The 57,671-nt window shown below is 45.7% G+C and carries 47 protein-coding genes (1 of these 47 only partly in view); 26 read left to right on the forward strand and 21 right to left on the reverse strand.

Annotation, left to right across the window (positions count from 1 at the left end):
* From SGRA_RS00315 to lon, 3 genes are all read left to right on the forward strand, one after another.
* Nucleotides 1-2,269 carry the 3' portion of a DUF5686 and carboxypeptidase regulatory-like domain-containing protein gene (locus SGRA_RS00315; RefSeq protein WP_014373065.1) on the forward strand. Its footprint begins 218 nt before the window's first position, so the window shows 2,269 of its 2,487 coding nt (coding positions 219-2,487); its start codon lies beyond the left edge, outside the window; the stop codon is at nucleotides 2,267-2,269.
* A 269-nt stretch (nucleotides 2,270-2,538) separates the two neighbouring features.
* Nucleotides 2,539-3,132, forward strand: coding sequence for a methyl-accepting chemotaxis protein (locus SGRA_RS23690; protein WP_187288177.1), 594 nt, complete (start codon nucleotides 2,539-2,541; stop codon nucleotides 3,130-3,132).
* 481 nt (nucleotides 3,133-3,613) lie between these two features.
* Nucleotides 3,614-6,028, forward strand: coding sequence for an endopeptidase La (gene lon / locus SGRA_RS00335; protein WP_014373069.1), 2,415 nt, complete (start codon nucleotides 3,614-3,616; stop codon nucleotides 6,026-6,028).
* Between the two features lie 60 nt (nucleotides 6,029-6,088).
* Here lon and SGRA_RS00340 read toward each other — a convergent pair whose 3' ends face one another.
* Entirely contained in the window at nucleotides 6,089-8,395 is a 2,307-nt protein-coding gene (locus tag SGRA_RS00340; protein WP_014373070.1) for a hypothetical protein, read from the reverse strand.
* A gap of 290 nt (nucleotides 8,396-8,685) precedes the next feature.
* The gene (gene dusB, locus SGRA_RS00345) at nucleotides 8,686-9,678 is read right to left on the reverse strand and encodes a tRNA dihydrouridine synthase DusB (protein WP_014373071.1); all 993 of its coding nucleotides are present in this window, start codon (nucleotides 9,676-9,678) and stop codon (nucleotides 8,686-8,688) included.
* Nucleotides 9,679-9,821: 143 nt separating this feature from the next.
* Between dusB and SGRA_RS00350 the strand changes: the two genes are divergently transcribed.
* From SGRA_RS00350 to SGRA_RS00365, 4 genes are all read left to right on the forward strand, one after another.
* Nucleotides 9,822-11,009 (forward strand): lysophospholipid acyltransferase family protein, encoded by a 1,188-nt coding sequence (locus SGRA_RS00350; RefSeq protein WP_014373072.1) that lies wholly within the window; start codon nucleotides 9,822-9,824, stop codon nucleotides 11,007-11,009.
* A 233-nt stretch (nucleotides 11,010-11,242) separates the two neighbouring features.
* Nucleotides 11,243-12,046, forward strand: a complete 804-nt coding sequence (locus tag SGRA_RS00355; RefSeq protein WP_014373073.1) for a 3'-5' exonuclease — start codon at nucleotides 11,243-11,245, stop codon at nucleotides 12,044-12,046.
* Between the two features lie 29 nt (nucleotides 12,047-12,075).
* Nucleotides 12,076-12,771, forward strand: coding sequence for a CoA transferase subunit A (locus tag SGRA_RS00360; protein ID WP_014373074.1), 696 nt, complete (start codon nucleotides 12,076-12,078; stop codon nucleotides 12,769-12,771).
* A gap of 18 nt (nucleotides 12,772-12,789) precedes the next feature.
* On the forward strand, nucleotides 12,790-13,449 hold the full coding sequence (locus SGRA_RS00365) for a CoA transferase subunit B (RefSeq protein WP_014373075.1): 660 nt from the start codon (nucleotides 12,790-12,792) through the stop codon (nucleotides 13,447-13,449).
* A 246-nt stretch (nucleotides 13,450-13,695) separates the two neighbouring features.
* On the opposite strand, the gene rpsU is transcribed toward SGRA_RS00365, so the two are convergent.
* Nucleotides 13,696-13,890 carry a 30S ribosomal protein S21 gene (gene rpsU / locus SGRA_RS00370; RefSeq protein WP_014373077.1) on the reverse strand — a complete coding sequence of 65 codons (195 nt, stop codon included), beginning with the start codon at nucleotides 13,888-13,890 and terminating at the stop codon, nucleotides 13,696-13,698.
* Between the two features lie 447 nt (nucleotides 13,891-14,337).
* Here rpsU and SGRA_RS24350 point away from each other — a divergent pair, with 447 nt between their 5' ends.
* Nucleotides 14,338-14,511 (forward strand): DUF7793 family protein, encoded by a 174-nt coding sequence (locus SGRA_RS24350; RefSeq protein ID WP_014373079.1) that lies wholly within the window; start codon nucleotides 14,338-14,340, stop codon nucleotides 14,509-14,511.
* 28 nt (nucleotides 14,512-14,539) lie between these two features.
* On the forward strand, nucleotides 14,540-14,956 hold the full coding sequence (locus SGRA_RS00380; RefSeq protein ID WP_014373080.1) for a SpoIIAA family protein: 417 nt from the start codon (nucleotides 14,540-14,542) through the stop codon (nucleotides 14,954-14,956).
* Nucleotides 14,957-15,223: 267 nt separating this feature from the next.
* On the opposite strand, the gene SGRA_RS00390 is transcribed toward SGRA_RS00380, so the two are convergent.
* Both SGRA_RS00390 and SGRA_RS00395 read right to left on the reverse strand, forming a co-directional pair.
* Nucleotides 15,224-17,032, reverse strand: coding sequence for a T9SS type A sorting domain-containing protein (locus SGRA_RS00390; RefSeq protein WP_014373082.1), 1,809 nt, complete (start codon nucleotides 17,030-17,032; stop codon nucleotides 15,224-15,226).
* 71 nt (nucleotides 17,033-17,103) lie between these two features.
* A complete protein-coding gene (locus SGRA_RS00395; RefSeq protein ID WP_014373083.1) occupies nucleotides 17,104-19,074 on the reverse strand; it encodes a lamin tail domain-containing protein in 1,971 nt (656 codons plus the stop codon).
* A gap of 476 nt (nucleotides 19,075-19,550) precedes the next feature.
* On the opposite strand from SGRA_RS00395, the gene SGRA_RS00400 reads away from it, so the two are divergent.
* The 13 genes from SGRA_RS00400 to mltG all read left to right on the forward strand — a co-directional run bounded on the left by SGRA_RS00400 (nucleotide 19,551) and on the right by mltG (nucleotide 34,119).
* The gene (locus SGRA_RS00400; protein WP_014373085.1) at nucleotides 19,551-20,192 is read left to right on the forward strand and encodes a hypothetical protein; all 642 of its coding nucleotides are present in this window, start codon (nucleotides 19,551-19,553) and stop codon (nucleotides 20,190-20,192) included.
* Between the two features lie 3 nt (nucleotides 20,193-20,195).
* On the forward strand, nucleotides 20,196-20,927 hold the full coding sequence (gene gldF, locus SGRA_RS00405; protein WP_014373086.1) for a gliding motility-associated ABC transporter permease subunit GldF: 732 nt from the start codon (nucleotides 20,196-20,198) through the stop codon (nucleotides 20,925-20,927).
* A complete protein-coding gene (locus tag SGRA_RS00410) occupies nucleotides 20,927-21,496 on the forward strand; it encodes an acyltransferase (protein WP_014373087.1) in 570 nt (189 codons plus the stop codon). The genes gldF and SGRA_RS00410 overlap by 1 nt, the downstream gene beginning before the upstream one ends.
* Nucleotides 21,497-21,776: 280 nt before the next feature.
* On the forward strand, nucleotides 21,777-23,882 hold the full coding sequence (locus tag SGRA_RS00415; RefSeq protein WP_014373088.1) for a transglycosylase SLT domain-containing protein: 2,106 nt from the start codon (nucleotides 21,777-21,779) through the stop codon (nucleotides 23,880-23,882).
* Between the two features lie 865 nt (nucleotides 23,883-24,747).
* Nucleotides 24,748-25,806, forward strand: a complete 1,059-nt coding sequence (gene queA, locus SGRA_RS00425) for a tRNA preQ1(34) S-adenosylmethionine ribosyltransferase-isomerase QueA (protein WP_014373092.1) — start codon at nucleotides 24,748-24,750, stop codon at nucleotides 25,804-25,806.
* 78 nt (nucleotides 25,807-25,884) lie between these two features.
* Nucleotides 25,885-26,628: a class I SAM-dependent methyltransferase gene (locus SGRA_RS00430; RefSeq protein ID WP_014373093.1), complete on the forward strand. Its 744-nt coding sequence runs from the start codon at nucleotides 25,885-25,887 to the stop codon at nucleotides 26,626-26,628.
* Nucleotides 26,628-27,422: a thymidylate synthase gene (locus SGRA_RS00435; protein WP_014373094.1), complete on the forward strand. Its 795-nt coding sequence runs from the start codon at nucleotides 26,628-26,630 to the stop codon at nucleotides 27,420-27,422. The genes SGRA_RS00430 and SGRA_RS00435 overlap by 1 nt, the downstream gene beginning before the upstream one ends.
* A gap of 174 nt (nucleotides 27,423-27,596) precedes the next feature.
* The gene (locus SGRA_RS00440) at nucleotides 27,597-28,196 is read left to right on the forward strand and encodes a pseudouridine synthase (RefSeq protein WP_014373096.1); all 600 of its coding nucleotides are present in this window, start codon (nucleotides 27,597-27,599) and stop codon (nucleotides 28,194-28,196) included.
* Nucleotides 28,196-29,392 (forward strand): 5-methylcytosine restriction system specificity protein McrC, encoded by a 1,197-nt coding sequence (locus SGRA_RS00445; RefSeq protein ID WP_014373097.1) that lies wholly within the window; start codon nucleotides 28,196-28,198, stop codon nucleotides 29,390-29,392. Before SGRA_RS00440 ends, SGRA_RS00445 begins: the two co-directional genes overlap by 1 nt.
* Before the next feature lie 202 nt (nucleotides 29,393-29,594).
* Nucleotides 29,595-31,175 carry a type 1 periplasmic-binding domain-containing protein gene (locus SGRA_RS00450; protein WP_245538602.1) on the forward strand — a complete coding sequence of 527 codons (1,581 nt, stop codon included), beginning with the start codon at nucleotides 29,595-29,597 and terminating at the stop codon, nucleotides 31,173-31,175.
* 41 nt (nucleotides 31,176-31,216) lie between these two features.
* On the forward strand, nucleotides 31,217-31,813 hold the full coding sequence (locus SGRA_RS00455) for a riboflavin synthase (protein WP_014373099.1): 597 nt from the start codon (nucleotides 31,217-31,219) through the stop codon (nucleotides 31,811-31,813).
* A 155-nt stretch (nucleotides 31,814-31,968) separates the two neighbouring features.
* Nucleotides 31,969-32,784 carry a 3-methyl-2-oxobutanoate hydroxymethyltransferase gene (gene panB, locus SGRA_RS00460; protein ID WP_002660578.1) on the forward strand — a complete coding sequence of 272 codons (816 nt, stop codon included), beginning with the start codon at nucleotides 31,969-31,971 and terminating at the stop codon, nucleotides 32,782-32,784.
* A gap of 273 nt (nucleotides 32,785-33,057) precedes the next feature.
* A complete protein-coding gene (gene mltG / locus SGRA_RS00465) occupies nucleotides 33,058-34,119 on the forward strand; it encodes an endolytic transglycosylase MltG (RefSeq protein ID WP_014373100.1) in 1,062 nt (353 codons plus the stop codon).
* 8 nt (nucleotides 34,120-34,127) lie between these two features.
* On the opposite strand, the gene SGRA_RS23695 is transcribed toward mltG, so the two are convergent.
* On the reverse strand, nucleotides 34,128-34,274 hold the full coding sequence (locus SGRA_RS23695; protein ID WP_014373101.1) for a hypothetical protein: 147 nt from the start codon (nucleotides 34,272-34,274) through the stop codon (nucleotides 34,128-34,130).
* A 175-nt stretch (nucleotides 34,275-34,449) separates the two neighbouring features.
* On the opposite strand from SGRA_RS23695, the gene SGRA_RS00470 reads away from it, so the two are divergent.
* Nucleotides 34,450-35,385, forward strand: coding sequence for a hypothetical protein (locus SGRA_RS00470; RefSeq protein ID WP_014373102.1), 936 nt, complete (start codon nucleotides 34,450-34,452; stop codon nucleotides 35,383-35,385).
* A gap of 671 nt (nucleotides 35,386-36,056) precedes the next feature.
* Here SGRA_RS00470 and SGRA_RS00475 read toward each other — a convergent pair.
* The 3 genes from SGRA_RS00475 to SGRA_RS00485 form a co-directional block, all read right to left on the reverse strand.
* Nucleotides 36,057-36,542, reverse strand: coding sequence for a hypothetical protein (locus tag SGRA_RS00475; protein ID WP_014373104.1), 486 nt, complete (start codon nucleotides 36,540-36,542; stop codon nucleotides 36,057-36,059).
* 40 nt (nucleotides 36,543-36,582) lie between these two features.
* The gene (locus SGRA_RS00480; protein ID WP_041329420.1) at nucleotides 36,583-36,849 is read right to left on the reverse strand and encodes a hypothetical protein; all 267 of its coding nucleotides are present in this window, start codon (nucleotides 36,847-36,849) and stop codon (nucleotides 36,583-36,585) included.
* 382 nt (nucleotides 36,850-37,231) lie between these two features.
* Complete coding sequence (locus SGRA_RS00485; protein ID WP_014373106.1) at nucleotides 37,232-37,747, reverse strand: hypothetical protein; 516 nt, start codon at nucleotides 37,745-37,747, stop codon at nucleotides 37,232-37,234.
* A gap of 277 nt (nucleotides 37,748-38,024) precedes the next feature.
* Here SGRA_RS00485 and SGRA_RS00490 point away from each other — a divergent pair, with 277 nt between their 5' ends.
* Nucleotides 38,025-39,263, forward strand: coding sequence for a GAF domain-containing sensor histidine kinase (locus SGRA_RS00490; RefSeq protein ID WP_014373107.1), 1,239 nt, complete (start codon nucleotides 38,025-38,027; stop codon nucleotides 39,261-39,263).
* 138 nt (nucleotides 39,264-39,401) lie between these two features.
* Here SGRA_RS00490 and SGRA_RS00495 read toward each other — a convergent pair whose 3' ends face one another.
* From SGRA_RS00495 to SGRA_RS00515, 4 genes are all read right to left on the reverse strand, one after another.
* On the reverse strand, nucleotides 39,402-40,265 hold the full coding sequence (locus SGRA_RS00495) for an IS3 family transposase (protein WP_041329421.1): 864 nt from the start codon (nucleotides 40,263-40,265) through the stop codon (nucleotides 39,402-39,404).
* Between the two features lie 20 nt (nucleotides 40,266-40,285).
* Nucleotides 40,286-40,708, reverse strand: a complete 423-nt coding sequence (locus SGRA_RS23895) for a transposase (RefSeq protein ID WP_014373109.1) — start codon at nucleotides 40,706-40,708, stop codon at nucleotides 40,286-40,288.
* A 90-nt stretch (nucleotides 40,709-40,798) separates the two neighbouring features.
* Nucleotides 40,799-41,845, reverse strand: a complete 1,047-nt coding sequence (locus SGRA_RS00505) for an ATP-grasp domain-containing protein (RefSeq protein WP_014373110.1) — start codon at nucleotides 41,843-41,845, stop codon at nucleotides 40,799-40,801.
* A 396-nt stretch (nucleotides 41,846-42,241) separates the two neighbouring features.
* Nucleotides 42,242-43,429 (reverse strand): acetyl-CoA C-acyltransferase, encoded by a 1,188-nt coding sequence (locus SGRA_RS00515; RefSeq protein WP_014373112.1) that lies wholly within the window; start codon nucleotides 43,427-43,429, stop codon nucleotides 42,242-42,244.
* A gap of 92 nt (nucleotides 43,430-43,521) precedes the next feature.
* Between SGRA_RS00515 and SGRA_RS00520 the strand changes: the two genes are divergently transcribed.
* A complete protein-coding gene (locus SGRA_RS00520; RefSeq protein ID WP_014373113.1) occupies nucleotides 43,522-44,250 on the forward strand; it encodes a nucleotidyltransferase family protein in 729 nt (242 codons plus the stop codon).
* A 109-nt stretch (nucleotides 44,251-44,359) separates the two neighbouring features.
* Here SGRA_RS00520 and SGRA_RS00525 read toward each other — a convergent pair whose 3' ends face one another.
* The 8 genes from SGRA_RS00525 to SGRA_RS00570 form a co-directional block, all read right to left on the reverse strand.
* Nucleotides 44,360-46,024 carry an IS1182 family transposase gene (locus tag SGRA_RS00525; protein ID WP_014373114.1) on the reverse strand — a complete coding sequence of 555 codons (1,665 nt, stop codon included), beginning with the start codon at nucleotides 46,022-46,024 and terminating at the stop codon, nucleotides 44,360-44,362.
* Nucleotides 46,025-46,321: 297 nt separating this feature from the next.
* Entirely contained in the window at nucleotides 46,322-49,864 is a 3,543-nt protein-coding gene (locus SGRA_RS00535; RefSeq protein ID WP_014373116.1) for a T9SS-dependent choice-of-anchor J family protein, read from the reverse strand.
* A 442-nt stretch (nucleotides 49,865-50,306) separates the two neighbouring features.
* Nucleotides 50,307-50,759 (reverse strand): carboxypeptidase-like regulatory domain-containing protein, encoded by a 453-nt coding sequence (locus SGRA_RS00540; protein WP_014373117.1) that lies wholly within the window; start codon nucleotides 50,757-50,759, stop codon nucleotides 50,307-50,309.
* 10 nt (nucleotides 50,760-50,769) lie between these two features.
* Complete coding sequence (locus SGRA_RS00545) at nucleotides 50,770-52,077, reverse strand: bifunctional folylpolyglutamate synthase/dihydrofolate synthase (RefSeq protein ID WP_014373118.1); 1,308 nt, start codon at nucleotides 52,075-52,077, stop codon at nucleotides 50,770-50,772.
* Nucleotides 52,064-52,591, reverse strand: a complete 528-nt coding sequence (locus tag SGRA_RS00550) for a hypothetical protein (protein WP_014373119.1) — start codon at nucleotides 52,589-52,591, stop codon at nucleotides 52,064-52,066. The genes SGRA_RS00545 and SGRA_RS00550 overlap by 14 nt, the downstream gene beginning before the upstream one ends.
* Before the next feature lie 419 nt (nucleotides 52,592-53,010).
* Nucleotides 53,011-54,651 carry a chaperonin GroEL gene (gene groL / locus SGRA_RS00560; protein ID WP_014373121.1) on the reverse strand — a complete coding sequence of 547 codons (1,641 nt, stop codon included), beginning with the start codon at nucleotides 54,649-54,651 and terminating at the stop codon, nucleotides 53,011-53,013.
* Nucleotides 54,652-54,695: 44 nt separating this feature from the next.
* A complete protein-coding gene (locus SGRA_RS00565) occupies nucleotides 54,696-54,962 on the reverse strand; it encodes a co-chaperone GroES (RefSeq protein WP_002661144.1) in 267 nt (88 codons plus the stop codon).
* Nucleotides 54,963-55,189: 227 nt separating this feature from the next.
* Complete coding sequence (locus SGRA_RS00570) at nucleotides 55,190-56,065, reverse strand: STAS domain-containing protein (protein ID WP_014373123.1); 876 nt, start codon at nucleotides 56,063-56,065, stop codon at nucleotides 55,190-55,192.
* A gap of 362 nt (nucleotides 56,066-56,427) precedes the next feature.
* Here SGRA_RS00570 and SGRA_RS00575 point away from each other — a divergent pair, with 362 nt between their 5' ends.
* On the forward strand, nucleotides 56,428-57,651 hold the full coding sequence (locus tag SGRA_RS00575) for a leucine-rich repeat domain-containing protein (protein WP_245538604.1): 1,224 nt from the start codon (nucleotides 56,428-56,430) through the stop codon (nucleotides 57,649-57,651).
* Nucleotides 57,652-57,671: the final 20 nt, after the last annotated feature.

The raw sequence follows: 57,671 nt of genomic DNA on the forward strand, positions 1-57,671 counted from the left end.
CTACAAAAAGAAAGTCATCAACTTAAACTGGAGCGAAAACGAGCAACTAGAGCTCAATGTAGAGCTCGCCCCACTAGATCTTCAGGCCCCAGAGGTGGTGGTCGATGGCTCGGAAGATCCAGCCTATGGCATTATTCGGCAGGCCATGAAAAAGCGAAAGTTTTACCTCAATCAGGTCCAAAAATTTAGCTGCGAGGCCTATGTTAAAGGCGCCCAAGAAATTAGTGAATTGCCCGAAAGCATTATGGGCCAATCTACAGCAGAGTTTAGAAAGCAATTGGACTCCTCGGGCAGTGGCATGGTTTATCTTTCCGAATCGGTATCCAAAATTTATGTCCAAGGTAATAAAGTGAAAGAAGAAATGATTTCATCTAAGGTCAGTGGCGATGATAATGGCTTTAGCTTTAATTCTGGGGCCGCCATGATGGATATGAATTTCTACCAGAATTATACAGAGCTGATTGATGCCCGCCTGCTCTCGCCTATTGGCCAAGGCGCCCTTAATGCCTATAAATACAAATTGCTCAATACCTTTTTTGATGAGGGCAAAATGATCTATCAGGTCCAAGTTATTCCCAAAAACCCCTTGGGCCAACTCTTCTTTGGCGACATTTATATTGTAGATGGCGAATGGTGCATCCATAGTACCGACCTCAAAACAACGGGCAAGGCCGCCAATATTTCTATCCTCGATACCGTGGCGTTTAAGCAGCTGCATGTAGAGGTGCAAGATAGCGTTTGGCGACTTTTTTCTCAGGAAATTGAACTGAGCATCAATGTCTTTGGCATCGAGATTTCAGGCGGAATTATTGGCGTTTTTCAGCAGTATGATTTGGCCCCCGAATTTCCCAAAAAACTCTTCAATAACGAAATCTTTTCGGTAGAGGCCGAGGCCAACAAAAAAACGGAGGTCTACTGGGATAGCATTCGCCCCCTTCCGCTTTCCGAAAAAGAGGTCGTCGAGTACCATATTAAAGATAGCCTGCAGGAGGTCCTCAACGACCCCGCCTATATTGATTCTATGGACCGAGTCGCCAACCGCCCAAGCTGGAGCCTGCTGCTATCGGGCTATAGCTACCGCAAACGCAACAAGGGCTATAGTTGGTCAATTTCTTCTCCCCTGTATAGTATCATGTATAATACGTTGCAGGGCTTTTATGGAGATGTTAATCTGGGCTATAACAAACACTTCAATAAGGAAAATACTCGCTACCTCAATGCCAAGATGAAGCTGCAATATGGCCTTGCCGATAAGCGCCTGCGCCCCTCGGGCAGCCTCTTTTTCCGCTTCAATAAAATCAATGATGCCAATCTAACGCTCAGCGGCGGAAATTTGGTCCAGCAGTTTGTCGAAGACCCGCCCATGAGCCCGCTCATCAATAGCTATACTTCTTTGGTCTATCGGCAAAACTATATTAAGGCCTACGATAAAACCTTTGCCCATCTGCGCTATTCTCAACGGCTATTTAATGGGCTGCGCCTGCTCTTTCAGGCCGAATATGCCCAGCGCAAAGCCCTAAGAAATCAGGCCGATTATAGCCTATTGTTTAGGGATAAAAGGGAGTTTTACTCTAACCAGCCCCTCGATTTTAATCAGCCGCCAGCAGAAGATACCCTGGCCTTCCAAGCCAATGATCGCCTGCTGCTCGATCTGCGCTTTCGCCTGCGTTTTGGCCAGAAGTACCTCTCTTACCCCAAAGAACGCATCTATCGCCCCAGTAATATTCCCGAAATTTGGCTGATTTATAAAAAAGCCCTGGCCCTCAACGACCAAATGACGGCCTTTGATTATCTAGGCGCCTATATCCAAAAGTTCGATTTGCCGGTGGCCGGTATCGGAAAGTTTAGTTGGCGCACAGAGGCCGGCCACTTTCTCAATCACAAAAATATGCGCTTTGTCGATTATCAACACTTTCGTGGCAACCAAACTTTTTTTGCCCAAAATGGCAAGCAATGGCGCAGCTTTCAGCTCTTGCCTTATTATGAGCACAGCACGATGGATTATTTTGTACAAACCCATTTTGAGCACCATTTTAATGGCTTTCTCTGGAATAAATTGCCGGGCCTCAAAAAGTTGGGCTTCGAAACTATTCTGGGGGTCCACCACCTCTATACGCCCGAAAAAGGCAACCATCTGGAGTTCAATTTTGGTATCGACCGCATCGGCTGGAAGCTCTTCCGCATTATCCGCATAGATGCCGTGATGGCCATCCGTGAAAATAAAACCCCAGATTGGGGCGGAGTCATTAGCTTTAATTTCTCCCTCTAACTTCCTTTATATTTCTTATGTTTTGGGGCCCGCGGCCAGCTCGGCTTTGCCGAGCTGGCCGCCGCTATGCTGCGGGGCTCGCAGGTCTGCTCGGCCCTGCAGCCGCCTTTGGCGGCTTGGGTCTGGCCTGCGGCCCCCCCTCCGCAGCGCTGGGCCTGCGGCGGCTTCGCCGCCTGCTAGATCTAGCTAGTTTTTGCCCTGGGCCAAAGAAGGAGCTATGCAAACGGCAAAGCTTGCTTTTCTGAATATTTTGTTAAATTCATTTATAAATGAACTTATACAAAAAGCTGGATAATGACCTTTTTAGCATCATTGACCATGCTCCAGATATCATTGACCATGCCCCAGACATCATTGACCATACCCCAGACATCATTGACCATACCCCAGACATCATTGACCATGCCCCAGACATCATTGACCATGCTCCAGACATCATTGACCATACCCCAGACATCATTGACCATACCCCAGACATCATTGACCATACCTCAGACATCATTGACCATACCTCAGACATCATTGACCATACCTCAGACATCATTGACCATACCTCAGACATCATTGACCATACCTCAGACATCATTGACCATACCTCAGACATCATTGACCATACCTCAGACATCATTGACCATACCTCAGACATCATTGACCATACCTCAGACATCATTGACCATACCTCAGACATCATTGACCATACCTCAGACATCATTGACCATACCTCAGACATCATTGACCATACCTCAGACATCATTGACCATGCCTCAGACATCATTGACCATGCTCCAGACATCATTGACCATGCCCAAAGGCCCTCTTTAGAGAGCTGTCTGAAAAAGCTACAGGGCCAGAGCATCCTTTAACAACTAAAAAGAAAACTAAATTTGCGTTTATAAACTAAAGTTACTACTTTTGAATAAATACAAACTAAAAGCGCTAAGGCCAGCCCTTAAATTTGGTCCAATTGGGCGTCCTACAGGCGGCGAAGCCGCCGCAAAGGCGCGCAGCGCCGCGGCTGAGGGATGGACAGCAGTGGCCGAAGGCCAGACCAAGGCGCTGAAAGCGCCGCAGGGCCGAGCGAATAGCGAGCTGCGAAACAGCCCGACCCAGCCGTAGGCTGGGGCAGCCCCAGAAAAAAACAAGTCAAAACGGCAGAATATATAGAAGGGAATAGCTTTTGGCTTATAGCTAGGCGGTTTAAAAAACGGGCCTATTTGCTTAATTTTTTTCCTTATAAAAGGATTAAGCGGTCAAAACTACTTAGTTTAGGCCCAAACCGACTGACAAGCTGTCAGCAACTGGCAGCAGAAGCCGAGAGGCTTGCATTCATTACAAATAATCAGCATGTCAAAAAAAGAAAACGATTTGAGTCCAGAGGAAGAAATGGAAATTTTGCCCTTTTTTAGTGTAGACGAGCAAGAGGAGCGTTTGATGCAAGAAGAGGAATATAGTTATGACCTTCCTGTTTTGGCATTGAAGAACACCGTTTTGTTTCCGGGAGTAGTCATTCCTGTGACGGTGGGCCGCGAGCGGTCTATAGCGGCGGTACAAGATGCCTATGCAGATGGTAAGCATATTTTGGTTTTTGCCCAGAAAGATATGGAGGTCGATGAGCCAAAATTGAAAGATTTGCATACCTTGGGCGTGGTGGCTAAAATTCTTCGTCTCATCAAAATGCCCGATGATAGTTATACGGCTATTTTGCAGGGTCGTCGACGGACGGGCAGAGAGCGCAAAGCGCTGCAGACCCTTCCGTTTTTGCGGGCCGAGCCTATTTTGTTGGTTGATGAGTGGCCTAAGAAGAAAGAGCAAATTGAGTTTGAGGCGACCTTACAATCTATACGAGAGAAAAGTGAGGCCCTAATAGATATTAGTCCGCAAATTCCTTCAGATGCGGTACAGCTGCTGCATAAAATCCAGAATTCTGGTTTTTTGGTCAATTTTGTGGCCACCAATATGCAGGTGAGCGTGAGTGCCAAACAAGAGCTACTCAATGAGAGTAAGCTGCTCAAGCGGGCCAAAATCTTGTTGGATCAATTGAGTATTCAGTTGCACATTACCGAGATTCGGGCCGAATTGGAGGAAAAAGTGCGGGAAGAGATGGAGAAGCAGCAGCGGGATTACATCCTCAACCAGCAGATGAAGTTGATTCAGGATGAGCTGGGCGAAAATCCGCAGAGCCAAGAAGTGGACCGTTTGCGGGCCAAGGCAGCGGATAAAGACTGGTCGGAAGCGGTGCAAGAAAAATTTGATCGGGAACTTCGTCGATTGGAGCGCACCAACCCCATGGCGCCAGACTACTCTTTGACGCTCAACTACTTAGAAACCTTGGTCGATTTACCTTGGAATGAGTTTAGCCAAGATAATTTTGATTTGAACAAGGCCGAAAAGATTTTGGACCAGGACCATTATGGTTTGGACAAGGTCAAGGATCGGATTTTGGAATATTTGGCAGTTTTGGAATTGCGCCAAGACATGAAAGCGCCAATTATTTGCCTCTTGGGCCCTCCCGGTGTGGGAAAAACCTCTTTGGGGCGTTCGGTGGCTTCGGCTCTCAATCGAGAATACATTCGGATGTCGCTAGGTGGCCTACATGATGAGTCCGAATTGCGGGGGCACCGTAAAACCTATATTGGGGCCATGCCGGGTCGCATCATTCAATCTTTGAAAAAAGCGGGGAGCTCTAATCCCGTTTTCATTTTGGATGAGATCGATAAAATGGGCCGTGGACAAAGAGGCGACCCCTCTTCTGCCCTACTAGAAATCCTTGATCCCGAGCAAAATAGCAGCTTTTACGACAACTATTTGGAGTTAGATTATGACCTTTCTAAGGTGCTCTTTATTGCTACCTCCAACTCCTTGAGTTCTATTCAGCCGGCCCTTTTGGACCGTATGGAAATCATTGAGCTATCGGGTTATTCGGTAGAAGAAAAGCTAGAAATTGCCAAGCGCCACTTGATTCCCAAGCAGCGCAAAGAGCATGGGCTTTCGGGCAATCAGTTTAGAATTGGGGCCAAAGCCCTACAAACCTTGGTCTCAGATTATACCCAGGAGTCGGGCGTGCGTAAACTAGAGCGCCAAATTGCTCGTTTGATGCGGATTGCGGCCAAGCAAATTGCTCAGGGCGATAAAAAGCAGGTTCGCTTTAGTACGGCTCAGGATGTGGAAGATGCCTTGGGCATTAAAACCACCGTTAAGGATATTTATGAAGAAAAGTTGCCTGCTGGTGTAGCCGTTGGTTTGGCTTGGACCCAAGTGGGGGGCGAAATTCTCTTTATTGAGGCCAGTTTAAGTCCGGGCAAGGGCAAGCTTCAATTGACGGGGAACTTGGGCGATGTGATGAAAGAATCTGCGGCCTTGGCCCTTTCTTACCTCAAGAGCCATGCAGAAGAGTTTGGCATTGAGGCCAGCCTTTTTGAGCAAAGAGATGTGCATTTGCACGTTCCTGCCGGGGCTGTGCCCAAGGATGGACCTTCTGCGGGAATTACTATGCTTTCGGCCCTAGCCTCTGCCTTTAAGGGTAAAGCCTTGCGCTCTCATTTGGCCATGACCGGAGAAATTTCTTTGAGAGGTCGCGTGCTTCGAGTAGGCGGCATTAAGGAAAAAATCTTGGCGGCCAAACGGGCTGGAGTCAAAGAATTGATTCTTTGCGAGGACAACCGTCCGCATGTTATGGAAGTAAAAGCCGAATATATCAAAGGCCTAGAGTTTCATTATGTCAAGCGCATGGAAGATGTACTCAAAATTGCCTTGCGTTAATTTTCGCGCAGCGCTATACACAAAAAAAGCAGCTCTTAGGAGCTGCTTTTTTTGTGCTTATTAGCCTTTTATCTTCACTATTTTTCGCTCTGATCGCTTGAGGCGGAGCTTAATTTTTGCTTTTTTCACTGGGCTTTGATCAACGGCCTTGCTACTGCCTTTGGCTTGTAGCAGCTGGCCCAAATCTCCGCTCCAGATGGGAATGCGAAGAGGATTTTCGCCTGTTTTTTCTTCCAGATAAATTTGAATTCGGTCCTCTCTATGGGCCCGCAAAGAGCGTTTAAACTGTTCTTTTACGGTTTTCCCTTTAAAGAGAGCGGGTAAGGTTTTGCTCATTTGGACCTCATTGCCCACCATAATTTCATACTTCCAATTGGTTTTTGTTTGGGCAGAATCTAGCTGCAGGCTATCCGTCATCCACTTAAGCGACTGCAGATCAATTTGGAAGCTTACATTATGTAGGGTTTTGGGCAATTTACTTTCGCTTTTTTGTTCGGCCAATAAGACCTCTCCCGTTTTGCGATCGACAAACTGATAGCTAAGGGCTACTTTTTCATTGGCCAAAAGGCGACGATGCGGAAAAAGCACATGAATTTGGCTAGAGTCTAGCGCTAGCGCAAAACTATCTTGTCCTATTTCTACTAGGCCTTCTCCTACCGTATTATAGCCAATAAAATCAACGCCATTTCGCAGTCCATCAAGCAGCAGCATAGCACGGCCCCGATAGAGGCGGGGCAACTTAGCTTTTAGGGTCACCACATAGCCAAAGTCATTATTTTGAACCCGGTCCATAGCCAACTCCTCTTCTAAGAGTAAATCAGTTAGCGTATCGGGGCGCTCAATCAGCGGGCTGCGTTCGTTAATAATGGGAATTTCTAAATCGGGGATCAAGCTCATCTTCAGGCGAACTTGCGGATCATCTAGGTCCAGATAAGGAATAAAAAAGGCCAAGCTATCTTTTGCCTTCATGTTGGGCTGCTCATAGACCCCATGCAAAAGAGATGTAGGCAGGCTATCTTTGGGCAGTTCCTGCATAGGGTAAACGGTTTGGACCAGAGGTTGGCCTTTCAAATTCTCAAAGTTAATGCGCAATTTAGAGTATTGATGCACATCTTTTACTGCATAAGAAAAGCTAATCTTTATTCCTTTTGCCCCTTCATAGTCTACATCTTCTTCTACAAAGGTGCCCGAATAATACATATAGGGCGGAAACTCTAGGGGTTGGAGGAAAATATAGGGTGCTGCTTCCACAATATTTTGTCCACCTCCATCAAAATAAAACTCAATCTTTTTAATGGAAGAGTTCCAGGCATAATGCGGAATAAAATAGCTCAATCGGCCATTTTCGGGCAGCTCCATCAATTCGCCGGGCTGCGCTTGGCCTTCTACCAAAGAATAAAAAAGTGGAATTTTCACTTTTTTGCCTTCTACATCCGAGAAAACAAAATCGGGACGCATTTTTTGGCCCCTTAGGCTTTTGGGCAAAAAGTACTCAAGGACCAACTTCACACCTCGGCGGCCTTCATAAATAAAGTCATCCTGTATATATGTACTAATAGGTTGTCGGCTTCTTTTGCTCAGGCCTATCGTATAATTTAGCCGTTTGATTTGGCCAAACATCTCCCCTTTTTGCGATTTGCGCAAGTCTTTGCTGGCTGCAGCTAGTGGCAGGCGGCCCAAAAAATCATCTTCTAGACCATCTTCATCATAAAAATTGATGTAGAGCTCCTCTCCTTCTAGGGCAAAAAATTGGGCTTCTTCGGCGGGGGCCTCATAGCTATTGGGCTGCAACTTCGAGCTATAGACCGGGTAATCACTCCCATTAGTGCTAATGGTCCAATATACATCGGGCGCCCCTTCTTTGGGCGAGCCCGGATCGAGCAAACGAGCCGTTCTCTTTACTTCCGCCTGCTCCATCTGAAACAAAATGCTATAGGTTTGCGGCTGCGTATATGAAATAGTATTACGGTACTTTAGAAGGCCCGGCACCTCATAAATAAACTCAATTTCCTCCTGTGGACCTGCCGCTACGGCCAAGTCTCTGTAGGCCACAAAACGGCGGCGTTTCTGCCATTCATTGGGTTTTAGGACCAAATAGCTGCTGCTATCGCTAAACACCTCTTGCCCATATTTTCGGGCGCTAAGTTGCTGCTTATAGGTGAGCAAATAACGGCTATTACTAGGATATTTGCACTCAAAACTGAACATAATTCCCTTGGTCCCCTTGTCGGACATCTCGATATTTTGCTCAAATTTAAAGTTGCGTACCTCTAGTTTTTGGTCTAGCAGATCCATTTTTTCTTGCGCCCATAAGCTGCCGTAAAAGCAGCTCGAGACAACAAAAAAGAGAGTAAAAAATACTTTCATATAGTGTGTGTTATTGCTCCAAAGAGCTATGATTAGGCTTGTTCTTCTATGTTTTTTGGGGGCTTGCCATACTTATGATCCCAGCAGGACTTGAATCTCTAAGGGGCTATTCTGTCTGTTTTTTTGGGGCTTGCCGCCTTTGGCGGCCGGGCCATTCCGTGGCTCGCAGGTCTGCTCGGCCCTGCGGGGCTTTCGCTTCGCTTCAGCCCCTGGGTCTGCGGCTGCGCCGCACCACTTCATGTCCCTAAGCCTGCGGCGGCTTCGCCGCCTGTCCACCGCAAAAAGGGCCTTTAGCTAAAGACATAATCGGCGTAGCGGGCCTCAATTTCTTCCAAAACGGCAAGCAGATCGGGCAGCTCCATCAGCGTAACCAGTTTTTTGCGGTATTCTTTCACGCCTGGCATCCCCCGGAAATAGTTGGTATAATGGCGGCGGGTTTCCAAAACGCCCAAAACAGGTCCTTTCCATTCTACGGCCCGAATAAGATGACGGCGAGCAGCATCTACTCGTTCATGAATATTGGGCGGAGCCATTTTTTCTCCTGTTTCAAAGTAGTGCTTAATTTCTCTAAAAATCCAGGGGTAGCCAATAGCCGCTCGGCCGATCATGATACCATCCACCCCATAGCGTTCTTTATACAATTTCGCTTTTTCGGGGCTATCAATATCACCATTACCAAAAATGGGAATATGAATGCGGGGATTTTCTTTCACTTTGGCAATATGCGACCAATCGGCCTCGCCTTTATACATCTGGGCCCGAGTGCGGCCATGAATACTCAGGGCCTTGATGCCTACATCTTGTAGGCGTTCGGCCACTTCTTCAATTTTGATGCTGTTCTGGTCCCAGCCCAAGCGGGTTTTTACCGTCACGGGCAGTTTGGTTGACTTCACCACCGCTTCGGTCAATTCCACCATGCGGTCAATATCTCTCAAAATGCCTGCACCAGCCATTTTGCAGACCACTTTTTTCACAGGGCAACCAAAGTTAATATCTAAAACTTCGGGTTGGGCTTCTTCTACAATTTCGGCGGCCCGCATCATAGAATCTAGCTCGGCTCCAAAAATTTGCACGCCAATAGGGCGCTCTTCAGGGTAAATATCTAATTTGACTACACTTTTCTTTGCGTCTCGGATCAGGCCTTCTACTGAAATAAACTCAGTATACATCATATCGCAGCCCTGTTCTTTACAGAGTGCACGAAAAGGGGGATCGCTAACATCCTCCATCGGGGCTAGCAAAAAGGGGAATTCTCCCAAAGAAAGATCTCCAATTTTAACCATAGTAGTTTTATGTTCTGTTTTGCGCAAAAATACGACGAACAAAGGTAAAAGCCTTTGAATCTATCGCTTTTTTGGACCAAAAAGCCAGAGAATCGAAGAACTCCTCAATTTTTTATAAATTTGGTGATAAATGAACCAACTCCATGAGCGATAAAAAAATCAAAGAAAAGGCCCTCCCCAAACTCAAAAAGCGAAAAGCTTGCACGCCAGAGCAAATTGCAGCCAATAGGCATATCTATGATGATCATTTTCGCATGGGCTTTGTGCGTCAGTTCAATCGAGAGATTTATAGCTTGATGGACCAAAACTATTTTCGGCCCGAATTCATTGGCTTTGAGGAGCTTCCAGAGCGGAACCGTCCTGAACATCCTGTTATTTTTGCCAGCAACCACTCGGGTATGGCTTTTCCTTGGGATGGGATGATTTTTGGCTCTGGTCTTTCTAAAATGCATGAATTTGATCCTAAAAAGCAGCTCAGGGTACTTACGGCCCCTATGCTTTCTCAGACGCCGGCCATGCACCCTTATTTTATGTTGCATGCTTGGAAAATGGCTGGGGGCATAGATGCCAGCTTTCTCAACTTTGAGACCATGATGCATTATCCCGATGGCCAACTATTGATTTATCCTGAGGGGGTTCCTGGTATTGGCAAAGGCTTTAATCGTCGGTATAAATTGCAGCGTTTTTCTAGCTCCTTCATTCGGATGAGCTTAAAATATAAATCGGATATTGTTTGGTACTCCACCATCAATGCCGAGTATGTGGCCCCTTTGATGTACAGCCACAAAGGCGTGAATAAGGCCATCAATAAAATTGGGGTTCCTTTTCTACCCTTGGGTCCTTTGACTCCGCTCTTACTCTTTCCTGCGGCTTTCTTTCTCTCTTTTCCCAGCAAAATGACCTTTGTTCGGGGCTCTCGGATTCGGCCCTATGAATGGACCGACAAGGCCTTTGAGGAATTGACAGAGGCCGAAATTGAGGACATCCGCCAAAGGGTACAAGACAAATGCCAGGAGGAGCTTAATTTGGCCCTAGCCCAATATGGTCGGAAGCCCTACCGCTTGGGCGAGCTGCTCCGAGTCATCTTTAAAGGCTTTCCCTTAAATACGCCTTTGGGTTGGCCCATGCTATTTCATGAATTTGAGAAACAATGGCATCAGAAGGGCAAAAAAGGAGAAGAGGTAAAGGTATACAAAGGCTTTGGCGCCTCTATTTACTTGCTCTTCCGCAACCCGATTTGCTTCCTTTATTTTATTCCCTTTTTTGGTTGGCTGGCCCTAGTGGCTTATGGCCGTTGGCGCTGGAAAAACGGCTTTAAGGATAAGGAATAGGCTTAGCGCTGGCTGGCCTAGCGATGCGGCGGGGTGGCCGAAGGCCAGACCGAGGAGCGAAGCGACGAAGGGCCGAGCAGACCTGCGAGCCCCAAAGCGTAGCGCCGCAAGGCGAAGCCGCAGCGGAGGCCCCAAAAAACGCCTAAATCCTTTAGTTATTCTAAGATTTGATTATCTTGAGTCTGGCCCAATAGCGGCCATTTATTTTCATTACCTTATTAGAAAAAGGGCGAATGCAATTTCAATTGGATAAAGATCTCTGCTTTTTAGATTTAGAGACTACAGGCGGGGATATTATGAAGGACCGCATTGTGCAGATTGCACTAATTAAGTACCCCAAAGATGGCGGAGCGGCTATTGAGCGCTCTTATTTGGTGAATCCGGGGCAGCCGAGTTCGGCAGAGGCCTTGGCCATTCATGGCCTTGGTGAGCAGGAGCTCAAAGATGCGCCTCCCTTTAAGTTATTGGCCATTGAGCTACTTGATTTTATTGGCGATTCCGATTTGGCGGGTTATAATTCTAACCGCTTTGATATTCCCGTTTTGATGGAAGAATTTTCGAGAGCGGGCTTTGAGTTTTCGATTGAGGGCCGCCGCTTGATTGATGCCATGCAAATTTTTTATAAAATGGAGCCTCGAACGCTTAAGGCAGCTTTGCGTTTTTATTGTGGGCAAAATTTGGAAAATGCCCATGATGCGCTGGCGGATACTCGAGCTACGGCGGAGGTCCTCAAGGGGCAAATTGAGCGCTATGCGGAGAGCAATTGGCAGGATCCCAAAACCGAAAAAGTTTATGAACGGCCCGTAAAAAATGATATGCAGGCCCTACATGATTTTATTCAGCAAGCCAACCGAAAAGTAGATTTAGGCGGCCGTTTTGTCCGAAATGCGGAGGGCATTATCCTCTTTAATTTTGGCAACCAGAAAGGGCAGCCCGCCTATAAACACCCCAACACTTTGCGCTGGATTATCGACAAGGAATTTCCGGTGCAAGTAAAAAATATTGCCCGCGCCATTTTAGGGGGCAAGCTCAAGTAATTTACTAACAAACAATCGCATAACCCATTATGAACAAAGTTGTGGCAAATGCCCAGGAAGCCATTCAGGGCATAGAAGATAATATGACGCTGATGCTTGGTGGTTTTGGCCTTTGTGGCATTCCAGAAAATGCTATTTCGGCCTTGGTCCAAGCTGGCATTAAAAACCTTACCTGCATTTCTAATAATGCTGGTGTAGATGATTTTGGCATCGGCCTGATGCTTCAGCAGCGACAGGTCAAGAAGATGATTTCGTCTTATGTTGGCGAAAATGCTGAATTTGAGCGGCAGCTCCTGTCTGGCGAGCTAGAGGTCGATTTGGTTCCTCAGGGCACCTTGGCCGAGCGCATCCGTGCTGGCGGAGCGGGAATTCCCGCCTTTTATACGCCTACGGGCTATGGCACCGAGGTGGCCGAGGGCAAAGAATGCCGAGAATTTGACGGCCGTATGTATATTATGGAAACGGCGCTTACTGCTGATTTTGCTCTGGTAAAAGCTTGGAAAGGCGACAAACACGGTAATTTGGTCTTTAAGGGAACCGCTCGAAACTTTAACCCCATGATGGCCAAAGCGGGTAAAATCACGGTGGTCGAGGTGGAAGAACTGCTTGAGCCCGGCGAACTTCATCCCAATGAAATTCATATTCCTGGCGTTTATGTGCAGCGCATCTTCCAAGGTGTAGATTATGAAAAACGTATTGAGCAGCGCACTGTTCGTCAAGCCTAACCCTTAAAATTTAATCTTATGGCACTCGATAAATACGGCATTGCCCAGCGCATTGCCCAAGAACTACAAGACGGCTATTATGTTAATTTGGGCATCGGGATTCCCACTTTGGTCGCCAATTATATTCCCGAAAATATGCAGGTTTTTCTGCAATCTGAAAACGGCTTGCTTGGTATGGGCCCCTTCCCTACCGAAGAACATGTAGATGCCGACCTCATCAATGCAGGCAAGCAAACGGTTACGGCTTTGCCTGGCGCTTCTTTGTTCAGCTCGGCCGAAAGCTTTGAGATGATCCGGGGTGGGCATATTGATTTGACCGTTTTGGGCGCTATGGAAGTGGCTCAAAATGGCGATATTGCCAACTGGAAGATTCCTGGCAAAATGGTAAAGGGTATGGGTGGCGCCATGGACCTAGTGGCTTCGGCCAAAAACATTATTGTGGCCATGCGACATACCAACCGCAAGGGCGAGTCTAAGTTGTTGCCTAGCTGTAGCCTACCGCTTACGGGCGTGGGCTGCATCAAAAAGGTAGTCACTGATTTGGGCGTCTTCGAGATCAAGGAGAATGCCTTTCATTTGTTGGAGCGGGCGCCTGGCGTTTCGGTCCAAGAGATTCGGGAAAAAACAGCTGGGGCTTTAGTGGCCTCCGATGATTGTCCGGAAATGAAGTTAGCTTAAGATTTGAACCACTCCTTTTTGGGGTGGTTTTTTTTGGGGCCCGCGGCCGGCTAGCCTTCGGCTAGGTCGGCCGCCGCTATGCTGCGCCGCTCGCAGGTCTGCTCGGCCCTGCAGCCGCCTTTGGCGGCTTGGGTCTGGCCCTTCGGGCCACGGCTGCGCAGCGCTGGGCCATTTGGACCAATGGGCATAAAAAAAGACCCTACCTTTTGGGGGTAGAGCCTTAGCTAATGTCAAAAAAGTAGCGAGCTAGAGATCGAGCTTGCGCTCACGAACATCGCGGTAAACCGCTTTGAGCTTCTCTGTACGACGCACCACAGATGGCTTTTCAAAGTGTTTGCGTGTACGAACTTCACGCATCAATTTGGTGTCTCTTACTTTACGCTTGTAACGGCGTAGGGCGCGGTCGATAGTCTCGCTATCTTTTACATTGATAATTAGCATAAAAACCCCCTTGGTTTAGGTTGAAAATAAAAAAATAAAAGTGCATCTAGAAAATGCTTCGCAAATATCTACTATTCTAGCTAGAATCCCAATTTATATCAGAATATTTTCGAGACTTTTCGCTGATTATTGGATGGCCCTTTAATAGATGGAATGATTGTTTAAGCTTCTGTGGTATTTCGCACAAAAGAAGCCTAAGCAAGGGCTTAACTTTGGGCGTTCCTAAAACTGCATTCTACCCACAACAGCAAAATGTCGTATCATCCCGAAAATCAACCACATTCAGATGGATTGTGGTCATTTATGGCGGACAGCAATATTATCCTATTCCATATTCAAGATAATTATTATATGCAGCAAGCCGACTCCTTGTCGGTCAGGAAAAATCTTTGTATTTTGGCAAGCCTGTATACCTTTTAGTAGAAATGCCTAAGATTAAGAGGGGCAGTGCAGAAAGAAGGCCGCAAAGACTTTGCAGCTAAGGAAGAGCCATTAGCAGTGGTTTGCGCCCTTTGGGTCAAGAGTCCGCTCTCCAAGCTTTTGGGCAACTTTTTATTGGGCATCAACAAGCCTGTATTTCCTGCGGCTGTATTTAAGCAAAAAGAGAAAGCTCTAACTTGAATACAGCAATAAATAAAAACTTAACTTAGTGTATAAACTCGATAATAGCCAAAATAAAGTAGAGCTTGCTTCTAGTTCTCTAGCTTGGTTAAATGAACATCCTATACTTGAACAAATCATTCGTCCCAATTATCAGGTTGAAATAAAGGATGCCCATGAAATTGAAGCTTGTATTTTAGAGATGGTTGAAGCAAGGCAAGAAAGCTGTTACCATTTAGTTGATATTAGGAATATTAAGGGAGGAAGCATAGAAGCACGTAAAAAATTTAATCTGGGTCCACCACCATCAATAAAAGCTACTGCAATTATTGTAGAAGGGTTAACTTCTAAATTATTAGGGAATTTCCTTGCTCGTTTAAATCAGGGGAATATTCCTATACGTTTATTTAATAAAAGAGATAAAGCTATTGAGTGGTTGTTGGAGCAAAAGAGAAAACAAGAATAAATTGGTCCTTATAAAAATAGCCGCTGCGGATGCAGCGGCTATTTTTTGCGGTCTACAGGTGGCGAAGCCACCTGCAAAGGCGCGCAGCGCCGCGGCTGAGGGATGGATAAGGGGGGCCGAAGGCCAGACCGAGGAGCGAAGCGACGAAGGGCCGAGCAGACCTGCGAGCCCTGACACAGCCCGACCCGAGCGAAGCGAGGGGCAGCCCCAAAAGAAAAAAGGAGTTAGCACGATACTAACTCCCTTTCATTTTAGCTAAAGCTACCGTTATTTTTCTACGGTAAACTTATGGCTTTGGCCCAAGCCGTTGGGGGCTTGTAGGCGTAGGATATATTGACCGGCGGCCAAATTGCTAAGGTCAAAGCTATATTGTAGGCGAAGCGGGGCTATTGTTTGGCTTTGCAAAACGCGGCCCAAAGCGTCGATAATTTCGGCTTGGTAGCCGGCAAGATTGCTTGGCAACTCTAGTTGAATTTGGTTATTGGCGGGAATGGGAAAGAGTTTAGTTTCTCCGCTAGCTTCTCCAAAATAAAGCACTTTGACATCGCTATAGCTTTGGCTACCGTCTACATCATTTTGGCGGAGGTGGTAGTAATTATAGCCAGCAGCGGGCTGCTCGTCTAGGGTATTGTAAGTATTTTGGGCCAAATCTTCTTGGGCCGTAAAGCAGGCGATAGTTTCAAAATTGACGCCATCTAGGCTGCGTTCGAAGCAATACTCATCGCCAGCATGTTCGTTGGCTACAGTGGCAGAAAGCAAAGCTTGTCCTTCTACTTTTTGGGCCGTAAAATCCAACAACTCTAGAGGAAGAGACAATTGGGCCACTACATCGGCCAAAGTGAAGGGGCTAAAGCTAGTTACTACATTAGAAGTAATGCTACCTGAAGTTGCCGTTCCCGTTAGGAAAGTATTGCCTTCTGACTCCCATTGGTTGCTTGTGCTAGGCGCTTGGGTGAAGTAATGCCCCACCAACAAATCGTTGGGGTCGAGTACTTGGCTATGAGGGCCCCAGTGTAGGGTAACAAATAGAGAGGCTCCAGTTCCAGTAAATACCTCATCTAGGGTCCAGTATTCTAGTACAGAAACATGGTCTAGTTCGGCAGCATTGAGGTTGTAAGTTCCGTAGCCTTGATTAAAGTATTGGGCCACAAAAAACTCCCCTGTATTGACAGCGGTTTCGATACCGATTGCGCCATAAATGCCATTATCGCCGGTGGGATAAGTAAAGGCATCGATTCCAGTTCCTGAAGTTTCTTTAAGTACAGGGCCATCAACATGGCTAATATCTGAAGCGTTGATAGCTGCCGCATCTACATCAAAGTAAACTCTTTCTGAGGCAGAGCCCAAAACGATACCTTGTTGAAAATCCATTTCTTCATCAATATAAATATCGCTACAGTTGTTGATCAGAAAACCTGCGGGTTTGATCAGGCGAACAAAGCGGAAGCTTTCGGTGGCCCCAGCATTTGTTTTGATGATGGTTTGGTCTGTACTTCCGACAAACTCGACCACCGCATGAGTTTCATCAAAACCGTTATTGGCAGCATCATCTAACCAATCGCCATGCAAGCGGAAAAGGCCAATAGCGCTAGCATTGGGATCGTCATAATCGAGAAGGCCATTGCTGTTAATCAAGAGGCTACCAAAAACCTCCATACCTGTACCGGCAGTAGTGCCGTCGTTGTTTTCTAGTTTAGAGATCGAAGCGCTGGGGTTTCCACCGATGATAAGATCTCCCAAAATTTGCATGGGGCTAGCATTCGTATTGCTATTGAACACCTCTACGGCCCCAGTTCCTGTATTTCCGACCAGCATATCGCCTTTAACGGTCATGAATCCACCACTACCGCTAAATTTCTCCGAGAGGCCAGCAAAGCTATAATCGCCGCTAACAGACTCCATATAGAGGTTAGGATAGAACATATTGTTCGTGACTACACTTACAGTACCATTATTGGCGTAGCGGAAATGCCAGTGGGCCGTAGCGGGAATAGTAGAAATGCCATTTTCATAATTATCTCGGTAGGCGGCAACAGTACTGCTTCCCGTTTTGATAATTCTTGCATTAGCGCCCATTTCCCAGCTTGCGCCAGTTTGGAAGTTAATGCCATTTCCTCCGCCTGCACCATGGTCCTCTAGGGTACCTTCTAGCAGGAAGTCGAGCCAGTATCTTCTTGGATACGGAGTTGAAGGCTTGCGGGAATCACTAATTCTCCACCAGCTTCTACTACCAATTGGTCAATCTCGATATCTTGGTCGAGCTCGATGAGGTGACCATTAAGGATATGTACATAATCGCTATTATCGAAGCGGGGGTAATCGCAGGCGGCTACCCAAGGACCAGCGGCAGAGGGAGCCATTTCCCAGCTCGTTACATCGGTCCAATAACCAATAGTGGCAGAGCGGAAAAAGCGTTCGCTACCGATATTAAACTGAGCGGCTTCGGTTAGGCTTCCGCAGTTACCGTCTTCAATGACTTCGCAGTAGAACTGATAGCCATCATAATCGATCAAATTGCCTTGGATCAATAAAACATCAGAGGTTTCTCCGCTGACCGTAGTGGCATTGGGGAAAGCGGCTGCGCTTACGGCCGTCCAAGCTGTAGCCGCCCCATCATTTTCGTTAAAGTACCATTGGTAAGTTAGGGTACCGCCATTATTTGCAGTGGCGGTTACGCCCATGAGTAGCTCGCAGCTATTGACATCCATAGGTTGGGCGCTAAAAGTGGGAGGCGTGAGGGGCGGGCCAGCGGGCGCAGCAAAAGTTCCCAAGTTAGAAACATCTCCAGAGGTTCCTGTGGTCCATTCTGAAGCATCAAAATTGGGGTTGGGGCCTGTTACTGTAGTATTTCTACGATATAGGTAGCCAACTGCACCTACAACTTGATCTTCAAAATCGTCTACCACAGTTCCAGAGGGAACATGAACAAGTTCTAAGCGATCATCTTCATTATATCCACTTGTTGTACCTGCAAAAATAAAATCTTCCACTCCTCCTGTAGCACTACTTGCGCGACCAACCAATACTTCACCTGGGTTGATAGTGATTGCAGGAAAGTCAAAAGTAAAAGAAACATTTGTTGCTGTGAGGGTACCATAACGGCGAATCTCATAGTCTGAAAGATCAATAGGGCTAGCGGTACCATTGTAAACCTCAATATAGCCCAAAGAGCCGCCATTATTATCGTAAACCTCAGACATAATAAGGTCTGTAAAAATAGGTGTACCTGCACAGCTTCCCACTTCTTCTAAGTATGTAAAGCTATAAGGGGTAGTAATATCACAAGCCGATTCGCTAAGCGTCAGTTGACCATCATTTGCTGCCGTGGGTACAGTAGCAATAAGTGTGGTGGCATCAACAAAAGTTATATTAGCAGCAGCAACGCCAGCAAAACTGACTGTGGTAGCAGCAGTAAAGCCAGTTCCTGTAATGGTTACCTCTGTGCCGGCAGGACCCGAAGTTGGGGCAAAAGCACTTACCGTATGCGGACAAACCACCGCAAGATCTCCTTCCAGTAAGGCATCTTCAATCACCCAGATTTCATTATTACTATTGTTTACAAGCTCTAAACGAATTTGCAAATCACTGACAGAAGGCAGTCCTGTAATTTGTAAAGTAGAATAATCTAAACCTCCTGAAGAGGAAAAGCTTGCAGCAGAATTGTCCCCATCATAGGCAACTGTAGCCTGATCTACACCAGAAAACGACCACTGAGAGTTACTAAATCCAGAAATTTCTAACTCATCACTCCATGTTGCTCCGCCATCAGTACTAACAGAAACGACTACATCATCTGCACCATCTGCACCATTTCCACTAGTTCCAGCAAAAGAAGCCAAACGAATGCTAAAGTCAATATTGGTATAGCCCGTGGTATTCATGCCTGTAAATAAGGCCGTTCCAGATTCATCATTATACTCATAGCCTTGTGTGCCACTTACATATCTGGGCTCTCCAGCAGGGAAAGGTCCTGTAGCCGTAGCTACGCCACCTCCAGTAGGGGTAAATATCATAGCTGGTGCGGCTGGACTAGCCTCAAAATCATAAGTTGCAATTGTTGTCTGGGCCGATAACTGCCAGCCAAGTAAGCATAAAAGTGCCAAGTAGAGATGTCGCATAAGTAAGTTATATGATTTGCGAAAAGGTAGTTAGATCAGGTATATATTATAGACTGCGAAAATACGTTTTGCGCCTATCTATTCCCCTTTTGTATTATTAGCTTATTGTTAATTAACAAGCCTTATTTTTTCGTACTCAACAAAGGTAGTCAAAATAAGTTAAATTCAAAGTATATGCAAAAGATATACTTTAGTAAACGGGCAAATCATGGCAAAATTGGTCCTTTTCTCTTCTTTTTGTAATTTGCTGCCGTTTTGAAATAGGCAAGGATTTTTCTTGCGTCTAGCAGGCGGCGAAGCCGCCGCAGGCGAGCGAAGCGAAGCGGCTGAGGGGCTGTAGCAGGGCCGCCGCAGGCGGCAGACCAAAGCCCGAAGGGCTGCAGGGCCGAGCAGAGCTGCGAGCTGCGCAATGGCCCGACCCGAATGCAATGAGGGGCAGCCCCAAATTTTCAAAACAAAAAAAACACGTCTATAGTATGTATAAATATTTCTTGTTCTTTTTACTTTTTTTGGGCCAGCAGTTGGCCGCTCAGCGATTGAGCCAGAATACAGTTTTTGAGGCGGGTGTATATCGCCAATGGGAAGATTTTAAGGCCAATCAGCCCGCTTTTCCCTTGCCCGATACCAGCAGCTGGGCCAAATCTCTTTCTCCAGATGGCAATTTATTGTTGTTATCGGAGGCCAGCTGGGAACTGCTTGATGCTCAGGGAGAAATTTGGGGGATTGCCTATCGGAATCAGCCTTATATTCGAGTAGAGCAGCCCAAGGGCCCGCCTTATTTGGTCCATTTGCATGTAGTTGGTAAAATTTCTTACTATTATTACCGCTATTTTAAGGAGCATGAGTTGCCCATGACGATCTACGACCCTTTTTCGGGCCAAGCCGTTGGGCAAAAAACGATCATCAATAAAGAACCTAGCTCTAAAGAACGTATCTTGCAATTTGAAACGGGCGAGCAGACGGATTTTAATTATGAAAATTTGCGCGCTTGGATTAAGGACGACCCCGGACTTTTGCAGTCTTTAGAGGCCCTTAAAGCAGAAGAATACGAAGACAAATTGTTTAAAATTTTACTCATTTATAACGACCGAAAAGCTGTTTATATCCAACAAGATTAATTTATGTGGACCATTTTCAAGAAGGAAGTTAACCTTTTTCTCAGCTCGCTGATTGCCTATATTGCCATTGCCGTTTTTTTGCTGGGCACCGGCCTTTTTGTCTGGGTGTTTCCAGATTATAGCGTGATTAGCTACGGCTATGCTAGCCTCGATAGCTTTTTTAGTATGGCGCCCTATATTTTCCTTTTCCTGATTCCCGCCATTACGATGCGCTCTTTTTCGGAGGAAATCCAAACGGGAACCATTGAGCTGTTGGTCACTCGGCCGCTTAAAGATTGGGAGATTTTGCTGGGCAAATATTTTGCGGCCCTCTTTCTGGTCTTTTTCTCCATTTTGCCTACCCTCATTTATTTCTTTTCGATTTATGAGCTGGGCGACCCCAAAGGAAATTTAGACATTGGCGCAAGTATGGGCTCTTATTTGGGCCTCTTTTTCCTCGGCGCCTGCTTTGCCGCTATTGGCCTTTTTGCCTCTACCCTGAGCAAAAACCAAATTGTCGCCTTTATTTTGGGCCTTTTTCTCTCGGCCTTTTTCTACGATGCCTTTGGCAGCATTAGCAAGTTGCCCATTTTCTTCGGACAAACCGATGCTATCGTAGAATCTCTCGGCATTAGCTTTCATTATGCCTCTATTAGTCGGGGCCTAGTCGATAGCCGCGACCTCCTTTATTTCCTTAGTATTATTGGTATCTTTTTGCTGGCTAGCCAGCTTTCCGTCGAAAAACGCAGATGGTAATGTCTACTTTTATCCACCCTAGCGCCATCGTAGATCCCGGCGCTCAAATTGGCGAAGGCAGCAAGATTTGGCATTTTTGCCACCTGATGCCCGGCGCTATTATCGGCAAAAATTGCAGCCTAGGCCAAAATGTTTTTGTGGCCAATGAGGTCCAACTTGGTCAAGGCTGTAAGGTCCAAAATAATGTCTCTATTTATACGGGCGTGATCTGTGAAGAGGAGGTTTTTCTGGGCCCTTCTATGGTCTTTACCAATGTACTCAACCCTAGGGCGGGCATCGTCCGAAAAGCAGAATACAAAACCACTTATCTAGAAAAAGGCGTGAGTATTGGTGCCAATGCCACCATCGTTTGCGGCCTCCGTTTGGGCCAATATGCCTTTGTGGGCGCTGGGGCTGTTCTCACTAAAAACGCCCCCGCCTACTCTCTCTGGCTGGGCAATCCCGCCAAACAAGTCGGCTGGATGTCTAGAGCTGGCCACCGCCTAGAACTCAATGAACATGGGCAGGCTAGCTGTCCCGAAACTGGCGAAAACTATCAATTGCAAGCCGGGAAGTTAGTGGCTATTTAGTTTTTTTTAGGGGCTGCCCCTCGCCTTCGGCTCGGGTCGCTACGCTCCGCAGCTCGCTCTTCGCTCGGCCCTGCAGCGGCTTCGCCGCTTTGGTCTGGCCTGCGGCCACTGCTGCGCATCGCTCATCCGCTCAACGGTCTTCTTTCAGCCAAGCGGCCTTCTTCGGCCCCCTTAAGTTGTTAAGGGGGCCGATTTCTATTAGAATAAGTTAACTCTCTAGCGCTTTCTTTTGAGCTTTTTTAATATATTAGCATCGCCAAAATATTAAAAACATAGCATTATGACGAAAGTAGAGTTACAAGCACTTTTAGACAAGTACAACAAGAATCTAGATAGCCTCAAGACGCTTTTTAAAAGCGATGATGGCAAAATTGACCAAGAAGAACAATCCGTTCTCGATAAAATTGGCCAACTCATTAACAAAATTCAGGGACAGCTCAGCGGCGCTAGTAGTAGCGAAAGCAGTAGCAGTAGCGAAGAAAGCAGCGAGGGAGAAACAGCCAGCTCTACAAATGAAGCGCCCAGCATTCAAGGCAATTATCCCATTAAAGGATCTGTTGGCGATAGTGGCGGAAAAAATGACCCTGCCGATGTTGTTACCATCCAACAGTTACTCAATAAACGAGGAGCTAATTTGCCCCTCAATGGTGAATGCGACAGCAATTGTAAATCTGCTATCTATAATTACCAAAAATCAAAAATGGGGGTCAGTAACCCTGATGGCCGTGTAGATGTAGGCGGAAGTAGCTGGTTTCATCTGCTCACTGGCAAAACACTAGATGGCTACGAGAAAAAAGTCCTCAAAGTAGAAGAATATAGCCCCCATATTGAAAAAGCCGCCGAAAAATACGGCATGAAGGTCGACCACCTAAAGGCTATTATGGCCGTAGAATCAGGAGGGGTACCCGACGCTTCTAGCGGAGCCGCTTTTGGCCTGATGCAAATTACGAAAAGTACCTGGAAGGGAATCCAAGAGAAAAATTCTGAACTCAGTAAATACGATTTTGATACCTACTGGAAAGACCCCGAAATCAATACTCTTTTTGGCGCAGCCGTACTCAAATCAAAAGCCAAATCTATGGGCGTGAGTACCGATGACCCCAACTTTACAACTATTGCCGTTACCGCCTACAACGCAGGAGAAGGTACCGTAAAATGGGCCATAGAAAATGCCGAAAAAGGCGGTAGTGCCAAGCCTACCGTAGATTTTATCAAACCAGAATATCTAAAACCTGCTATTGAAAGAGGCGGAATCTATAAGTACTATTTGACTGGAAATGGAAAAAGTAAAAATGCTTCTGGCTCCAAATCAGAAGCTATTGACCTTAAATATAAGGAGGTTTCTGCTTATGGCCCCAAGGTAGATACCTTCCTTGAAAAACAGGACACCCTCTCCGAAACAATTGACGATATTGCCACAATCCAAGGAGACACAACAAGCCCAAAAGAAGAAACTCCCCCTCAAGGAGAAACAGATAGTAATACTACAGAAAATACCAATACAGAAAATAATAACCCTGCCAAAGAAACGCCTACAACTAGCGGCGACTACACCGTAGTAGCTGGCGATACAGGTTATAAAATCGCTGGAAAGCTAGGCATTAGCTTCGATGAGCTTTCTGCTGCAAATGCTGCTGTAGTTTGGACCAAATTGCAAGTGGGTCAAAAACTACAAGTTCCGGGCAGCCAAGCCGCCGAAACCGCAGCCCCCAAAGAGGAAACCCCTCAGATGGGGAGCTATACGGTAGTCAGTGGCGATACGGGCTATAAAATTGCTGGAAAACTCGGCATTAGCTTCGATGCCCTCTCTGAGGTCAATGCTGGCGTAAAATGGTCCAAACTGCAAGTGGACCAAAAACTCAATACGCCTGCTGGAGCAGGCACCGCAGCAGATGCAGGCACCAAAGAAACAACAGAAAACACTACTGTAGCCGAGGAATACCGAGGTGCCAATAAAACTTGGGACAAGCATACCAACAACAGAATCCCAACCCTTGATGCCCGTGTACAAAAAGCTGCCTATGGCTTTATCAATACGGTAGAACAAGAGCTAGGCATTAAGCTGCGTGTTACCTCTGCCCTACGCACTGTGGCCGAACAAGATGCCCTTTATAAAAAAGACAATGTAACTAAGGCCCAAGGGGGGCAAAGTTACCATAACTACGGTCTAGCCATTGATGTGGTAGAAATTAAAAATGGCCAAGTCATTTGGAACTGCGACTGGCCCAAAATTGCTGCCGTAGGAAAGCGTTTTGGCTTTGAGTGGGGAGGCGACTGGAAAGGCTTTGTCGATAAGCCGCACTTCCAAATGCCTTTTGGCAAGTCTATAAGACAACTCTGTATTGCTAAATATCCCGATCGTGCCAAGCGCTTCGGTTATATCTAGGCCCTAGAGATAGGTCTTCTAAACAGCCTCCTTTTTCAAGGAGGCTGTTTTTTGTTCAAGCCCCTGCCCTCTTCCCTACACAAAAAGAATAAGCAAATAATTGTCAAGAAGCAGTTTTTTTCCAACAATAGGTCCTTGACAACTGTTGGCAAGCATTTCTTGGAAAAATAATAGGCCAATGCAACTCTTTTGGACCATTTTTTTTCTAGCCAATAGGCTGAGGGATCCTATCTAAGCATTTCTTGGAAAAATAATAGAGCAATGCAACTCTTTTGGACCATTTTTTTTCTAGCCAATAGGCTGAGGGATTCTATCTAAGCATTGGCTGGAAAAATAATAGGCCAATGCAACTCTTTTGGACCATTTTTTTTCTAGCCAATGGGCTGAGGGATCCTATCTAAGCATTTCTTGGAAAAATAATAGAGCAATGCAACTCTTTTGGACCATTTTTTTTCTAGCCAATAGGCTGAGGGATCCTATCTAAGCATTGGCTGGAAAAATAATAGAGCAATGCGAGCCGCTAAGATCTTCTACAAACAAAGCAGGGGCTTGGCGAGAAGAATCAAAGCCCAGCAAGACTGGCTGCAGATAGCGGCGAAGCCGCCATGGCCGAAGGCCAAACGGCCCAGCGCTGCGGAGGGGTGGCCGAAGGCCAGACCAAAGCCGCCGCAGGCGGCTGCAGGGCCGAACAGACCTGTGAGCCCCGCAGCATAGCGGCGGCCAGCTTTGCTGGCCGCGGGCCCCAAATCCCCCACATCAAAAAAAATACTATTGGAAGGCGGCAATAAAGCGAGATAGATTTTTATCTTTGCGCTTTGGGTCTAGCACCCATTTATTTTATCATTTTATAGGAGCCGTAACGACTATGAAACTATCTCAGTTTAACTTTGACCTCCCACAGGAGCTAATTGCACAATATCCCGTAGAGAACCGCGATGAATCGCGCCTAATGGTAGTGCACCGCGATAGCGGAAAAATTGAACACCGTCAGTTTAGAGACATCATTGAGTATTTTGATGATGGAGACGTATTTATCATGAACAACACCAAGGTTTTTCCTGCTCGTTTGTATGGACAAAAGGAGAAAACAGGGGCCAAAATTGAGGTATTCTTGTTGAGAGAGCTCAATGAAGAGCAAAAACTTTGGGATGTACTAGTAGATCCTGCACGTAAAATTCGGGTAGGCAACAAGCTGTATTTCAATGATGAAGATGGCGTAGAATTGTTAGTTGCTGAGGTAGTAGACAACACAACATCTAGAGGGCGGACCATTCGCTTTTTGTATGATGGCCCCAATGAAGAGTTTCGCGCACAGCTTTACAAATTGGGCCAAACGCCTTTGCCCAAGTATATCAAGCGCGATCTAGAGGAGCTAGACACAGAGCGTTACCAAACTATTTATGCTAAGGAAGTGGGGGCCGTAGCCGCACCAACTGCTGGTTTGCACATGAGCCATGAGGTCATGAAGCGTTTGGAATTGAAAGGAGTAGAATTTGCTGAATTGACCTTGCATGTTGGCCTGGGTACTTTCCGCAATATTGAGGTAGAAGATTTGTCTAAGCACAAAATGGACGCCGAGTACTTCAAGATTAGCCAGCCCGTTTGTGATACCGTGAATGAGGCTATCAAGCAAGGCAAACGCCGTTGCGCCCTAGGAACCACCTCTATGCGTTCTATTGAGTCTTCCGTTTCTGCTCATAGCTTGCTTAAGCCTGCAGAGGGTTGGACCAACCGCTTTATCTATCCGCCTTACGACTTTAGTATTGCCGATTGTATGATTACCAATTTCCACCTGCCCAAATCTAGCCTAGTGATTATGATTTGTGCCTTTGGTGGCTACGACCTGATGATGGAAGCTTACCGTCAGGCTGTAGAACAAAAATATCGCTTCTATAGCTATGGAGACGCTATGTTGATTCTCTAATTTGCATCTCTCTCCTTCTAAAGGCAGGATCTACATCGGTCCTGCCTTTTTTAATGAACTCTACTAAATGTTCTTCCTATGAAAAAATACCTGAAAAGCATTAAGCAACAACTGATCGATAACCCTTATCAGGCAGAGGGACAAAGAGCAAGCGACCGAGAAAAGGCCAAAACGCCTAGCCGAACAGATATTATTAACTATCTATTGGCCCAAACGGCCAAGCATAATGCAGCTAGCGAATATCTAGAAATTGGGGTGCGCAATCCCGATCATAACTTTAACCTCATTCAGGCGAAAAATAAGTATAGTGTAGACCCCGGTGTCGAGTTTGAAGAAAACCCCGTAGATTTTAAGCTCACTAGCGACCAGTTTTTTGAGCAGTTGGCCCAAGGAAAAGTCCTTTCTCCTAATCATCGCTTTGATGTCATTTTTATTGATGGCCTGCACCTAGCCGAACAGGTGGACCGCGATATTGAGCATGCCCTACAGTTTATTCAACCGCATGGCTTTGTTGTTCTACACGATTGTAATCCACCCACAGAATACCATGCCCGAGAGGATTATGCCTACCATCATTCGCCCGCTAGAGGCTACTGGAATGGCACCACTTGGAAGGCCTTTTTTAAGTGGAGACAAGAGCAGAGCATTCAGTCTTGCTGCATCGATAGCGATTGGGGCGTGGGCATTTTATCAAAAACGCAGCCGCTAGGGCCCGCCTGCCCCCCTCAAAATCCATTTTTTGAATATAAAGTGATGGAAGCTAACAGAAAAGAACAGTTGGGCCTCCTCTCTTTTGATGAACTAAAAGAAAAACTCGCTTAATGCAAGCTTATCTCGATTTACTCGATCATATTTTAAAGGAGGGCGTAGACAAAGGCGATAGAACAGGCACTGGTACCCGCTCTGTTTTTGGCTACCAAATGCGCTTTAATCTGCAAGAAGGCTTTCCCCTACTAACCACCAAAAAGCTCCATCTCAAGTCCATTATTCACGAGCTGCTCTGGTTCCTTAAAGGCGATACCAATGTCGCTTATTTGCAGGAACATGGGGTGCGCATCTGGAACGAATGGGCCGATGAACATGGAGAATTGGGCCCTGTTTATGGCAAACAATGGCGAAGCTGGAGCAACCATAAGGGCGAGAGCATCGACCAAATCCAGCAGGCTATTGAGCTGATTAAAAACAATCCCAACTCCCGACGCATTATTGTTTCGGCCTGGAATGTAGCCGATTTGCCAGATATGGCCCTCTCGCCCTGCCACTGCCTTTTTCAGTTTTATGTGGCCCATGGAAAACTCTCTTGCCAGCTCTATCAGCGCAGCGCCGACGCCTTTTTGGGCGTTCCCTTCAATATTGCCTCCTATGCCCTACTGACCCTCATGATGGCGCAGGTAACGGGCCTAGAAGCTGGCGATTTTGTGCATACTTTTGGCGATTTGCACCTCTACCAAAACCATTTGGAGCAGGCCCAAACACAACTAGCAAGAGCCCCTCGTCCCTTGCCCAAGATGAAGATCAACCCTAAAAAAACGGATCTCTTTAGCTTTGTCTATGAAGATTTCCAACTAGAAAATTACGATCCTCATCCGCATATTAAGGCCAAGGTCTCTATTTAATTTTTTTTGGGGCTGCCCCGCCCTGCGGGCGGGTCGGGCTGTGTCAGGGCTCGCAGGTCTGCTCGGCCCATCGCTTTTTCGCTACGCTCAAAAGCTCGGTCTGGCCTTCGGCCCCCCTTTTCCATCCCTCAGCCTGCGGCCCTTCGGGCCTGTACACTGCAAAATATTCATCTTATGGCCAAGTCCTACTACATTATATACAAGCCTTACCGCATGCTCTCGCAATTTACGCAAGAGCATCCCGATCATATCACTTTGGCCCATCTCGAGCTAGGCTTTCCCAAGGATGTCTATCCAGTTGGCCGCTTAGATGCCGATAGCGAAGGCCTTTTGCTACTTAGCAATGACAATCTGCTCAAAACTCGTTTATTGGCCCCAAAAAATGCCCATTGGCGCTACTATTTGGTCCAAGTAGAGGGCGAGCCTCAGGAGGAAGATCTAGAAAAGTTGCGGGCGGGCGGTTTATCCATCAAGCTGCCCTCTAAGAAGCGCTATGCCTGCTTGCCGGCCAAAGCAGAGCGTTTGGAGCAGCCGCCCGCCCTACCCGAGCGGGATCCGCCTGTGCGTTTTCGGGCCAATATTCCCACCACTTGGCTGCGCATAGGCTTACGAGAGGGCAAAAATCGCCAAATCCGTAAAATGACAGCTGCCATAGGCTTTCCCACCCTGCGTTTGCTCCGCCATCAGATTGGCCAATGGAAAATGCCAGAATACATGCAGGCTGGCGACTGCATTCACCTCACTGCAGAAGAGGCCCAGACCTTATTGAAGTAGTGTCTAGCAAAAAACAAATTCAAATTTTTGAGCAGGATCGCCTCTATTTGGGGACAGACCTCAGCGCCGATGAACTGCAAAGCCTTTTGCAGCTAGGGCCGCCCTATGTATTTCCCCTTCATCAGGGATTGCGTTGGGGCAACTTTGTGGGCCTAGTCGAAACGGAGCAGCTTTGCCTAGAGATTTTGCCCAAGCTAGAAAAAGCCCAAGCCAAAAACCCAAAAGAGCATCGGCAGATATTGCAAGACCTGCTGGCCTATAGCCAGGCTGAAGAACTGGCGCATTGGCAAAACTGGGCCAAACAAGCTAGCGAAAAGGGGCCTTGGCTCAGTCATTATCGGCAGAATTTTTTGGCTGAGCTAGAAAAATTTTGGCAGGGGCCCCAAGAGTATCAGGGAGGGCGGCAGGGCCGCCGCAGTAAAAACTGGAAGGGCCAAATTCACTTTTCTAAATTGCAGCCACCGGCCAAACTTTGGCCCTATATGCGGCAGGCTAGCAAAAGGCCCAGCCCCTTTTTGCAGCTATTGGTCTGGACCCTCAAGGAGCTGGCTGCCCAAGGCTTGTCCCCCAAAGAAAAATGGCAGCTAGAAAATATTTTAGCGCAATTGCCAGCGGCCCCGGCTCGCCCTAGGCGCATCCTTTGGGCAGCCTATGCCCCTACAAACCCCAAGGCCCAGCTTCTTTTTGAGTTGGCCCGTCTGCTCCTTAGTGGTCTGCGGCCATCGGCCCAAAAAGGACCAAATTGGCTTTGGAGCTTTCTATTGCCCATGCCCCAACTCTTTGAGCAATATTTGGCTGCTAGTTTGAGCGCCATTTGTCCCAAAAACTGGCAACTCTCCTTTCAGGCAGAAAAGCCCTTTTGGAAAAGCCGAAAACTGCGGGCCGACTGCTGCTGGGAAGATGCGCATGGTCGGCGAATTTTGATAGAATTTAAGTGGAAACTACTAGAGCAAGGACTACCTAGCGAGCAAGACTTGCGACAAATTTACAGCTATCAGCAAGAGTGGGAGGCCGAAGAAGGCTGGCTCATTTATCCGGCCGCTTTGGGCCGAGCAAAAATGAGCGCTGCGCCCTTTGCCAGCGGCAAAGGACGCGCTCGGCTGCTAGAGGTCCCTTTGGTCCAAAATGGGCAGCTCAATAAACAACTGGGGCAGAGTTTGCTGCTATTGGCCCTACAAAATGGATTAAAGCTATAGCAGGCCCGAAGGGCCGCAGGCCTAGCGATGCGGCGGGGTGGCCGAAGGCCAGACCAAGGAGCCGAAGGCGACGCAGGGCCGAGCAGACCTGCGAGCCCCAAAGCGTAGCGCCGCAAGGCGAAGCCGCAGCGGAGGCCCCAAAAAAACAGTAAAAAATTGTACCTTTGGCCCATCAAACTATTGATTATATATAACCATGTTTATGAACTTGAAGCAAATAACATTACTGCTCGCTTCCCTGGGCCTATTATTGGGTTTGGATAGTTGTCATTTATTGAAAGGAGGGGGCGGAAGCGATGAATTAGACCCCGTTCGGACCAATAAGGATACCGTTAAAACCATTGTAGATAATGGCTACAAGCCAGAAATCACGAATCGAGATAGTCTGCGCAACATCAAGCCCGACACCATTGTTTGGCAGGATACTTTGCAAGAATCGCAGTTTAAGCAAATCATTGTAGAGTATAGAAAAATTGGGCAGCAGCCGATTATCAAAGACACCTTGGGTTGGATTGATTATGCGGGAACAATCTATGAGGGCAACCCCAATCAGATGCGTCAGGCCGAGATGAAAGAGCAATATACCTTGACGATCATGTTGCCTTTTTTGGCCAATAAATACTATAAAAACGAGATTCCGCTTCGTTCTTTGCGGGCTGTAGAATACTATGAGGGCGTAGAATTGGCTTTGGATAGTTTGCAAAAAACCAAGCTAGCCCTAAAGGTACAAGTATTTGATACAGAAGCTAGTGAAAGCAAAATAGACAGCCTACTCAAAAGTAAATCTTTGGCGGAATCGGATGTCATTTTGGGTCCGGTGAGTTCTAAACTACTACAAAAAACGGCCAATTTTGGTCGAGACAGCGGCATTATGGTGGTTTCGCCATTTAACAACAACCCCAGAGTAACAGAAAACAACATTTTCTACCTACAGCTCAATCCGGGTTATCCGGTGCACTACCAACATATGGGGGCTTTTTTGGCCCAGGGCATTGAGACCCCTGCCGAGCTAAAATACCGCATTAAGAAGCAAAACCTGCTGATTGTAGGCCAAGAAAGAGACAGCAATGCTGTTCGCGAATTGCTTGCGGCCTACCAAAAGGGGAAAAATGATTTGGATGCTCAGATTCCGAGCTACCTCTCGCCCAACAATGGTTTGAGCATTGCCAACATTCAAAAAAAGTTGAGCAAAGATGCCCTAAACATCATCATCATTCCCTCTCATCGCTCTGAAAGTTTTGTCTTTGCGGCCCTTAGAGAGCTGCATAGTTTGGTAGACCGAGTAGAAAAAGGCAAAGGCTATGAATTTTTAGTCATTGGGATGCCGCAATGGAAATACTACGAGCGGATCAACTACGACTATTACGAAAACCTCCGCCTTCATTTTAGCGATGCCCTTTTTGTGCAAGAAGATAGTCGGGAGGCCAAGGCCTTTATCAAAAAATATAAGCAGCGCTATGGCATTGCGCCCAGAGAATTTGCCTATATGGGTTATGATGCCACCCTTTACTTGGGCAAAATGCTAGAAAAATACGGCACGGGCTTTCCGGAGCATTTTCATGAAGCGCCCTATTTGGGTTTGCAGACTCGTTTCTACATTGAGGAAGTCATTGAAGAGCGGCCTTTGCTAGAAAATGAAGAGATCATTGAAAAGCCCCTAATCAATCGTTTTGAAAACCAATTTGTGCACTTTTTGCAATTTAAGGACTACCAACTTCGGCCCCTATCTATCTTTATTTCTAAATTGCAGGAAGAAATTGAAGCGCAGCAAAAAGAAGACTAAACTCTATTCCTTTTGCTCTGTTAGAGACAAAAACAACAATTATGTTTACTGGAATCATAGAAGATGCGGGCCAAATTATTGGTCTAGAAAAAGAAGGCAGCAATTTGCATATTAAGGTAGCCTCTCGCCTAGCGCCTGAGCTAAAAATTGACCAAAGTCTGGCTCATAATGGCGTTTGTTTGACCGTAGTGGCTTGCAATCAGGAGAACTACACAGTCACGGCCATTGAAGAGACCTTAATTCGGACCAACTTGGGCCAGCTTCAGCTTGGCGACAGCGTTAATTTGGAGCGCGCCATGCCTTATAATGGCCGCCTAGATGGCCATATCGTGCAGGGCCATGTCGATAAAACGGGCCAATGCCTTGCGGTAGAAGAAGTAGATGGCAGTTGGTATTTTCGCTTTAGCTACGAAATTGCCCCCGAGCATCTTTTGGTCGATAAAGGCTCTATTTGCATCAATGGCGTTAGCTTGACCGTGGTCAATCCTAGCCAAAATGAATTTTCGGTGGCGATTATCCCCTACACCTACGAGCACACCAGCTTTAAGCAGCTAAAAGTAGGCGATACCGTCAATCTAGAATTTGATATTTTGGGCAAATACGTGGCCCGCTATGCCGCTGTTTACCAAAACGCCTAAGGTCCTTAACGGAAGGGCCCCAAAGGAGGAAAGCCAAGGCTTTCCTCCTTTTTTTCTGGCTATATAGAACTTCATATATAAATCAAAGGCCTAACTTCTTTGTAATCCTTTTAAAAAATCTCATTTTTGGGATTCACCAACTAGGAATACAAATTATGTCTGTACATCAGCCTGTCAAGAAAGTAACCACCCATGTTTTGCACGCCATGAAGCAAAGAGGCGAAAAGATTTCTATGCTCACCGCCTACGACTTTTCTATGGCCCGCATCCTCGATGAAGCCGGAATTGATGTTTTATTGGTCGGAGATAGCGCCTCTAATGTTATGGCGGGCCATGAAACCACCCTCCCCATCACCTTGGACCAAATTATCTATCATGCACAATCTGTTGTACGTGGCGTAGACCGCTCCTTTGTGGTCGTCGATTTGCCTTTTGGTTGCTATCAGGGCGACTCTAAAGCGGCCTTAAATTCTACCATCCGCATCATGAAGGAAACGGGCGGACATGCCGTGAAGTTAGAGGGCGGTAGCGAAATTTCGGAGTCGATTAGCCGCATTTTGTCGGCTGGCGTTCCTGTTATGGGCCACCTTGGCCTCACCCCTCAATCGATCTATAAGTTTGGCACCTATAGTGTGCGCGCCAAAAAGGAAGCCGAGGCCAAAAAACTGCTAGAAGATGCCAAATTGCTCGAAAAACTGGGTTGTTTTGCCATTGTTCTCGAAAAAATCCCCGCTCAATTGGCCAAAGAAGTCGCCCAGGCGGTCAGCATTCCCATTATTGGCATTGGCGCCGGCCCCGATGTAGACGGGCAGGTGCTGGTGGTGCACGATATGCTGGGCATGACCAAAGATTTTCACCCTCGCTTTTTGCGCCGCTACCTCAATATGTATGAAATGATGAAGGAAGCCACCCAGCGCTATATCAAGGATGTCAAAACCCAAGATTTTCCCAACGAAAAAGAACAGTACTAAGGTTTTTATTTTTTGGGGCTGCCCCTTCCGCCGGGTTGAAACCCAGCGCAAAGCGGTATCGCTTTGCGAACTTACACAAAATGAGGGTGGAAACCCTCATGAATAATCGGGTCGGGCTATGTCGTGGCTCGCAGGTCTGCTCGGCCCTGCGCAAAATTTCGCTAGGCTCATTTTGCTAGGTCTGCGGCTAGGCCGCACCACTTTCTATCCCTCAGCCTGCGGGCCTTCGGCCCTGCAAAACGCCAAAATTGCATTTTTTCATCTCAAGTTATCATGGAAAAAAAATCTCTTGCTCGGATTATCCGCATTAGTTTGCTTATTGTTTTTCTGGGAGCCATTGCGGCTCTTGGCGCTGCCTATTATTACTACCAAATCATTTTTGGTCCCTCTTTGCCCAAAGAGAAAGAGCAAATTACGCTTTACCTAAAAGAGGCCCCTAGTCTAGAGCAGCTGGCCGACAGTTTGAGCGAAAAAGCTTGGCTTAAGGACAAGGCCAATTTTGTCTGGGTGGGCCAAAAAATGAAGTTTAAGGGGCGGGCGGGCCGCTATATTTTAGAAGATACGCTAAGCAGCTACTACCAGCTCTTTGCTCAACTAAGAAAAGGGCAGTCGCCTGTTCGCTTTACCTTTAATAATTTGCGTTTGCCCCAACAGCTAGCGGGTCTTTTGGGCCAAGAACTAGCCTATGATTCTTTGGCCTATTGGGAAGCCATGCAAAAGGCCGACTTTATGGCCCAGAATCAGCTTAATCCGCAAACGCTAATGACGCTTTTTATTCCCAATACCTATGAGCTCTACTGGAATATTTCGCCAGAAGAATTTGTGGACCGAATGAAAAAAGAGCACAATAAGTTTTGGAAAAGCAACAACCGCCTGGCCCTAGCCGACAGCCTTGGCCTGAGCCCTGCAGAGGTTTATACCTTGGCCTCTATTGTAGATGCAGAAAGTAATTATGGACCAGAAAAGGCCCGCATTGCTGGCGTTTACCTCAATCGGCTCAAAAGCAAAAGCTGGAAACTAGAAGCCGATCCCACGGTGGTCTTTGCCCAGGGCGATTTTTCTATCCGAAGAGTCACTAGAGAGATGCTCGAAATTGATTCGCCTTACAATACCTATAAGTATGCAGGTTTGCCTCCCGGCCCTATTCGCATGGCCTCTCGCCAAGCCATAGATGCCGTTTTGAAGGCCGAAAAGCACAACTACTGGTTTTTCTGTGCCAAGCCACCAGAAGAAGGGCAGCCCGCCCAACATGCCTTTGCCCGAAACTCGGCAGAGCATGGCCGAAATGCCAGAACCTACCAGCGTTGGCTCAATCAACAAAAAATTTATCGCTAAGCGAAAATTTAAAAAGGAGCAGATGAAAACATCTGCTCCTTTTTTTGGCCCAAAATGGAACATTTGGTCCTTTTAGTAATAAAAACCGCCCTAAAAGTGTTAAAGTCTGAAGAAAAACTGCCCATAGTTTGCATATTAAAATCTGATCCGTACATTTGTATTGTCTTTGTGTTTATTTGTTTGGGTTTTTAGGGGAGGCTGTTCCGAATAGGAGCAGCCTCTTTTTTTTGTACCTATAAAAACGTTTGATTTTAGTCCCTTTTCTGTATATTTAGGGCAAAGGATTTTAGAATGAAATCCTAAGCCAAAATACCTAATAGTTAAGAACCTATGTTGAAAATTAGTAAAATCAAGCCAGAGGACTTAAAGACCCTCACCTTTAATGATTATAAGAAGGTGGTACGTCTTCTTTTTAACGGCTTAAAGAAGTTACACAAAGGGCCAGAGCAGCCTGTAGAATTTGTGGTATTGACCAACTTTGAGTTTGCCGATAAGAAAGGGAAAAAGACCATGATTATTTTGCCGGGCAAGCAAACGCCTGAGTGGAAAAAAGAAATTAAACAGCGCCTTAAAGACAACAAGAAAAATGTTTTGGTGGGGCATTGTTTTGTGAGTGAAACTGATGGCCAGGAAGAGATCAATGTGATGCCCAAGCAGGGAATGGCCAAGGTGGCACAGATCCAAAAAATGGGCAAGCAGATGTTCAATATGGCCAAACTGGGCTTTAAGCTAGCTGCTGGTGCGGCAGAAGCTTCTAATGCGGCCTCTGCCTCTATGGACCAATCTGCACTAGAGGAGCAGCAAGAGGCCAAGGCCCAAACAGAAGACAGCGCCAAAGCGGCCAAAAAAGAGGCGCTCAAAGAAGAGCTCAAGGCTTTGGTAGATAGCTCTAAAGAAATTAAATCAGACTTTGACAAGGTCAAGGAATTGGCGGCTCGCCTCAAGAAGGGCGAAAGCCAGCAAACTGATTTGAGTTTTACGCAAGATGTCGTTGAAAAGGTAGAGCAATTTATCAATGCCTTTCATAATAGCAAAAAACCGATTCAGGAGCGCTTGCAGGGCCATAAAGATATGATTGCGGCCCAATTGCCCAAGCTAGAAAAATTGGCCGAGCGCCTAGGCAGCCAATCTTCTGGCGCCAATGCGGCAGATGCTACCGCTAACCTCAGTCTAGAAGAACTAAAAGCAGGCATGCAAGCCGCTAAAAAGGCCGTAGATCAACTGAAAAAAGAGTTGGACCTAGATGCCATTTTGGCTAGCCTCTAACTAGCGCTTAGGAGTATTGAAAAGGCAGAAAACCAATTGGTTTTCTGCCTTTTTTTTTGGGGCTGCCTAAAATTTTGTGTTCTCCCTTTTTGTAGCCTAGGGAAAAGCCCCTAGGCCACTATATAATATGAAAACCAGTGGGTTAAAACCCACTGCAAAAAAGATGGCCATTCTACATCCAAAAAAATGAGCCGATGGTTGAAACCATCGGCCCATATCATTTATAGCAAAGAAGGGCTTTAGCCCGCCAGTTTGCATAGACCTGCAAGCATGGACTTCAGCCCATGGGCCCAAAACTGCCCGACCGCCGAAGAAGAACGCACAAGGAAAAAAGACAGTTGAGCAGCCTAGCGATGTGCAGGGGTGGCCGAAGGCCAGACCAAGCGGGCGCAGCCCGCGCAGGGCCGAGCGAGCAGCGAGCCCCGAAACGTAGCGCCCGCCGAAGGCGGGAGGCCTATGAAATCCTCCCCCTACATTCTAATTATTGTTCGATTTTTTGCTCTAGAAGGGTCTTTTCCGGATTGAGCAATTTGCAGGACACCCTTAGATTCTGGACTCCTAGCACTCTTGCTCTAATTTTTCGTCAAAATATGTTTCAAAAAACACTAAGTGTTAATAAAATTTTGAGAAATAAAATCGACCAAAAGCAATAGGGACTAAAGTCGCAACCTCTACCAATAGGTAAATGGAGAATCATGAGATATCACATAAACAGACTCCTTATCCTTGTAGTAATTTATGCCATAGTATTTATTCTCTCCTTCGATCGAAAGTCGGAAAGGCTTATCATTTATGTGAAAAAAAAATTGGCTCCACTTAAATTTTTCTGCAGAAATGATGGTAGGCGACTCCTTGCCTGTAATATAAAAGTATTTTTCTCCATCCCTGCAAAAGCAACTTAGCTGAAGAGAAGTAAGCTCACTGTTCCATGTTTTGACACTATCTAGATCAAAGATTTTTACTTCTTCGCCTAGGGTATCCAAAAAGCTCAACGCAACTGTTTCATTAAGAAATCCGGTCTGAAAATCAACTTTAAAGATACAGCTATCAGCTAGGTTTTTGCTTAATTTATCCTGATTAACTACAGTAAGTTCTTTTGTGGAAGAACAAGCAAAAATTAACATGAGCAGGGGCAGTCCTATACAAAATTTCATCATCTCTATTTCCTCTTATTAGTTTGGGCAACAGCAGTTTCCTTTAATCCATTTGATAATAAAAAGTATCTGGAAAATAGGTATAGTCCTCAGTACTTTCAGACTCAATATAAGCGCTTACCCATTTTGGAAAATAATATTCAACACTAATGACATTAGTTTCAATTAGGGTATATTTTGCGAAAGCATCTCCAACTTTAGGGGCAGTTAGGCCCTCAAAACTATCTTGAAACTTTGCGTCGTATCGACAATCCATTTTGGCATCCCAATACATAATTGCTTCATTATCAGTATAAATTACTGGAAACATATACAGACAGTGAACAGAATGTAAATAATATAGCTTATCCGCTCCAAACCAGATTTGAACTCCTTTACTCCCCTTGGGGTTCCACCTAAAGTCTTTGATAAAAGGGTTTAGTTTTTTAACTTTTATAGGCTGCTGTATTGAATCTATCCGCCCCAAAGAATGGTCTGTTGTTTCCAAAGCTCCACAGCTTGCAGAGCACAAAAGCAAGCAGCTTATTAAGCAAAAGTAATTTATCATTTTTCTATAGCCATTGTTAATTAGATGAATAGATAGGCTTCTTTTAAGGATGTGATCCTTTCCCAAAATAACAAGCAGCCTTCTATCGCAAAACTGGCTAGCTGTAGACCTGAACTAGTGCAGATGAACAGCCAGTCCCCTCAAATCAGAACTCCCCCTTTCTCCTTTTTAGGTAATTTACGATTATTTTATTATTTGAATTCTCTATAGAAAACTTAAATAAATCATTTAACAGTTCGACAAGCATCACATTAGACTCTATATTTCCAGAATTACAACTAATAAAATCGCCATCCCCTATTTTGATAATTACATCAGTTCCATCTAAGATGTTTTCACTCCCACAATCTGACACTTTTACCATATTACTTAAAAGTGCAAAAACTTCTCGAGATTTTGATGAAATTGAGTCTTGAGCTTCAATTACTGCATCTTTACCAGGAAATACACTTTTTGAATTATATAAAACTATCTCCGTTTTAATATTAGAATCATTCGCTTTTAAACTAATGCTACATTTAGTCTTTTCAAAGGCGGGGCCGAAAAATACGGTCACCTCTTTTGGTTCGTCCCTTCCCCCAAATAAAAGTAGGAATAAAAACAATGGCAAGACTACGTATATAGTAGACAAGCTGCCTTTCGACCTTCTCCCTACTTCCATATTTAACAACTTTTTACATATTTGAGTTTTCGATACATGCCTCATAACAGCCTTATTCCTCCCCCCAAACCAACACTAAAAACCAACAAGCAGAATATTCTCTCCTCTTTTTGGTGACCCCTCTATAGCTTTGGCATCTACAGAGAAGAAAAACTTAAAGTAAGTTAAAAAGAAAAAAGTAAAGCAACTAATTGCTCAAATAATTGTATATACAGCAGCCCTGCCTTAATTAACCGACCCGCTAGCTCTCCCCAAAGCTAGACTAACTAGAACAAGAATGATTCCTGCTAAAAAACATGAACAAGAAGCCGCCCGTTTGGCTGCTCTTGACAGCTATAATATCTTGGATAGCTTACCAGAACAAGACTATGAGGACTTGGTCAATTTGGCTTCTAAAATTTGTGGCACGCCTATGTCGATTATCAGCTTGGTTGATACAGACCGACAATGGTTTAAGGCCAAAAAGGGCCTAGAAGCTGAAGAAACGCATCGAGATTTGGCCTTTTGTGCGCATGCTATTTTGCAAGATGAGGTCTTTGTGGTGGAGGATGCCAAAAAGGATGAACGCTTTTGGGATAACCCTCTGGTAACGGGCCCGCTCAATCTAGGCTTTTATGCCGGGGTGCCCCTGCTAGGCAAAGAAGGGCTGCCTTTGGGTACCCTTTGTGTACTTGATGAAAAGCCCCGAACATTTTCGGAAGAAGAAAAACAGGCCCTAGAAATTTTGGGCCGGCAGGTGATTCGCCTATTTGAATTGCGCAAAAAACAAAGAGAAGTAGAAGAAGCCCTGGCCAAAGAACAAAAACGACATGCCGAATTAGAGCGATTTGCAAGAGTGGCCCTCAAGGACCTCCGAACGCCTATGCGCAATATTGCTAGCGTTACCCGCCTACTCCTCGCTGATGGCAAATTGGCCCTGCCCGATACAAAACGACAAATGATGGAAAAGGTCTTGCAATCCGCAGACCGCCTAAAATCAATGCTAGAAGGGCTCTGGAATTATAATCATGCCGATAAATACCTAGAGGAAGATCTCAAAGATATTCCACTTCTGCCTATGCAGCAGCATTTTCAATTGGCTTATGGCCAAAAAGCGCATTTGGAGTGGAATATGCCGCCCTCGCTTTATTATCGGCCAAAGTTGTTCAAGCTTTTAGTCGATGAAGTGATTGATAATAGTTGCCGCTTTGCGCAACAAGATATGGTCTGGATCAATATCAATTTATCAGAAACTAGCCGAGGCTACCATCTAACAATTACAGATAATGGCGCAGGCATAGCCGCTCAGGCCCTGCCACAAGCCAAAGAACTCTTTTTCTCAGAAAAAGATAAGGATAAAAATGGCCAGCCCTGCCATGGTATTGGCTTGGCCCTGATCGAAAAGGTCTTGCAGAAAGAAGGGGGGAGCATCCAGCTTTCTGAAGCGCCCAAAGGCGGCCTGATCGTGGATATAAAGATTCCTCATCCCGATATCTTAACGGAACTGGGGGCTTCTGCCAAAAGTGATCAATTCTAAATCAAAAGTGTCCCGTCCTGAAAAACTGATACAGAATTTAAAGCAATAAAATTCTGATTAAATACGGGTGAAAAGTTATTCTGGAAGATTTTGACCTCCTTCAAAAAGGTCAAAAAATCTTACGGAAATAACTTGTTGTCAATTTAACAACTCTGGCTTAAGATGATCTTGGGCTAGAGTTGTTTTCTTTTTATAGCTCTTATATTCGAGCTCTTGTTGTTGGTGCATTTCAGCAGGCGGCATAAATTGACAAGACCAATGTGGCCGAGCTTGGTTGTAAATATCAATACTTTGAGCCACTATTTTCTTCATCGCATCTAGCCCTAAATGGAAAAAATCTGCAATAAACTCTTGCTTTAATATTCCATTTATTCGCTCTGCTACGGCATTTGCATAAGGATCGTAAGACTCAGTCATAGAGCAACTTATGCCTAGCTCTTTGAGTACTTGCTGATAATCATTTGAGCAGTACTGAATGCCCCGATCAGAATGATGAATTAGCTCTTCGTTAGGATATAGACGACGCTTTGCAGCCTGTTTTAAGGCTCGAATAGAGCCAATACTGCTCAAGCTGTCAGAGACATCATATCCCATTATTTGCTTAGAATAAGCGTCTGTGACCAAGGCTAAATACATTGGATTTTCTCTCGTTCCAATGTAAGTAATATCTGAAACCCAGACTTGCTCTGGCCGATAAATTTTCAAATCAGCTATCTTGTTCTTATGCTTTCTGTAGTGGTGGAAGGAATTTGTCGTTGTATGATAGTTCTTTCGAGCTCGAACCAGCAGATTGTTGGCCCGCAAAATAGTAAAAAACTTATCTCGGCCTACTCGTAGAGCCTTCAACTCAGATTGAAGTAAATGGTACATTTTGCGGCCTCCTAAGCGAGGCATTTTGTTCCGTATTTCTTGAACTAAGGCAACTACTTTTTCTGCCAAACACTGATTAGATCTATGTTTCGCCTTCGATCTATAATACTTTTGACGATTTATCCCGACCAATCGACATAAGCCACTTAAGCTTATTTTTTCTTCTTTTTGGAATTTTTCAACTGTTCGGGTAAAGACTTTTTTCTGATTGGAATTTCAAACTCTTCTTCCGCTATATCTATCATCATATCAAAAAACAAAGCCTTCTTATCTGCCTGATTTAGCTCCTTTTCCAAGCGACGATTTTTTTTCTCTAAAAGCTTCAATTGCTGACGCAACTCCATCAATTCTTGTTCTGGACTCTTCTTCATACTTCTTAATTTATAGCTTTTATCGTATTGGCCATGTTTCTCGATCCATGTCCGAATTGTACTGTCTCCTTGTATCCCATACTTCCGTTGAGCCGCCCTTAATCCAATCTCGCCATTTTCTACTTCCGACACAACTTGGAGCTTAAAAGCTAAGGTATAATCTTTTTGCGTCCGCTTAACATACTGACCTTCTTTATTTTCCATCTATCTTCTGTTTTTGTTGTATCAGTATATCAGGACAAGACAAAGGACCAAAAAAAAGGGCGCGGGGAAATTTCCCTGCGCCCTTTTTGCTTAAAAGTCAATCACCGCCTCTTGGGCATTTTCTGCCCCTTCTTTTCGCTTTTTAAAGTACTCTCGAGTCACCTTAATGCCCTCCATAGAAGACATATAAGGAATGCCTTTTTCATGGTTTTGCTTGGCAATCGTATAAATGATTTTCCAATGATTAAAGAGGAACTTATAGGCCTCTCCTATTGGCATTTCTGGGTCATAAATATGCGCAGGCTCCGAGTTCGTCCCATTGAGCTCCATCACCTGAATTTTCCCCGCATAAAGGTCCTCTAAAGAAGCCGCTCGACAATCATAACGACCAAAATAAAAGCCATCAATCTGCTTAGAAATTCGGTCAAATGAAGCCACTAATTCTGCCGTAATCAAGTTGTTCCTATTCAAAAAAGCCGTGCCACGACAGTGATTTCCAATTTCTACCAAACGCAAAGCCTCATCTTTGGGCAAAACCTCATCAAGTCGGTCGGCATATTCCTTGAGCAACACATCTAAATAATATTGCCCCCGCTCAGAAGTCTCAAATAAGGTTTTTAGGTCAGAAACACCATCCCCAACTACGGTCAAAAAACTCTTTTCTACCAAAGAATTGACCTGCCCCTTTTCTTCATTGGGCAAGCGATAATACAAGACCCCAAACTCCAAAGGCATATCCACATAACGCTGCATCAAAATGAACTGATTGTGCTCGGCCAAATACTCCCGCAACTCTTTTTCATTGTCAATTTTGGCCACCGCAAAACCACGCTCCCCCTTGTCGGGCTTCAAAATGAGCGGATAACTAAACTGCCCCTCTGCTACAGCCGCCAAAGCCACCGAAAGCGGATCTTCATTAGGCAAAAGCAAGGTTTTGGGCACCACATCCTCTGGCAAACGCTCCAAAATATCATACTTCGAGTAGTCCACAAAACCACCCATATACATCGCCGGATTAGTGGCACTAAAAAAGGTCATAGAACGAGCCTTAAGGCTGTACCAAAGGTAGACCACATAGACCGGGATATAAAAAAACCAAAAAGGCCAAAACTCCCATTTCAAATATTTCTTATTCATAGGCTAAATCTGTTCGTTGTCACATAATACGTCTACTTCTCTTAGATGGATTTCTTGGGTTCTACCCCTAAGTTAAGCTTAAAAACCGTCTTGGGGGCAAAATTTGCCCATTGCCTAAAAGGAAGCTAATGTTTTGTCAAATTAAGCTGGGGAAAGGCATTTTTATTTTTTTGGGGCTGCCCCGCCCTGCGGGCGGGTCGGGCTGTGTCGCAGCTCGCAGGTCTGCTCGGCCCTGCGGCGGCTGCGCCGCCTGGGTCTGGCCTGACGGCCACTGCTATCCATCCCTCAGCCGAGGCGCTGCGCGCCTTTGCGGCGGCTGCGCCGCCTGCTTGCCGCTAAAAAAAAACGGCCCTCTTTGACCAGCAAAGAGGGACGCTTTTAGTTTGGACCGAAGAACTAGAGACGCTCAATAAGCATAGCAGAGGCTCCACCGCCACCATTACAAATACCCGCCAAACCATAGCGGCCATTGCGCTCAGTAAGGGCAGTAATCATAGCCATAACAATACGACAACCCGACATTCCAATGGGGTGGCCCATAGAAACGGCACCACCAAGTACATTGACCTTCTCATGAGGAATATTGAGGGCCTGCATATTGGCCAAAGCCACTACAGAAAATGCTTCGTTAATTTCGAAAACATCTACTTCTTCTAGGGCTACGCCCGCTTTATCTAGAGCTTTGGGCATAGCTAGTGCAGGAGTGGTAGTAAACCAAACAGGCTCTTGGGCCGCATCGGCAAAGCTGCAAATTTTGGCCAAAGGCTTAAGACCAAGCTCTTCGCATTTTTCTTTGCTCATCAATACCATAGCCGCAGCACCATCATTGATTTTTGAGGCATTTACAGCAGTTACAGTTCCTTCTTTCTTAAATACAGAACGGACCTTTTGTACAGAGGCCAAATCAGTGACTCGGCTATTGCCTACTTCTTCGTCTGTATCCACTACAGTGACCTTACCTTTACGTCCCTTAATTTCTACAGGGACAATCTCATTGGCAAATAGATTTTTTTCTTGAGCAGCACGGGCCCGCTCATAAGAAGCCAGGGCATATTGGTCTTGGGCCAAACGATCAATGTTTTTGCCCTCGGCGCAAACCTCGCCACAAACACCCATCATATCGCCATTATAAGGATCTTGTAGACCATCGCGAACAATGGCATCTACAATTTGGCCATTGCCGTAGCGAATGCCCGTACGACCAGAAGGTAAGTAGTGAGGTGCATTGCTCATGCTCTCCATCCCACCAGCTACAACAATATCATTATCGCCCAACATAATAGACTGAGCAGCCAACATCACGGCCTTCATTCCAGAAGAGCACACTTTATTGACCGTGGTGCAAGGTACCGTATTCGGGATACCTGCAGCTAGGGCGGCCTGCTTGGCAGGAGCCTGTCCTACATTGGCTTGCAAGACATTGCCCATATATACTTCCTGAACCAGTTCGGGCGCAATATTTCCACGCTCCAAAGCGCCTTTAATGGCGGTTTTACCTAGTTCAATAGCAGAAACGGCAGCCAAACTACCGCTAAGGTTTCCAATCGCTGTGCGGCCCATAGCCACAATATATACTTCTTTCATGATAGCTGTTTTTAGATAAACTAGAATCTTTTGATCTGAAGACGGCCGAATTTAGTATTTTTTCGCTCATTTCTGAAGAAAAAGACCAACTTATGCAAGCGATGATTTTTGCGGCGGGCCTAGGCAGCCGTTTGGCTCCACTCACCGATCATATCCCTAAAGCCTTGGTTCCCTTAGGAAAACAGCCCATTATTCAGTATTGGATAGACCGTTTGCGGCAGGCGCAATGCCAGCAACTGATTGTGAATGTGCATAGCCATGCCCAGCAGCTGATAGATTATTTGCAGCGCTTAGAGCTCCCCTTTCCGCTTCTCATTTCTGATGAGCGGAGCCAATTATTGGAGACTGGAGGTGGCTTGCGGCAGGCCGCCCCTCTTTTATTGCCCAATCAGCCCTTATTTTTGCTCAATGCAGATATTTACTGCAATTTTGACTTTGGGGCCGCCCTTGATTTTTGGGCCCAAAAGGGACAGCCTTTGGGGGTCTTGGCTATGCGTCAGCGGCCTTCTAGTCGCCAACTCTTATTTTTGGAAGAAGAGCTAGTGGGCTGGCAGAATAAAAAAACGGGGGAATATCGTTGGGCCAGAGCGGCAGATCCTTTGGCGGTTTCGGCCTATGCTTTTTCGGGCATTAGTTTGTTGGGGCCTGCGGCTTTTTCTTTATTGGCTGGGCCCAAGGCCAAGTTTTCTATTATTGATTTCTTTTTAAATTGGGCCAAAACAGAGCGTTTATTGGCCTATTTGCATCAGCAAGAGGATTGGTTTGATATTGGGACGCCTGCTCGCCTAGCCCAGGCCGAGGCCTATTTATTGGACCAATAGCAGCAGTTTGGGGCTGTTGAGGAAGTCAAAAGTCATTTTTAGGACTAAAAAAATAAAAAATGTTAATAAGTGTCCATTTTTTTACAAAAAGGCAATACTTGCCCCTTAATTACCCTCTTTTTGCGGCAATACTTTTGTTATTTCTGTTAAAAAGAGTCGTTTTTGATGTTTTTGGACAGACTTCGTCCATAGTTCGAGCTTTATGCTTTGCTAGTTTGGCAATATTCATACTCATAGCAAGCAAGCCGACCTCTATATTCACCTTCTTTAATCCTCGAAGCATCAGTCGCCGAAAGCCTTTGTTTTGTTTTAGCTCTCCAAAACAGCCTTCAACATCTACTGATCTTTGTTTTCGTTTTCTAATCCCCTCTTCACTTAAAAGTAATTTTCTTGCTTTGGCTCTTAATCGCTCTAGATTAGGCGTTCTATGGATTCTTCGATTTGTAGAGGTTTTTTTATTTGAGTTCTGTTTTAAGCAGGGCTCCATCAGCGCACAGCCCTTACAGTCTGCTGCTTCATATATATTTGTTTCTTTAATGTAGCCTGACCGAAGTGTCTTTTTAGTCTCTCCTATTCGGTTTATTTTTTTCCCAACAGGACAAATATAAAAGTCACCTTTTTCATCATAGTCAAGGTTTCTAGCATTCGCAAACTCTTTTGTTTTAAAATTTCTTCGATGCTCTCTGTAAAAAGAACCATACTTTACAAAACCCTCTATTCCTTTTTCTTCTAAAAAAAGATAATTTTCTTCGCTTCCATAGCCAGCATCTGCGGTAACTTGCTTGGGATAAAAATTATAACGCTCTTTAAATCCCTCTAAATGACGGATATAGGTGGCCATATCAGAAGATGTTCGCTCTACTGAATAATGAGTAATTACTCTATTGGATGTCGAAAATTGAATATTGTAATTTGCTTTAAGCTGGCCATTTTTTAAATGATCATCCTTAGTTCGCATAAAGGTGGCATCATGATCCGTTTTACTATAACTTCCACGGCCATCTATAATAGCTTCCTGATCTTCATAACGTTTATAGCGATCTGCAAATTTATTTATCGCCCTTAAGTTTTTTTTTTCTTCCTTGGCGATCTTTGCTTTTATTTCCTTATCTGACACTAACTGATTGATTCTATCAACAGTCTCTTGTATCTTTTCTGAGCTAGCCTTTTTTCCTAAATTTAAGGGCTCAATCTCTTGTTCCTCAGACTTATACAGGCCTTCTAAATAAGCCCAGAAACCTTCCAGGCGCTCTCTGATTTTTTCTTTACTACTAGATAAACGATTGGCCCAAACATAAGTATAGCGATTTGCATTAGCCTCTAATTTTGTCCCATCTGTATAAACATCTTGCAAATCAACTAGACCTGCTTCTGCAAGTAGCAAAACGATATCTGTAAATATATCTTTAAACATCTCTCCCTCAAAGCCTTGTAGGCGCTTTGAGCGAAATATACTAATCGTAGAATGATCTGGAGTAGAACGACCACTCAACCAAATAAAAGGAATACTCTCTTTTAAGGCTTTTTCTATTTTTCGAGAAGAATAAGTGTTGTCTAAATAGGCATAAATCAACACTTTAATCATCATTTTCGGGTCGTAAGATGAGCTTCCTCCACCTTTATAACTATCATATAGGCGTTTCAAGTTGACTTGTTCAATCACTTGATTGACAACTCGAACAGGGTGATCTGCTGGAATCCATGCTCCTAAATCTTCAGGAAACATGCTCATCTGATTTTGTTGGCTATTGCGAAATACAGCTTTTCTTTTCATCCTTAAATTTACAAAAAATAGACAACTTATACAACTATATACCTATATAGTTTTTCGGTAAAAGTAATTAGCTAATGTCTTTTTCAACAGCCCCGGGCCCCAAAGGGCCCGCTCGGCCTAGCGATGTGCAGCAGGGCCGCGCAGCGGCAGACCAAAGCCCGCAGGGCTGCAGGGCCGAGCAGACCTGCGAGCTGCGGAACGTAGCGCCTGCCGCAGGCAGGAGGCCCCAAAAAAAGACCCCCTACAAGATAACTTGTAGAGGGTCAGTTTATTTAGCAAAAGCTAAAGTCATAAAGACTATCGCTTAATCACCAAAGGCTGAGTAGCCTGTGTACGGGCCTCTGTATCGATGATACGGACCATATACATAGCAGGAGCTAGCTCTGCAGTGGGGATGGTGTAGCTTTGTTGGCCAACTTGAGTAATCGTTTGGCTGTAAACCACCTGACCGTTTAGGGCCACAACTTGTAGCTCTAGGTTACGGCTTTCGGCTAGTTCGAAGCTAAGCGTTACTTGTTGGTTGGCGGGGTTGGGGAAGAGCTGAATTTGCTCTAGGCCAGCCACATTAGTTACGGCTACAACAATAGTTACAGAAGCGCTATCTTGGCAACCGTTGGCGTCAGTTACAGTAACAGTTTGTAGGCCAGTGGCTACGACTGTATCGCTAGTAGAACCATTGGTCCAGCTATAGCTATAGGGTGTAGTACCACCAGTTACGTTAGCAGTAGCGGTTCCGTCGCCATTATCTGTAGTAGTCGTTACTAGGGCGGTGGGTTCAGAAATAGTTACCGTAGCAACATCAGAACAGCCTAGGCTATCTGTAACCGTTACAGAATAGCTTCCTGCGGCAAGGTTGCTGGCCACAGCTGTAGTTTGGTTAGCTGCGGTAGCATCCCAAGCGTAAGTATAGGGGGCAATGCCTACTGTAGCCGTAGCAGTTGCTTCAGCAGTAGCATTTCCGTTACAATCGACATCAGTTGTAGCAAGAGCGCTAGCGGTAACATCTGAAGCTGTAATACCAACGCTTGCCGTGTCGTTATTTGCATTTACATCCCCAGTAAGACTAACGACTGCAGTGACAGCGGTACTTCCTGAAGGAGCGGGGAAAGGACCAACAGCTACGATAGCAGAATCGCCAGCGGGGATATTATTTTCTGTGCCAGTAGCGACAGAAACACCAGCAGAGGTAACTGTATAGTTAGCAGCGGCAAGGGTATCTGTACCTAGGTTATAGATAACCAATTGGGCGGTAACATCTTCGCCAGCACAGTAAGTAGGCATAAGGCCAGTGAGTGCGACAGAAGCATCAGCAATAGAAACACAGTTCGTCCGGCTAACATCTAGCTGGAAAGCACCTGTATTGCTTAAATAGCCTTCAACAAGGATAAAAATGGTATCTCCCTCGTTATAAGTAGTATCATTGGTAATATCGAGGCCTAGCATAGAAGTGCGATAGGTTGTTCCACCATCATCGTCAGTGTCAAGCAATGTGCTAGCATCAGCAGCATAAATGCGAAGGTAAGTATCAAAAGAAGAGTTACTCAAATCAATATAAAGAGAATCTGTACAAGGTTCAATGACATACATAAACCAAGCGTCTCCGGCTGTATATCCAATTGTATTGCTAAAGCAATCTGTATTTCCGGTAAAAGAGCTGGGTGCTGCACCTACAACAGTAGCTCCAGATGCAGAGTCATTGGGGTAGGTAATTGCTCTACTGCTAATATCGAGTACGTAATTACCATTGTTGCTAGCAGCCCCTTCTACTAAGATGTAGAGGGTATCTCCTTCATTATAATTAGCATTATTTAGAACGCTAAAGGTGAAGCTAGAGGTATTATTAGCTCCACTATTATCATCGCTATCTAGCAAGCTGCTATCAGCGGCATAAATACTTAGGTAAGTATCAAAGTTAGAGCTATCTAATCCGATAAATACAGAATCTGTACAAGGTTCAATAATATATTGGAACCAAACATCATTAGAGGCATTGCCCATCGTGTTGTTATAACAAGCTGTATTACCTGTATTATTGTAAGGAAGACCACCAATAACAAAGGGAGCACTCATTGAGTCTCCTACAGCAGGGCTGCCAAAGGTAGCTGTAAAGTCTAAAGCATAATTACCTACGTCTGTTGTACCATAGCCCTCAACCAAGATATAAATGGTATCGCCCTCGTTGTAGTCTGTGTTTCCACTTAGCACTAGCTCCAAGCGAGACGTAGAAGTACCAGATACAACATCATCATTATAGTCTAAAACGGTACTGCCATCTGCAGCAAGTACAGAGAGATAAGTATCAAAGTCAGAGCTATCTAGACCAATGTACAAAGAGTCTGTACAAGCCGGAATTACATAACTAAACCAAACATCAGGAGAAGATCTACGAGCTGTGTTGGTATAACAAACGCTAGTATTACCCGTCATGCTAAATGTAGCACTATTGATCGGAATTGCTAAGTGGGTAGAATCCCCAGCAGGTACAGAAGTACAGCTAGTCGCAAAAGCAACAGGGCCAACCCAGTTAGAAGTGCTCGCATTATTGCTAGCAGGCGTGTAGCTGCCAGCAGGATATACAGAGGCGCAAGTACCATTCGTGCTACAGTTATCATTGGCATTGGGGCCAGATAGCGTCCAATCCGCTACATTAAAAGTAGCAGAAGGGGTAGCAGTACCCATACGATAAGCCCAGCCATCTAGGTATTCCCAAGCTTCGCCTGTACCGTCCGTGTTCACATCACCAAATACATCAATTACTGTAGTGTTCTCATACAACTCAATGGCGTCATCACCATTTACGTTTACTGTACCATCGATAATATCCGCATCAAAGCCCATATAATCACGGAAGCCAGCAGAGTCACTCGCTACATAAATACGAGTACCCGCTACTGCAGGACCAGAAGGAAAGTTCACCTCTGCACCAGCCGTAGTTCCGCTACCATTGTTGGCAGAACTCAAGCCATAAATAGAGAGGTCTGCAACATCATTGATGACCACTACCTCTACAAATTTAGGCGTACCGCCAGTCAAAGGACCGTCCATTACACCAGCAATAGCCATGTTGGCGCTAGTTCCTGTGCCCGCACCACAGTAGTCACGTACATAGGCCTCATAAGCTGTAGCAGCTGTCAAGCCTGTAGCCGTATAAGGATTGGCCGCAGTAACAGTACCAGAACTAGGCGTGCCGCCAGCAGGAACAATAGCAATCTCTGCCTGAGCAGCACCACCTGTCGTCCAAGCTACCTCCGCAGAGCTAGCCGTTACATTGCTCACCGTCAAGGCTGTAGGATCCAAACAAGGAAGCGCACCAATGGTTACATCATCAATAAACCAACTGTCTCCGTTATCTTGCTCCATGACAAAAGCAACATAGATAGACTGTCCCACATAAGCACTCAAGTCAACTGTTTTCACGCTATAAGTTGTCGTAAAATCTGTCTCTACTTGGGTGTCTACAATGGTAAATGTGCTAGTGTCTGTCTGAGAGCTAGTAGATACCCGAATAGTATAAACCGTTTCCCAATCTGGGGTAAATGATTGCTTTTGATAAAAAGTCAAGTCACTGTTCCCCGCCGTAATAGCCACCGCTGGAGTCACCATCCAGTCTACCGCATTACCGCCGGTTACATTCTCATAACGTACCTTTGCAGCCTGAGCTCCACTATTTGCAGCAGTATCAACCGCCCAAGAATAGGTGGTACCAATACCGTTGTCAAAAATGGCCCAACCCGCAGGAGGTACACTGCCTTCAAAATCTTCACTCAACTGCGCAGACAAAATGCCGCTAGAAAAGCAAAGACCCAAAAAGAGCAGCCAACTCAATTGTAGTTTTCGCATAAATAAAATGTTGTTATAAAATAGTTAGAAAATATTTTTTGGGACACAAAAAAACCTATACGCCTCTACGAAATAGAGTGGTTAGGTTTGCTTGTCGATATAGGCTTCTATGCCCAAAACGGCTCTAATATAAGCTTTTGTTAGCAAATTGTAAAGTATTTATGACTCACTAACTTTCACCTTTTTAATTTTATAGTACATTATTTTTTCTTTTTTTGGGGCTGCCCCTCCCTTTGGTCGGGTCGGGCCATTGCGCAGCTCGCAAGTCTGCTCGGCCCTGCAGCGCTTTCAGCGCTTTGGTCTGCCGCCTGCGGCGGCCCTGCTACAGCCCCTCAGCCAGGGCGGCCTGCTCTGCTTTGGGCCTTTTGTAGTAGCTTGGGTGCTCGCCTTTGCCCTAAACAAAAAAGCGGTAGTGCTGTCGCACTACCGCCCCCAAAATGAGCTATTTTTTTCTGGACCAAAATCGCCAGAATTTTCTTTTCCTTTTTCGCTTTTTGGGCTTTTTCTTTGGCCGATAATCTGCCAAAACTTCTGCTATATTCAGTTTCAAACTGTCGTTCATCAAAAAGCTTTGCCCTTCCATCCCAATCTCTAGCGTCAAAAGGTCCAAGGGGGCCAATTTTATCTCTGTTACCCAAAGTAAGGCATAGCCCGCTTTTTGTCCCTGCAAAATATATTGCCCCGGCGGAATATTATAAATAGAGAAATGCCCCTTGCTATCTGTCGAAGCACTAAGCTGTATAGCCCCATCCAAGGTCAATAAACTCAATTGCATGTCCACTAAAGGATCTGAAGAAAGCTCGTCGTAAATGCGGCCGCCAAGGGCGGCCTCTTCTTGGCCCAAAAGAACTAGAGCATAAAAAAAACTAAGGAGAAAGACTAGGATTTTAGGCATGGCAGTTCGTTTATAAAATTTCAGCTACTACAAAAATACTGCCCCCCACAAATATAATATCCTCTTTTTTGGCCATTGCTTTAGCTGCGGCCAAAGCTGCGGCTACGCTTTCATGGGCGCTTCCCTTTAGGCCAAAATTAGCGGCTTCTTGGGCCAGTTGCTCCGCAGGCTTGGCTCTGGGAATTTGCGCTGCAGCAAAGTAATAGTTGGCCGCCTTGGGCAGGGCCGCCAAAATTTTATCAGCCGATTTATCCCGAACCATCCCAAAGACAAAATGCAGTTGCGCATATTCCATTTTGGCCAGCATCTGCCCCAAATAACGCAAACCATCTACATTATGGGCCGAATCGCAAAGTAGCATGGGCGGCCCCTCTTCCAAGAGCTGCCAACGGCCCATAAATCCCGTTAAGGACCTAATATTCGCTAGGGCAAATTTTATTTTCTTTTCCGAGAGCTCAATCAGCTGTTTTTCCTGCATTAGGTGCAAGGCCGCCAAGGCCAAACGCAGATTGAAAAACTGAAAATCTCCTGCTAGGTCCAGAAAAATATCCGCAGCAGCTAAATGTCTATATTGGTAATTATAGTGGCCACCCAATAAGTTTTCTTCGCCTTTTTCGAGTTGGACCAATTCCTCGGCATAATAAAGCGGGGCCTGCTCAACTTTGGCTTTTTGCGCAAAAGCTTGGGCAATTTCTTCGCTCTGCCGCTCGCCAATAATGACTGGGGTTTGGGCCTTAATAATGCCCGCCTTTTCGCCTGCAATTAGCCCTAAACTTTCGCCCAAAATATCACTATGGTCCCAACCAATATTCGTAATGAGGCTGAGCTCGGGCGAAATAATATTAGTAGAGTCTAAACGTCCCCCCAAGCCCGTTTCAATAATGGCCCAATCTACTTTTTGCTGGGCAAAATAATGAAAAGCCATGCCTACAGTCAACTCAAAAAAAGAGAGCTGTTGGTCCAAAATAAACTCCTCTTGCTCCCCCACAAAGTTAACCACCTCTTCCTCCGAGATGTACTGCCCGTTAATTTTTATTCGCTCTCTAAAGTCTTTATAATGAGGCGAACTATAGATGCCGACTTTATAGCCCTGCGCTTGTAGCAAGCCCGCCAAAACATGAGTGCTTGACCCCTTGCCATTGGTGCCCGCAATATGGACCGAGCGAAACTTTTTTTCGGGCGCTCCCAAGCGTTCCGACAAGCGCCAACTGTTGTCTAAGGTCTTTTTAAAGGCCGTACTCCCCTGCCGCTGAAACATAGGGAGCTGAGCATATAAAAAATCTAGGGCCTCTTGATAAGAGCGGTTATTCTTCTTCATTCGTTTGTCTTAAGGTCAGACTAATTACCGTATAACTTTTACTCGTCAATTTGTCAATTTGGGCCGTGAAGCCATCTTGCAGCAAAAGCGGTTGATTGTACTCAAAATTGGGGGCTCTACGCCCAAATAGCTCAGCATAATTACCTAGCATACTAAGCTGCGGATGCGATTGGCCCAATTGCAAGAAAATGCCCGCCAAAAGTCTAGCGCAATCGCTAGGCGGCAAATCGGCTGGAATGGGGTCCTGGCTATCGTCTATCTCAAAATGCAGTTCTTGGACCAAATCCTTGCAGCCCTTTTGTAAAAAACGGACCTTAATCGGATAGCGCAAAATGCCATCGAGCTCAAAGTTTTCGCTAGAACCACCCTCAAAACTTTCATATTGATAGTTTTTGATAAGCGAAAGCTCTTGGGGAAAAACAGCGGGAAATTCGGTAAAGGTACAGCCTTTTTCCTCGCCCTTACAAGACCAAAGCAAGCCAAGCAGCAATAGTCCCAAACATAGTTTTTTCATGAATGTAGTCATTGTTTTGAGGGAGCAAATTAGCATTTTTTTGCCCTTTTCTAAAATCCTTTGGGGCTTATGTATGGGGCTAGGAGCTGCTCGGCCTAGCGATGTGCAGCAGTGGCCGAAGGCCAGACCAAGGCGCTTTGCGCCGCAGGGCCGAGCGAAGAGCGAGCTGCGAAACGTAGCGCCGACGACCGAAGGGAGGCGGAGGCCCCAAAAACAACAGGGAGCCCCAAAGCGACAACAAGGCCTTCAGGCCGCAGTTCGACGACCGAAGGGAGTAACCGCCGCAAGGCTGCAGGCCGCAGCGACAACAAGCCCTTTAGGGCGCAGTTCGACGACTGAAAGGAGTAACGCCCCAAAAAATAAAAAACCAGAAAGCCTCGAAAGACTTTCTGGTTTGTAAAATAGTCAGGGGAGATGATTTACATCATACCGCCCATACCGGGAGGCATTCCACCGCCAGGCATGCTAGCAGCGCCATTCTCCTCGGGAATATCGTTGATTACGCATTCGGTAGTCAAGACCATACCAGCAATAGAACCTGCGTTTTCTAGGGCTACGCGGCTTACTTTAGTGGGGTCGATTACACCAGCTTCTTTGAGGTCTTGGTAAGTTTCGGTGCGGGCGTTGTAGCCAAATGCGCCTTCGCCTTCCAATACCTTCATGATCACTACAGAACCTTCTACGCCAGCATTGCTTGCGATCGTGCGTAGGGGAGATTCTAGAGCGCTGCGAACGATGTTGATACCAGCGGTTTCATCATCATTTTCGCCTTCTGCGCCATCTAGGGCAGTTACCGAGCGGAGAAGGGCAACTCCACCACCGGGAACGATACCTTCTTCTACGGCAGCGCGGGTAGCGTGAAGTGCGTCATCTACACGGTCTTTTTTCTCTTTCATTTCTACTTCAGTAGGGGCACCTACATAAAGAACAGCTACACCGCCAGCCAATTTGGCCAAACGCTCTTGTAGTTTTTCTTTGTCGTACTCCGAGCTACTGTTTTCCATTTGGACCTTGATTTGGGCCACCCGAGCATCTACCTGCTCTTGCTTGCCTTCGCCATTCACGATAGTCGTGTTGTCCTTGTCTACAGTGACGCGCTCAGAGCTACCAAGATGGTGCAATTCTACGTTTTCGAGGCTATAGCCAGTCTCTTCAGAGATTACAGTACCTCCAGTGAGGATTGCGATATCTTCGAGCATAGCTTTGCGGCGATCGCCAAAACCAGGCGCTTTTACGGCAACCACCTTAAGGCCCAAACGGATGCGGTTGACCACCAAAGTGCTCAAGGCCTGAGAATCTACATCTTCGGCAATGATGACCAAGGGACGGCTAGCGCCATGGGCTTTTTCTAGTACGGGAACCAGCTGTTGTACATTGCTGATTTTCTTATCGTGAATGAGGATGAGGGGAGACTCATACTCACATTCCATCGTTTCGGTATCAGTTACAAAGTAAGGAGAAAGGTAACCACGGTCAAACTGCATACCCACCACTTTAGTCACATAAGTTTCGCGACCTTTGGCTTCTTCTACAGTAATTACCCCATTGGTGCTTACTTCTTTCATTGCTTCGGCAATGAGTTTTCCGATTTCGGGATCGTTATTGGCTGAAATAGTGGCTACTTGTTCAATTTTATTGAAGTTGTCGCCAACAATTTCAGAACTTTCTTTGAGGGCAGCAACTACTTTGGCTACGGCCTTATCGATACCTCTTTTGAGGTCCATAGGATTGGCGCCAGCGGCTACCAATTTCATTCCTGCATTGACCATAGCTTGGGCCAAAACAGTAGCTGTAGTGGTACCATCACCGGCTACATCTGCCGTGCGAGAGGCCACCTCTTTAGCCATTTGAGCCCCCATATTTTGGATGGGATCCTCTAGTTCTACTTCTTTGGCTACACTTACTCCATCCTTAGTGATATGAGGAGCGCCAAAAGCTTTCTGAATAATTACATTGCGACCTTTAGGGCCCAAAGTTACTTTAACAGCATCTGCCAAAGCGTTAATTCCTTCACGCAATTGAGTGCGTGCATCTGTATTGAAGCTAATTTTTTTAGCCATGATATATTGCTAGTGTTTTAAAATTTGAGAAAAAAGATGAAAACTTAGTCAAGAATAACAAGAATGTCATCCTCACGCATAATGAGGTAATCTTTTCCCTGATGGCTGATCTCTTGGCCAGCATATTTGCCATAAAGCACAACATCATCCACTTTTACAGTAAGGGCATTTCCGTCTTTACCAGGACCAACGGCCACTACTACACCTCTCTGAGGCTTTTCTTTTGCCTGTTCGGGCAAGATAATACCACCTTTAGATTTTTCTTCAGCGGCGGCAGGTTGCACAACAACGCGATCGTTGATGGGTCTCATAGCTAAACTGTTTTTTAGTTATAGATGAATTCTTTTTTCAATAAAATGTCTGTCTTCTTTTGGCCCTTTTGGGCCCTAATTAAAGTCAGACAGCCCTCTATTAACAGCTCTTGTGCCAGTTGCCAAAAAGAAAAAAAAGGCTGCATTTTTGACAGAAAGCCGTTCTTTTTGTCAGTTTTCCCTGACAGTCCTGTCAGTTTTTTTATCTGCCACTAGCTAGGCAGCTCTTAGGCAGGAACAACTTTGAGTTGCGTCCACTTAAAAGCTTGTTCTAAGGCATCTTGCATATGGCTTCGAGTACTTATTTTTCCTGTATCGACTCCTAGTTCTACAAGGGTTTGGGCAATGGCTGGAGAAATTCCCGACAAAATTGTTCGACAGCCCATTAGCGCAGCAGCTTTACTCACCTTTAAAAAGTAATTGGCCACCGCCGTATCCATAATCGCCACCCCACTAATATCTAAAATGAAAACTTTGGTTTGTCGTTGGGCTACTTCATTAAGTACCGTAGACATAATATTTTGAGCCCTTAATGAATCTACAATGCCAACAACAGGCAGCAGTAATATTCCTTCCCAAATTGGAGTCACCGGAGTAGACAACTGACTGAGCATATCGTTCTGCTCTTGCAGCTGTTTATTCATCTCATTATTAAATGTATCAATAGCCACAAAAACCCCAACACTGCTTGTTCGCTTAAAGGCTTGCATCAACTCAAAGCTCGCTATTTTATAGTATACAAAGGCTTTCTCTATAATTTCATTAAAGGCAAAAACGGCAGATAGGTAAGCCTCAAAAGGAAGGCCCATTTGCAAAAAGAACAAGACTAGTTTTGAGCTATACTCAATAGAAGAAGCACAAATTTCTACGCTAGTAACATGTTCCCAAAAACGATCCGATTGACGATCAAAAACAGAGACAACTTCTTCTGTATAAGCACTGCTGTATTCGGGCTGAGTGGCCATCCAATGATGAAAGTCCTCAAAAATAGGCGCTTTATATTGCTTAATTTCTTTCATGGCCGAACGCACAAGAAGAAGATCTTCTTCTTGTAATAAAAAAATACTTCGATAACGCTCAGGAGTGATATGGACAATAGACATAAGGGGTTATATAATAAAGGCTGTGTAAAAATATCGCTATCTGCGATTCATAATAGGGACTATATTTTTTTAGTTGGTCACTTTTTATTTTGAAAAACGAACGAAATAGGAGGATTATTTTTTGGGGCTGCCCCGCCCTGCGGGCGGGTCGGGCTGTCTCGCAGCTCGCTATTCGCTCGGCCCTTCGCCAGCTTCGCTGTCTCGGTCTGGCCTGCGGCCACTGCTGCCCATCCCTCAGCCGAGGCCCTTCGGGCCTGTAGGAATGCAAAAGTTTAACAAAAAGCTAGGGGCCAAAAAGGAGCAAAAGCGCATGATAAATAATATCTTAGGTATCCTCATTGATTTTGATACGAATTCCCCAGATGATGAAAAAATGGACCGCCTACCTCCCTACCCTTGGCCTTTTGTTGCTTGCCTTTATTGTGGCTTGGCAGTTATTAAAATTTCGGCAGGGCCAAAAAGACAAACTGCATGAGGGCTTATCGGCTGCTTTGGGTAAGGAGCAAAAAATTTATCGGCTGAGTTTGGAGCAGCGGGCCCTGACGGCCCTGCCCTCTTCTTTGGCCCAGCAGCAGCAGTTGCGAGAGCTCTATTTGGCGGGCAATTGCCTGACAAATTTACCGCAGTATATATATGACTTTCGGGATTTGGTCCATTTGGACCTAGAAGGGCGGCCCTATGAAATTCGCAAAGAGGCCTGTGGCAACCAAATAGAAAACCTAGGAGAAGAATTGGGCCAATTGGCCCAGTTGCGTTATCTCAACCTCAACCACAATGCTTTGCGGCAGTTGCCGCAAAGCATGGCCCAGTTGGCCCAATTGCAGCAGTTATTCTTGCGGAACAATCGGCTCAAGGCCCTGCCCGATAGTTTATTGCTCTGCCAAAATTTGCAGGAGGTGGATTTATCTCGCAACCAGCTGCCTATTTTTCCGCAGCAGCTCATGCAACTGCCCCAATTGCAGCGCCTAAATTTGGCCCAAAATGAATTTGGCGAATTGAGTCCTTCTTGGCCCAGTAGTTTGCGGCAGCTCCATCTAATGGGCAATGCTCTTTATATATATCCTCAGCCCTTGGCCCCAAATTTAGAAGAATTGGACCTGTCGGCTTGTTCTTTACAAGCCATAGCCGATAGTCTGGCCCTACAGCCCCAATTAAAGGAGCTGCATTTGGAACACAACCATTTGGACCAACTGCCTAGGCATTGGAATATGCCCATTTTGGAAGAGCTCTATTTGGCCCAAAACTTATTGACCGATTCAGCCTTGGGGGCGCAAAATTGGCCCAAAAAACTCAAGGTTTTAGATTTGCAAAATAATAAACTGGCTTTGTCAGCAGGTTTAGTGTTGGGCCAAGAGCTAGAAGTCTTGCGCCTGGGCCACAACCAGATTGAGCAGTGGCGGGCCCAGCCTGGGCCCGAGCTCCTACTCCTCGACTTATCCAATAACCAAATGGATAGTTTTTCGGTAGCCGACTTGGCCCAATACCCCAAACTTAGGCGCTTGTATTTGGATGGCAACCCCATTAGCACTGAATGTTTGGACCAATTGCAGAAAGCCCGGCCCCAACTCTTGATCAGAAGCGAGTAGCGGGCCGGAGAAGAAGGCCA

The organism is Saprospira grandis str. Lewin, assembly GCF_000250635.1.
GTDB lineage: Bacteria > Bacteroidota > Bacteroidia > Chitinophagales > Saprospiraceae > Saprospira > Saprospira grandis.

What these genes read in the sequence shown, in the direction of transcription:
- SGRA_RS23690 (WP_187288177.1), top strand. Translation starts at nt 2,539, where the DNA reads ATGAACTTATACAAAAAGCTGGATAATGACCTTTTTAGCATCATTGAC.
- lon (WP_014373069.1), top strand. Translation starts at nt 3,614, where the DNA reads ATGTCAAAAAAAGAAAACGATTTGAGTCCAGAGGAAGAAATGGAAATT.
- SGRA_RS00340 (WP_014373070.1), bottom strand. Translation starts at nt 8,395, where the DNA reads ATGAAAGTATTTTTTACTCTCTTTTTTGTTGTCTCGAGCTGCTTTTAC.
- dusB (WP_014373071.1), bottom strand. Translation starts at nt 9,678, where the DNA reads ATGGTTAAAATTGGAGATCTTTCTTTGGGAGAATTCCCCTTTTTGCTA.
- SGRA_RS00350 (WP_014373072.1), top strand. Translation starts at nt 9,822, where the DNA reads ATGAGCGATAAAAAAATCAAAGAAAAGGCCCTCCCCAAACTCAAAAAG.
- SGRA_RS00355 (WP_014373073.1), top strand. Translation starts at nt 11,243, where the DNA reads ATGCAATTTCAATTGGATAAAGATCTCTGCTTTTTAGATTTAGAGACT.
- SGRA_RS00360 (WP_014373074.1), top strand. Translation starts at nt 12,076, where the DNA reads ATGAACAAAGTTGTGGCAAATGCCCAGGAAGCCATTCAGGGCATAGAA.
- SGRA_RS00365 (WP_014373075.1), top strand. Translation starts at nt 12,790, where the DNA reads ATGGCACTCGATAAATACGGCATTGCCCAGCGCATTGCCCAAGAACTA.
- rpsU (WP_014373077.1), bottom strand. Translation starts at nt 13,890, where the DNA reads ATGCTAATTATCAATGTAAAAGATAGCGAGACTATCGACCGCGCCCTA.
- SGRA_RS00390 (WP_014373082.1), bottom strand. Translation starts at nt 17,032, where the DNA reads ATGGGCGCTAATGCAAGAATTATCAAAACGGGAAGCAGTACTGTTGCC.
- SGRA_RS00395 (WP_014373083.1), bottom strand. Translation starts at nt 19,074, where the DNA reads ATGCGACATCTCTACTTGGCACTTTTATGCTTACTTGGCTGGCAGTTA.
- SGRA_RS00400 (WP_014373085.1), top strand. Translation starts at nt 19,551, where the DNA reads ATGTATAAATATTTCTTGTTCTTTTTACTTTTTTTGGGCCAGCAGTTG.
- gldF (WP_014373086.1), top strand. Translation starts at nt 20,196, where the DNA reads ATGTGGACCATTTTCAAGAAGGAAGTTAACCTTTTTCTCAGCTCGCTG.
- SGRA_RS00410 (WP_014373087.1), top strand. Translation starts at nt 20,927, where the DNA reads ATGTCTACTTTTATCCACCCTAGCGCCATCGTAGATCCCGGCGCTCAA.
- SGRA_RS00415 (WP_014373088.1), top strand. Translation starts at nt 21,777, where the DNA reads ATGACGAAAGTAGAGTTACAAGCACTTTTAGACAAGTACAACAAGAAT.
- queA (WP_014373092.1), top strand. Translation starts at nt 24,748, where the DNA reads ATGAAACTATCTCAGTTTAACTTTGACCTCCCACAGGAGCTAATTGCA.
- SGRA_RS00430 (WP_014373093.1), top strand. Translation starts at nt 25,885, where the DNA reads ATGAAAAAATACCTGAAAAGCATTAAGCAACAACTGATCGATAACCCT.
- SGRA_RS00435 (WP_014373094.1), top strand. Translation starts at nt 26,628, where the DNA reads ATGCAAGCTTATCTCGATTTACTCGATCATATTTTAAAGGAGGGCGTA.
- SGRA_RS00440 (WP_014373096.1), top strand. Translation starts at nt 27,597, where the DNA reads ATGGCCAAGTCCTACTACATTATATACAAGCCTTACCGCATGCTCTCG.
- SGRA_RS00450 (WP_245538602.1), top strand. Translation starts at nt 29,595, where the DNA reads ATGAACTTGAAGCAAATAACATTACTGCTCGCTTCCCTGGGCCTATTA.
- SGRA_RS00455 (WP_014373099.1), top strand. Translation starts at nt 31,217, where the DNA reads ATGTTTACTGGAATCATAGAAGATGCGGGCCAAATTATTGGTCTAGAA.
- panB (WP_002660578.1), top strand. Translation starts at nt 31,969, where the DNA reads ATGTCTGTACATCAGCCTGTCAAGAAAGTAACCACCCATGTTTTGCAC.
- mltG (WP_014373100.1), top strand. Translation starts at nt 33,058, where the DNA reads ATGGAAAAAAAATCTCTTGCTCGGATTATCCGCATTAGTTTGCTTATT.
- SGRA_RS23695 (WP_014373101.1), bottom strand. Translation starts at nt 34,274, where the DNA reads ATGTACGGATCAGATTTTAATATGCAAACTATGGGCAGTTTTTCTTCA.
- SGRA_RS00470 (WP_014373102.1), top strand. Translation starts at nt 34,450, where the DNA reads ATGTTGAAAATTAGTAAAATCAAGCCAGAGGACTTAAAGACCCTCACC.
- SGRA_RS00475 (WP_014373104.1), bottom strand. Translation starts at nt 36,542, where the DNA reads ATGATGAAATTTTGTATAGGACTGCCCCTGCTCATGTTAATTTTTGCT.
- SGRA_RS00480 (WP_041329420.1), bottom strand. Translation starts at nt 36,849, where the DNA reads ATGTTTCCAGTAATTTATACTGATAATGAAGCAATTATGTATTGGGAT.
- SGRA_RS00485 (WP_014373106.1), bottom strand. Translation starts at nt 37,747, where the DNA reads ATGGAAGTAGGGAGAAGGTCGAAAGGCAGCTTGTCTACTATATACGTA.
- SGRA_RS00490 (WP_014373107.1), top strand. Translation starts at nt 38,025, where the DNA reads ATGATTCCTGCTAAAAAACATGAACAAGAAGCCGCCCGTTTGGCTGCT.
- SGRA_RS23895 (WP_014373109.1), bottom strand. Translation starts at nt 40,708, where the DNA reads ATGGAAAATAAAGAAGGTCAGTATGTTAAGCGGACGCAAAAAGATTAT.
- SGRA_RS00505 (WP_014373110.1), bottom strand. Translation starts at nt 41,845, where the DNA reads ATGAATAAGAAATATTTGAAATGGGAGTTTTGGCCTTTTTGGTTTTTT.
- SGRA_RS00515 (WP_014373112.1), bottom strand. Translation starts at nt 43,429, where the DNA reads ATGAAAGAAGTATATATTGTGGCTATGGGCCGCACAGCGATTGGAAAC.
- SGRA_RS00520 (WP_014373113.1), top strand. Translation starts at nt 43,522, where the DNA reads ATGCAAGCGATGATTTTTGCGGCGGGCCTAGGCAGCCGTTTGGCTCCA.
- SGRA_RS00525 (WP_014373114.1), bottom strand. Translation starts at nt 46,024, where the DNA reads ATGAAAAGAAAAGCTGTATTTCGCAATAGCCAACAAAATCAGATGAGC.
- SGRA_RS00535 (WP_014373116.1), bottom strand. Translation starts at nt 49,864, where the DNA reads ATGCGAAAACTACAATTGAGTTGGCTGCTCTTTTTGGGTCTTTGCTTT.
- SGRA_RS00540 (WP_014373117.1), bottom strand. Translation starts at nt 50,759, where the DNA reads ATGCCTAAAATCCTAGTCTTTCTCCTTAGTTTTTTTTATGCTCTAGTT.
- SGRA_RS00545 (WP_014373118.1), bottom strand. Translation starts at nt 52,077, where the DNA reads ATGAAGAAGAATAACCGCTCTTATCAAGAGGCCCTAGATTTTTTATAT.
- SGRA_RS00550 (WP_014373119.1), bottom strand. Translation starts at nt 52,591, where the DNA reads ATGAAAAAACTATGTTTGGGACTATTGCTGCTTGGCTTGCTTTGGTCT.
- groL (WP_014373121.1), bottom strand. Translation starts at nt 54,651, where the DNA reads ATGGCTAAAAAAATTAGCTTCAATACAGATGCACGCACTCAATTGCGT.
- SGRA_RS00565 (WP_002661144.1), bottom strand. Translation starts at nt 54,962, where the DNA reads ATGAGACCCATCAACGATCGCGTTGTTGTGCAACCTGCCGCCGCTGAA.
- SGRA_RS00570 (WP_014373123.1), bottom strand. Translation starts at nt 56,065, where the DNA reads ATGTCTATTGTCCATATCACTCCTGAGCGTTATCGAAGTATTTTTTTA.
- SGRA_RS00575 (WP_245538604.1), top strand. Translation starts at nt 56,428, where the DNA reads ATGATGAAAAAATGGACCGCCTACCTCCCTACCCTTGGCCTTTTGTTG.